Here is a 54108-nt window from a genome sequence, read left to right as displayed (position 1 = left end):
CCTAGAAAAATCAATTCCTAGAGCTTTGTCTTCAATCTGAAATCGCTACTTAACGTGGCGATTTTTCTTTTTTGAGGGTTTGAAAAGCTATGATGGCTATGGAATAACTAACTACGGGAATGATTCAAGCCTTGTTTCCTCGGTTTGGGGTAGCCAACTAAGAGCTTTACCATGAGCCAACTATCACTGAACTATCTGGGATAATGGCCTAAAAAAAGCTGTGCTTAACATCTAAGGGAACTAAGCACTCTGACAAACTTATTTCCCATCAAAGCGGGGATTGCTTCTGCCTTCATCTTTTTGTGGTTTGGTCTTGCGTGGTATTTATTGCTGTATTGGTAATGATTGGTTTGTGCTAGTGGGAGCTTTTTTGTAACTGCAGCTTATAGGGCCAGCTTAAGATTCACTCTTTATCAAGTTAGTAAAAATATGATACAATAAACTGATTGAGTAGTAGTGAAGGTGACATATGATTTATTTTGACAATGCAGCAACAACCCGTCCCTATCCAGAGGCGCTAAAAACCTATAGTGAGGTAGCTAGTAAGATTTTTGGGAATCCCTCCAGCTTACATGTCCTAGGTTCCAACGCCCACCGTATTTTAGAAGCTTCGCGCAAGCAAATTGCTGAGCTACTAGGTGTTGAACCAGATACCATTATTTTTACTTCTGGTGGCACAGAAAGTGATAACTGGGCGATAAAAGGCACAGCTTTTGCGAAAAAAGCTTTTGGCAAGCACATTATTGTGTCTGATATTGAACACCCTGCCGTAAAAGAGAGTGCCAAGTGGCTCCTGGAACAGGGGTTTGATGTGAGCTTTGCACCCGTGACAAAAGCCGGCTTTGTGGATGTGGAGGAGCTTAGCCAGTTGATTAGGCAAGATACGATTTTGGTATCGTGCATGGCTGTCAATAATGAAATCGGCGCTATCCAACCCATTTCGGCTATTTCTAAAATGTTAGCTGATAAGCCCAGCATTACCTTTCATGTGGATGCTGTTCAAGCACTTGGTAAGGTGCCCTTAACCAATTATTTGACCGAGCGGGTAGATTTAGCCTCTTTTTCAGGTCACAAATTTCATGCTGTGCGCGGGGTTGGTTTTCTCTACAAAAAAACAGGAAAAACGATCAGTCCCTTGTTAAATGGTGGTGGCCAAGAAAGCAATCTTCGTTCTACAACCGAAAATGTTCCAGGTCTTGCTAGTATGGCTAAAGCTTTGCGGCTAATGATAGAAAAGCAAGAGCCTACTTTGGTAAAACTTCAAGCGATGCGAACGGTTATAATGGAGGCTTTGAGCACCTACGATGACCTTGTGCTTTTTTCTGGACAAGATGATTTTGCACCTAATATTGTGACTTTTGGCATCAAAGGCGTACGAGGCGAGGTCTTGGTGCATGCCTTTGAGGGCCATGACATCTATATCTCCACCACCAGTGCATGTTCGTCTAAAGCAGGTAAGCCAGCAGGCACCTTGATTGCTATGGGCATCCCTGCCGAACAAGCCCAAACAGCAGTACGCATTAGTCTTGATGAAGAAAATGATATGAGTCAAGTTGAGCAATTTTTAACTGTTTTTAAAATGGTATACACACAAACACAAAAGGTAAGGTAAGCATGTATTATTCAGAAATTATGGTTCGCCATGGTGAACTCTCTACAAAAGGAAAAAATAAAATGCGCTTCATCAATAAACTAAAGCGCAATATCACTGATGTCCTATCCATTTATCCCAATGTCCACATTCGCTCAGATCGTGACCGTACCCATGTATACCTCCATGGGACAGATTATCAACCTGTTATGGAGTCTTTACAATTAGTCTTTGGTATCCAAGCACTTTCTCCCGTTTATAAAATTGATAAAAACATAGCAGCTCTTAAAAAAGCTGTGCAAGAGCTCATGCGTGAGCTCTATCAAGAAGGCATGACCTTTAAAATCGCAAGCAAACGAAGTGATCATAACTTTGAACTGGATAGTCGAGAACTCAATCAAGTGCTGGGTGCGGCAGTTTTTGAGGTTTTACCAGAGATTAAGGCTCAAATGAAGCAACCTAATGTCACCTTAAAAGTTGAAATTCGAGAAGAAGCAGCTTATATTTCTCACGAAGAGATTAAAGGTGCAGGAGGTCTGCCTGTTGGTAGCTCTGGCAAGGGAATGTTGATGCTATCAGGAGGTATTGATTCCCCTGTAGCGGGTTATCTGGCCCTCAAGCGAGGCGTGGCTATTGAAGCTGTGCATTTTGCAAGTCCTCCTTACACAAGTCCAGGTGCTCTAAAAAAAGCTAAAGATTTAACCCGGAAATTAACCCGCTTTGGCGGCAATATGCAATTTATCGAAGTTCCTTTTACCGAAATTCAAGAAGAAATCAAAAACAAGGCACCTGAAGCGTATTTAATGACCCTAACACGTCGCTTTATGTTGCGCATCACAGATGCTCTACGAGAGCGGCGTAATGCCTTGGTCATCATCAATGGTGAAAGTCTTGGTCAAGTCGCCAGCCAAACCCTAGAAAGCATGCAGGCTATTAATGCTGTGACTACTACGCCGGTTATTCGCCCAGTGGTGACTATGGACAAATTAGAAATTATTGACATAGCTCAGGCAATTGATACCTTTGATATTTCCATTCAACCCTTTGAAGATTGTTGTACCATTTTTGCCCCAGATCGGCCAAAAACAAATCCCAAGCTAAAAAAGGTGGAAGCCTATGAGACCCGCTTTGATATTGATGGCTTGGTTGCGCGTGCACTAGCCGGCGTTGAGATTACCGAGATTACCCCAGAAGCAGACGTTGATCATGTCTCAGAGCTTATAGACCAGTTGCTTTAAAGCAAAGCTTTGCATTTTTAGCTGAGATGGGAAGTTAGCTGCCTTGTTTTTTCAGTCTAACTATGGTGCTGAGCAAGTATATTTGCCATTATCTTACCCTCTAAAAACGTCCAAACGAGTTTGAAAAGAACATGTGGCTTAAAAAGGCTTACATGTCTTTTTTAGTATGCAATATAACTAGTTATACAAAGCGGTATTACCTGTCCATTCATGAAAGTGTTATAATATAATAAATAAGGAGGCAATCATATGAAAAAGGAGTTCCCAATTAAAAGGTTCACGGTGCCAGCAATTGCGATTATTGTCGGTAGTCTTTTATTTTCCTTAGGTTATGATTTTTTTGGTGCTCATTACCAGGTAAGCCCTTTTCAGACGGCAAGGACTCAAAAATCAGCAAGAAATAAAACAGCACGTATTATGGCTAATGGTGACATTCTCATTCATGATGTTCTCTATAGCAGTGCCAAAACCCGACCGGGTCATTATGACTTTACACCCTATTTTGAGTATGTCAAACCCTGGATAAGTAAAGCAGATTTGGCAATTGGCGACTATGAAGGCACAATCAGCCCAGATTATCCTCTTGCTGGCTACCCGTTGTTTAATGCGCCTTTGGCCATTGCAGATGCAATCCAAAAAACGGGCTACGATGTCGTTGACTTGGCCCATAATCATATCTTAGATTCCGGCTTAGCGGGCGCTCTTTATACCCGACAGGTCTTTCAAAAAAGAGGGATTGATAGTATCGGCCTTTATCCTAAAAATCGGCAAACAGATCCTCTTTTAATCAAGAAAGTCAACGGAATTAGGATTGCTATTTTAGGTTATTCTTATGGTTACAATGGAATGGAAGCTAATCTAAGCCAGGAAGAATATGACAAGCACCTGGCTAATTTAGATGAGGCAAAAATCAAGCAAGACCTTAAAAAGGCTGAACGCGCGGCTGATATTACTATTGTCATGCCACAGATGGGAACAGAGTACGCCATGCAACCCACTAGTGAGCAAAAGGCCTTGTATCATAAGATGATTGACTGGGGAGCTGATGTGATCTTTGGGGGACATCCGCATGTTGTTGAGCCGGCAGAAGTGGTAACGAAAAACAAGGCAAAAAAGCTCATTATCTATTCCATGGGGAATTTCCTTTCCAATCAGCGCTTAGAAACGGTAGGTGATATTTGGACAGAACGTGGTTTACTGATGGATTTGGTTGTTGAGAAAAAAGCCGGAAAGACCTCCATCAAATCGGCCAAAGCACACCCAACAATGGTCTTAGCTAAAAGCAAGGGCGTTTATGGTGAGGAAGGCTATGAACTTTATAATTATCGAACGCTCATTCTGGAAGATTTTATTAAAGGAGGCCGCTTGCGCAAGCAATTGGATGCAGGCACGCAAGCAAAAGTTGATCAAGCCTATACAGAAATGCAGCAACATGTTGGCTTGAAATGGTAAAATCATCTGCGTATCTTGCCGAAAGTTAAGACAGTTTTTCGCCACATACAGCTCTTGCAATGACAGCAGTGAGGATTGTGTGCCAAGAAAAACATCGCTGGCAATGGCAAAAGCCACCAAAAGAAAAAATGCTGTGAAAAGCTTGAAATGCATAAAAGAGAGTGCTATAATAGTAATGTTGACTTAATGCACGTCCTGTGCAACCGCGCGACAATCGTTTAAGTAGGGTGACCTCACGATCATAGGCGAGTCTTCACAGAGGGAAACCTCAATTAAAAATTATTTATAGGAGGTGCATCATGAGCACATACGCAATCATCAAAACTGGTGGAAAACAAGTTAAAGTTGAAGTAGGTCAAGCGATCTATGTTGAGAAAATTGACGCTGAAGCTGGTGCAGAAGTAACATTTAACGAAGTTGTCCTTGTTGGTGGCGAAAATACTGTTGTTGGAACTCCCCTTGTTGAAGGAGCTACCGTAGTTGGAACTGTTGAAAAACAAGGTAAACAACGAAAAGTTGTTACTTTTAAATACAAACCTAAAAAAGGTAGTCACCGTAAACAAGGTCACCGTCAACCTTACACTAAAGTTGTCATCAACGCAATCAACGCCTAGTTTTTGTTATGATTAAAGCAAGCTTTTCACGCGATGAGGATGGCACCTTACGTGACGTTACTCTGACTGGCCATGCCGGTAGTGGCGAGTATGGCTTTGATATTGTTTGTGCGGCAGTGAGTGCACTAGCGATTAACTTTATTAATTCCCTAGAGGCTTTAACGCAGACACAAGCAGACGTAACAATGGATGCAGTTGAAGGTGGGTACATGAGAGTCTCAGTCCCACATGACACGTCAAAGAATGGTCAATTATTATTTGAATCATTTCTTTTAGGAATGACTAATATATCTGAAAATGCCTCGGAATTTGTCCAGACAACAGTCATTTAGATTTATAATAAGAGAGGAAACAACATTATGTTAAAAATGAATCTTGCTAACTTGCAACTTTTCGCCCACAAAAAAGGTGGAGGTTCTACATCAAACGGACGTGACTCACAAGCAAAGCGCCTTGGTGCTAAAGCAGCTGATGGTCAAACGGTTTCAGGTGGTTCAATCCTTTACCGTCAACGTGGTACACACATCTATCCAGGTGTAAACGTTGGTCGTGGTGGTGATGACACTCTTTTTGCTAAAGTTGAAGGCGTTGTACGCTTCGAACGTAAAGGTCGCGATAAGAAACAAGTATCAGTTTACCCAATTGCAAAATAAGTTATTTAATCGCATGAGATCAGACTTTTTCCCGAAAACTCGGAAAAAAGTCTGTTTTTTATTTGTCAGTGAGCAGGTGAAATATCATTAGTGACTTTTTCAAGTGTTTTTCAAGCGTTTTTGAGACCCTTCTCGAGTGCATTCTCAGCAGCCTTCCCAACGGATTAGGCGGACAATGCAATCAAAGCGCATATGAGACAGAAATCTGATATAATAAAATCATCATGGATAGGAACTAATATGGATTTATGAATATTCAACAATTACGCTATGTAGTAGCCATTGCTAACAATGGCACTTTTCGTGAAGCAGCGGCCAAATTATATATTAGCCAACCCAGTCTTTCGGTTTCCATTAGGGATTTAGAGGCAGAGCTTGGCTTTCAAATTTTTCATCGTACTACTAGTGGTACTGTTTTAACTTCCCAGGGAATGACTTTTTATGAAAAAGCCGTAGAAGTGGTTAAGGGCTTTGACTCCTTTGAGAAACAATTTTCACCCTCTGCGATTGATAAAAACGAATTCTCAGTGGCCAGTCAGCACTATGATTTTTTAGCCCCGCTGGTTGCGACCTTTGCACAAGTCTATCCAGAACCTAAAGCTCTGCGACTTTTTGAAACCACAACGATTCACATATTAGACGAAGTAGCTCAGGGCAGCAGTGAACTTGGGATTATCTATCTCAATGCCCAAAATCGCAAAGGCTTGTTGCAGCGGATGGACAAGCTTGCTCTAGAGTATGTGGTATTAATGCCTTTTCAAACACATATTTATCTGGGAAGTGCACACCCACTAGCTCACCGAACCTCACTAACATTAGCAGACCTGGAAGGCTATCCTGCGGTGCGATTTACCCAAGAAAAGGAAGAATATCTATATTATTCCGAAAATTTTGTCAATACGCGTGATGATAGCTTGACCTACTATGTGACAGACCGTGCGACCTTAAATGGTATTTTGGAGCGAACAGAGGCCTTTGCTACGGGGTCAGGTTTTTTAGATCATAATAGTGTTAATGGCATTTCGGTTATTCCACTGGCGGACCACAGTCAAAATGTTATGGTTTACATTAAACGAATGGACAAGGCTTTGAGTCCGGCTGCCCTAACCTTTATTAAGATAATGCAGTCCTATTTTGAAAGTATGAGAGAAGAAGATGGTAAAAACAATTAAGCTTGTGATAAGTGTTGGCCTGTTACTTGCCCTTGATCAGTGGGTTAAATTTTGGACGGTAAGTCACTTGCAGCTAGGAGAAATCAAACCATTTATTAAGGGAGTGGTTAGTTTGACCTATTTGCAAAATAGCGGTGCTGCTTTTTCTATTCTCCAGCATCAGCAATGGTTTTTCACCTTAGTCAGCCTTGTGGTGCTAGGCGCAGCTTTATATTATTATTTTAAGCGGGACACAGGGCTTTGGTTGAAGGAGTTGGCCCTAATGTTTATAATCGCTGGTGGACTTGGCAATTTTAGTGACCGTTTACGACTAGGTTATGTTATTGATATGGTGCACCTTGATTTTATTGATTTTGCCATTTTTAATGTGGCAGATTCGTATTTATGCATAGGAGTTGCCTTACTTTTTATAGTATTATGGAAGGAAGAAGTGTGATGAACATAATCAATCAGCTGGGCAATTTACGCTTGGATAAGGCATTGGCAGAGCAGAGCATCTTGTCACGTTCTCAGGCCAACGAGGCGATAAAGGCTGGAACAGTTAGGGTCAACGGTGCCATCAAAAAGGCAAAATATATGGTGCAAGAAGGTGACCACATCACCTATGAATTACCTCAGATAGATTCATTAGATTATCAGGCAGAAAATATCCCTTTAGATATTATCTATCAAGATAGTGCTCTTGCTATTATCAATAAACCTCAGGGCATGGTGGTTCATCCTTCTGCCGGCCATACTTCTGGGACCTTGGTCAATGCCCTGTTGTATCATATCAAGGATCTATCCACGATTAATGGGGTGGTGCGTCCAGGAATTGTGCATCGCATTGACAAAGATACCTCAGGGCTTTTAATGGTTGCTAAAAATGACCAGGCTCATCAACGCTTGGCTGATGAATTGAAAAAGCAAAAGGCCCATCGGCAATATTTGGCAATTGTACATGGTAATATAAAAAACGATAAAGGCGTGATTGATGCTCCGATTGGCCGCAGTGACAAGGATCGCAAAAAACAAGCTATCACAGCAAAAGGCAAGCCAGCTATTACCCATTTTCAGGTCCTTGAACGCTTTGGCAATTACACCCTGGTGTCTCTAAGGCTTGAAACTGGCCGTACTCACCAAATTCGTGTTCATATGGCTTATATTGGCCATCCGCTCGCAGGTGATCCGGTCTATGGTCCTAGAAAAACCTTGGTCGGGCAGGGGCAATTCCTGCATGCCCAAACCTTAGGTCTGACTCATCCTGATTCGGGTGAATGGCTGACCTTTACAGTTCAACCGCCCGATTTGTTTCAAGCGACCTTAGCTCGTTTGCGTCAGTCATAGGAGCAGATAGCACAATCCTTAAAAGTACCAAAACTGGCAACTGCTTGCCTGTAGCTTGCTTTTTTGTAAATCATGTGCTTAAATTTCCAAAAAGCTCTTGCATCCTAAAAAGCATTTTGATATACTAGTAAAAATTAAATAATCCTTTAAAACAGTCCCGTGAGGCTGTCAAGGAGTCCAGCATAAAAGAGTGTGCTTTGCTTTGCCTGTGAAGCATATGACTATTTGGTGTCATCTCCTTGTTATCAAGGAGATTTTTTTGTGCCGAAAGGAGAAAAAGAAGTGAAGTCAAAAGAAATTGTTGATGCGATGACAATGAAGCGGGCTATAACGCGGATTACCTACGAAATCATTGAACGAAATAAGGATCTGGATCAATTAGTTTTAGCAGGCATTAAGACGCGTGGGGTGCATTTGGCGCAGCGGATTCAAGACCGGCTCTATGAATTAGAAGGTCTTAAGGTCCCTGCAGGTGAGTTAGATACTAAGCCCTTTCGCGATGATATGAAGGTTGCTGAAAATACCACCCAAATGGCAACGGACATTACCGGTAAGAATGTGATTTTGGTTGATGATGTTTTATATACCGGGCGCACGATTCGCGCAGCGATTGATAATCTGGTCAGTCTGGGTCGTCCAGCGCGGGTTAGTTTAGCCGTTCTTGTTGATCGTGGCCATCGCGAACTACCGATTCGTGCCGATTATGTTGGGAAAAATATCCCAACAAGTAGTGATGAAGCCATTGTTGTTGAAGTTGCTGAAGTGGATGGACAGGACCGCATCAGTATTGTAGCGCCAGACTAAAGCAAGAAAAGAGGAAAATAAGATAATGAAAGATGTTCTTTATGACGTCAACGAGATGCCTAAAGCAGGGGTCCTGGTCGGCTTATCCTTTCAGCACTTGTTTGCGATGTTTGGGGCAACGGTTTTAGTTCCCATCCTAGTTGGCATTGATCCGGCTGTAGCCCTTCTATCAAGTGGGCTAGGAACCCTGGCACATTTATCGGTCACCAAGTTTAAAATTCCCGCTTATATGGGATCTAGCTTTGCCTATATTGCCGCCATGCAGATGCTCATGAAAACAGATGGCATTTCTGCTGTTGCTCAGGGCGCTGTCACTGGTGGCTTAGTATACCTGATTGTGGGTTTAATTGTCCGAGCAGTCGGCAATGATTGGATTGATCGTATTTTACCACCAATTGTTGTTGGGCCAATTGTGATGGTTATCGGACTTAGCCTTGCCACAACTGCTGTTGATAATATTATGCTAAAGAATGGCCATTACAACCTTTTATATTTCTTTATTGGGATGGTTACTCTTTTGGCTGTGATTTTCTTCAATATTTATGGCAAAGGAATCGTGGGCATTATCCCTATCTTACTAGGGTTAATTGTTGGTTATATCTTTGCCATCGGGATTGGCCTGGTCACGGGGCAGCAAATTATTGATTTTCAATCGGTAGCCCAAGCCAAGTGGTTTAGCCTGCCTTCAGTTGAACTCCCCTTGGTCAATTATGGCTTAAAGCTTTATCCAAGTGCAATTTTAACAATGGCACCGATTGCTTTTGTTACTATGACGGAACACTTTGGACATATCATGGTCTTAAATAGCCTAACAAAACGTGATTATTTTAAGGACCCAGGCTTGGATCGCACTCTAACAGGTGATGGTTTAGCCCAGATTGTGGCTGGCTTCCTAGGTGCCCCACCGGTCACTTCCTACGGTGAGAATATCGGAGTGATGGCACTAAATAAGATTTACTCTGTCTATGTGATTGCAGGAGCGGCTGTCATTGCTCTGCTGCTAAGCTTTGTCGGGAAAGTATCAGCGTTGATTCAATCCATCCCTTCGCCAGTACTTGGTGGGATTTCTGTCGCTCTCTTTGGGGTCATCGCTTCAAGTGGCTTGAAAATTTTGGTGGAATCACAGGTTGATATGGATGATAAGAAAAACTTATTAATTGCTAGTGTTATCTTGGTTTCGGGAATTGGTGGCTTGATGCTGCAAATTCAAGGACTACAGATTTCAGGTGTTGCCTTTTCAACACTCTTAGGAATTATCCTATATCAAATTCTTCCTCATTCAGCTAACTAGTTAAAAATAAGCAACAAAGGAGACAGTCATGCCAGTAGTAGATAATAAGGTTACACTAAACCATTTGGTTTCAATGGAGTTACTTACTAATGAAGAGGTCATCGGACTTATCATGCGAGGCGAGCAATTTAAGTCTAAGCAAGTAGCCTGTCCTCATTACCAGGACAAGTTTGTTACTAATCTCTTTTTTGAGAATTCCACAAGGACACATAAGTCATTTGAGGTTGCAGAGCATCAGCTAGGCTTAAATGTGATTGCATTTGACACTGATACCAGTTCGATACAAAAAGGTGAAACCTTATACGATACTGTCTTAACAATGTCTGCTTTAGGAGCGGAAGTGTGTGTGATTAGACACCCAGAAGAAGATTACTATAAATCTCTCATAACGAGTCCCACCATTACAGCCTCAATTATCAACGGAGGTGATGGTTCAGGACAGCATCCTAGTCAATGCTTACTTGATTTAATGACGATTTATGAAGAGTACGGCCACTTTGATGGCTTAAAAATTGCGATTGTTGGTGATTTGACTCACTCAAGGGTCGCAAAATCCAACATGCAGATCCTAAACAGGCTAGGAGCAACTCTATATTTCTCTGGCCCACAACAATGGTATAGCAAAGAATTTGATGCTTATGGTCAGTATCTAGCCATGGATCGGATTGTGGAGGAAGTGGATGTATTGATGTTACTGCGCGTGCAGCACGAGCGTCACGATGGACAAGAGAGTTTTTCTAAAGAAAGCTATCACCAATTGCATGGCTTGACCCCTAAACGTTATCATAAGTTGAAAAAGCATGCCATCATTATGCACCCTGCTCCTGTCAATCGTGATGTGGAAATAGCCGATAGCTTAGTCGAAGCAGAAAAATCCAGAATTGTTCGCCAAATGACCAACGGTGTCTATGTGCGAATGGCAATTATCGAAGCTATTTTAAATGGCCGTGCAGCAAAAATAAATTAAAGAAATGTAAAAAACAGTAAACAATCGTTTATTGTTTTTTCTTACAAACTTGTAAGCTTATGCCTAGTAGTAATGTGCTATCATAGAGACAAGATAAGGAATTTACTCATAAAGATAAAATGTGGGATTTATTCTTGACAGGCAAATTAAAAGATTATATACTTGTCTTACAAAAATAATACAAAAATCTAGAGAGATAGAGGTAGGAAAATGGCTCGCGCAAGAGAACAAAAAATGACTAAAAAGACTAAGATACTTATCAGCGGTGTGGCGGCAGTTAGCCTGGTTGGCCTTGGAACTTTTTTGTGGTTTAAATCTCAGCCTTCCCAAGCTGGACAAAACAAGGAAAGTAACTATCAAACCATCAAAGTTACCGAAGGGACAATTTCCTCATCAACCTTGTTGTCTGGCACTGTCAAGTCAGAATCAGAACAGTATGTCTACTATGATCCTGCTCGCGGAAATGGAGCGAGTGTTGTCGTTAAAGTCGGCGATAAAGTGGCGCGGGGCCAACAATTAGTCCAGTACAATGCGACTGCTGCTCAAGCTGCCTATGATACTGCGGTGCGGAATTTAAACAAAGCAGCACGTCAGATCAATAGTTTTCGAACCTACGGTTCAGTAGCGACCCCTACAGAAGGTGCTAGCGCAGCCGGCCAAGTTACCCAAAGTTACAATCAACAATTACAAGACTTAAATGATGCTTATGCTGATGCCCAATCCGAAGTTAACAAAGCAAAAGAAGCTTTAAATCAAACCTTAGTTCTTAGTGATGTAGAAGGTACAGTGGTTGAGGTTAACAATGATATTGACCCTTCCTCTAAAAATAGTCAAACGCTTGTGCATGTCGCCTCTGAAGGTAAACTGCAAGTAAAAGGAACCCTGACAGAATTTGATTTAGCCAATATTAAAAAAGACCAAGACGTCAAGATCAAGTCTAAGGTATATAGTGATCAAGAATGGCAAGGCAAGATGGCCTATATTTCTAACTACCCGACCGTTCAAGCCGCTGCTAGTCCACAGCCTGAGGGAGAGAACACTAATTCCCAGGCTTCTAACTATGAATATAAAGCAGATATTACCAGCCCCATTAAGAATTTAAAACAAGGGTTTGCTGTTACTGTTGAAGTCTTAAATCCTAATAAACGGACCTTGGTACCTTTAAAAGCCGTTGTTAAAGATAAAACAAAGCACTATGTGTGGTTATACAATGCAAGTACGAAAAAAGCTATTAAAACAGAAGTACAAGTAGGCAATGCTGATGCGCGTCAACAAGAAATCACTTCTGGCTTGAAAGTTGGGCAAATATTAATCAAAAATCCGGATAAAAAGCTTACAAGTGGTAAGACCTTAGAACATATTGATGACTCAGCCAGTCAGCCATCAACAAAACATACAAAAAAATAGGTAAGAGGTAAACAGGGTGTCAGCTAATAGAGAAGAATTAATCACTTTAAAACATATCGTTAAGCGTTATCAAAATGGTGATCAAGAACTTCAGGTTTTAAAAGGGATTGACTTAACGGTCTACAAAGGAGACTTTTTGGCCATTATGGGACCATCAGGATCGGGTAAGTCAACCCTGATGAATATCATCGGTCTTTTAGATCGTCCTTCCCAAGGACAGTACCGGCTACATGACCATGAAGTTGATCGTTTGTCAGACCGTCGCTTAGCACAATTGCGCAATGAAGAAATTGGTTTTGTTTTTCAGCAATTTTTCTTGTTATCCAAATTAACAGCTCTGCAAAACGTGGAACTCCCTTTAATCTATGCTGGTGTGGGGGTTGCAAAACGCCATAGTTTAGCGCAGCAATTTCTTGAAAAAGTGGAACTGGGCCAACGGATGAAGCACTTACCATCAGAGCTTTCTGGTGGGCAAAAGCAGCGGGTGGCGATCGCTCGTGCCTTGGTTAATAACCCATCAATTATTTTGGCCGATGAACCAACCGGAGCGCTCGATACGAAAACGGGTGAGCAAATTATGGAACTGCTTACAGAGTTGAACAAGGAAGGAAAGACAATCATCATGGTAACCCACGAACCTGATATTGCCGATTATGCTACGCGAAAAATCGTCATTCGAGACGGTGAAATTACGACCGACACGACAGAAAGTGTCAGAATAGACTAAGAGAGAGAAAATGGAAAATTGGAAATTTGCCCTGTCTTCAATTTGGGGCCACAAATTAAGATCGCTCTTGACCATGCTAGGTATTATTATTGGTGTTGCCGCTGTAGTGATTATCATGGGGCTTGGGAATGCCATGAAAAAGAGCGTCACGAGTTCCTTTGCAAATAACCAAAAGGACATTCAACTGTATCTACAAACAAAAAAGGATGAAGATAATCCTTATGCAAGTTTTAATATTGCAGAAAATACCCGTGATTTTAAATATGAATGGCTTGATCAAATCGTTCGTGATATTGATGGGATTGAATCTTATTATGTGACCAATTCAGCTAATGGTAATATTAGTTATGAAAAGAAAAATGCGAAAAACACAACAATTACGGGTGCCAGTCAAGCTTACTTTAAGGTTAAAAAATATAATCTCCTTGCAGGACGCACTTTAACCGATCGTGATTATCATAATTTTTCACGTATTATGTTATTGGACAGCGTTTTAGCAGATAAACTATTTGGCAAAGGTAACTACAAAGAAGCCCTCAACAAGGTTGTGAAAATTGGTGGTAATAAAGACTATCTCGTAGTCGGTGTTTTCAAAACTGACCAGCCATCTATCGGAATTGATGGCAGTGAAGTTGGCCAAGCCGTCATGGCAAACACGCAGGTGGCTTCAGAGTTTCACACTAATGAGGTCGGATCAATTTTCGTCCATGTGACTAATATCCAAGATAGCGAGCGCTTGGGAAAGCAAGCGGCAAATATGTTAACCAAGCTTTCACATGTGCGTGATGGAAAATATGTTATTCCAGATAATAGTCAAATCATTAGGGAAGTTAATAGTCAATTTGCTATAATGACAACAGTTATTGGTTCAATTGCAGGCATTTCACTTCTTGTTGGTGGGATTGGTGTGATGAATATTATGTTGGTATCGGTCACAGAGCGTACTCGCGAGATTGGCTTGAGAAAGGCCTTGGGAGCAACACGTGCCAAGATATTAACACAATTTCTCATAGAATCTGTGGTCTTAACGATTCTAGGTGGCTTACTTGGTCTTCTATTATCTTATTCAGCTGTAGGAGTTTTAGGAAATGCCCTAAAATTAAAAGAAGCTACTGTATCTTTAGACACTGCTTTGATTGCGATAGCGTTCTCAGCAGCCATCGGAATTATTTTTGGAATGCTTCCGGCCAATAATGCAAGTAAATTGGATCCGATTGAGGCATTAAGGTATGAATAAGCATGGTATTAGACACTCTAAGCTAAAAAAACTCATTCGCGGTATTGGCATTGTGTCAATTATCCTTTCGATACTATTTGTTTGTTATTTGATTGGAAAATTGGACATTTTTAATAATCCTCAAGCTTTGGCTGATTTAATAAAAAACCATATCCTTCTTGGGTCAATCGTGTTCTTTATTATTCAAATCATCCAAGTGGTTATCCCGATTATACCAGGTGGTGTGACTACAGTTGTTGGTTTTCTCACTTTTGGGCCTATATTAGGTTTTATCCTTAATTTTACCGGCATTATTTTAGGATCCTGTATTCTTTTTTACCTGGTTAGACGCTTTGGACGGCCCTTTATTCTTCTCTTTATTGATGAAAAGAAGATTCAAAAATATGACAAGCAATTAGCTAGCCGTACTTATGAGACGATCTTTATCCTCAATATGTTATCGCCCATGGCACCAGCAGATGTCATGATTATGATAACAGGACTTAGTCGGATTACCTTTAAACGTTTTTTAACGATTATTGTGCTGTGTCGACCAGTTTCAATGATAACTTATAGTTATTTTTGGATTTACGGCGGAACATTTATCAAGCAGTTTTTGCATTAATAACCTAAAAACAAGAGAATATCACTCTCTTTTGAGTTGATTGTCTCTTGTTTTTTATAGTGCTTGTCTTATGCGTTTGAGATGTTGTTGGCCAATTTCAAGTGAGATTTCTGCTCGCTCAATTACAATTTCTGTCAGACAGACAAGCTCATTTGTTAGCTTGTATCACCCCTCCCTTGTTCCCAGTTGGTAGAGCATACTTTGATATGGCGCTTGGGGAGTTTTCAGCCCTAATCGCAAAAGAGCCGCGCAAGTTCCTAACTTATCGACAAAAGCCAGTTTTTTTCTCCATTTGCTGGCCAAGCTATCCTCTTTTTGGGTCTTGAGCTAAGGGCAGCTGAAAGATGTCAAGAAAAAAACTTGACAGTTCTTGCCAGGTGAGTTATACTTAAAACAGTGAGAAAAGCTTAGCTGCTTTCTCAAGATTATCTAAAGAAAAGAGACTATAATCAAATGGCAGTAAAAATCCGCTTAACACGTATGGGTTCTAAGAAAAAACCTTTCTACCGTATCAACGTTGCTGACTCTCGTGCTCCACGTGACGGACGTTTCATTGAAACAGTTGGAACTTATAATCCCTTGGTTACTGAAAACCAAGTAGAACTTAAAGAAGACCGTATCCTTGATTGGTTATCAAAAGGAGCACAACCTTCTGATACTGTGCGTAACATCCTTTCAAAAGCAGGTGTTATGACTAAATTCCACGAACTAAAGTTCTCCAAAAAATAAAAGCCTATGGATACCATTGAAAATCTTATTATCGCCATTGTGAAACCACTGATTTCACAACCGGATAAGCTTACAATTAAGATAGAAGATGCTCCTGATTTTTTGGAGTATCATCTGGATCTAGATGCACAAGACATCGGTCGTGTTATCGGAAAAAAAGGTCGCACCATTACAGCGATAAGATCGATTGTCTATTCGGTTCCTACACAAGGTAAAAAAGTAAGACTCATTATTGATGAGAAGGACTAAAAGCCAGTTGCAAGACTGGTTTTTTTGTAGCCTCCCTAGCTCAGCTGATGAATGCTTTTGAGCATGCTTTTCTTCTTTGTTATCTGGGTGCAAATTGCTTGTGAACATGTTAAAATGGAAGTTGAGTTAGATGAAAAGAACTGTTCTTGTTTCTTTTTGAAAACCATTTACAGGAGATAGCATGAAATATTATAATGTTGGAAAAATTGTTAATACGCAAGGTCTACAGGGAGAAATGCGTGTCTTAAGTGTGTCAGATTTTACGGATGAACGTTTCCAAAAAGGTCAACAGTTAGCCCTTTTTGATGCCCAAGACCACTACGTCATGACAGTAGAAATTGCTAGTCATCGCAAACACAAAAACTTTGACATTGTTACATTTAAGGATATGTACCATATCAATGCCATTGAACACTATAAAGGCTACACACTAAAAGTCGCAGAAGAAGATCTAAGGGCATTAGATGAGGGAGAATATTACTACCATGATATTATTGGCTTAGATGTTTATGAAGGAGAAAATCTGATTGGCCAGATCAAGGAAATTTTGCAACCGGGTGCTAATGATGTCTGGGTAGTTAAAAGGCAAGGGAAAAAGGATCTCTTATTACCTTATATTCCGCCGGTCATTTTGGCAGTGGATTTGGAGCACAAGCGGATTCAAGTTGAAATCATGGAAGGATTAGATGATGAAGATTGATGTTCTCACGTTATTCCCTGAAATGTTTGCCCCACTGCAACATTCGATTGTAGGAAAGGCCCAAGAAAAGGGCCTGCTTGATATTACGTATCATAATTTCAGAGAAAATGCAGAAAAAGCCCGCCATGTTGATGATGAGCCCTATGGTGGGGGCCAAGGTATGCTACTACGCGCGCAGCCAATCTTTGATACAATGGATCGCATCAAGGCAAAAAATGCCCGAGTGATTTTGTTGGATCCAGCTGGACGTTCCTTTACACAAAGCTTCGCTGAAGAATTAGCACAAGAAGAACAGTTGGTTTTTATCTGTGGACATTATGAAGGCTATGATGAACGGATTAAAAGCCTGGTGACAGATGAGATTTCCCTGGGGGACTTTGTTCTCACTGGTGGGGAATTGCCTGCTATGACCATTATTGATGCGACTGTCCGTTTGATTCCAGAAGTTATTGGTAAGGCAGTCAGCCATCAGGACGACTCCTTTTCATCGGGTCTGTTGGAGTATCCACAGTATACTAGACCTTATGATTTTCGTGGGATGAAGGTGCCAGATGTTTTGATGAGCGGGCATCATGAAAATATCCGCAAATGGCGTTTGGAGCAAAGCCTTTTGAAGACTTATTTACGCAGGCCAGACTTGCTAGAGGCCTATCCTCTAACTGAGGAAGCGCAAGCGATTTTGACCAAGATCAAAAGACAGGAGAGAGAAAAACAAAATGGAAGCACAGATTGCTGATATTACAATTATTGGTGGCGGACCAGTTGGCCTTTTTGCCGCTTTTTATGCTGGTTTGCGGGGAATGTCGGTTAATATCATTGAAAGTTTATCAGAACTTGGGGGGCAGCCGGCGATCCTTTATCCCGAAAAAATGATTTATGATATTCCAGCTTTTCCAGCTATTACAGGGGCTGATTTAACGGAAAATTTGATTCAACAAATTAGTCGCTTTTCTGATCGGATTTCGGTTTATTTAAATGAAGAGGTGCAAACATTTACAAAAATCGATGGTGTTTTCCATATTGAGACGAGTAAAGGTAGCCACCAATCACGGGCTATTGTCATTGCTTGTGGTAATGGTGCTTTCTCACCACGGACTTTGGGGATTGAGGGGGAAGCACGCTATGCACAAAAAAATATTTTTTACAATGTTCACAAGCTAGACCAGTTTGCCGGCAAAAAGGTAGTTATTTGTGGTGGTGGTGATTCGGCAGTTGATTGGGCCTTAGCCTTATATGGCTTGGCCGAAAGTGTGACGATTGTACACCGACGAGAAGCCTTTAGAGCCCATGAACACAGCGTGGAACTATTAGGAAAAACACAGGTGAAGATCCTCACGCCCTACGTGCCGATAGCCATTTCTGGAGAAGATGATCAAGCAAATACTTTAATGATTCAAAAAGTAAAGTCTGAAGAAGTCTTAAGCCTTGATTTAGATGCCTTAATTGTGAGTTTTGGTTTTTCAACGTCCAATAAAAATTTGAAGAATTGGCACCTGGATTATAAGCGTTCTAGTCTATTGGTTTCTTCCTTATTTGAAACTAGCCAAGCAGGTATCTTTGCGATTGGTGATGCGGCCTCTTATCCAGGCAAGATTGATTTAATTGCTACTGGCTTTGGTGAGGCGCCAACGGCGATTAATCAAGCTATTAACTATATTTATCCTGAGCGTGATAACCGTATTGTTCATTCTACCTCGCTTTTAAATTAGGGCTATAACGATTAATGATAATGCTATTGAAAAAAATGATAGTAAATTTTTTCACAAAGATGTAGTGCTGGAGTGATTATGTGATATAATTAACATGTGAATGAGATATAAATCACATAATAAATTAAAGTGAGGTCTTTACATGACAGCTACTACACCGTCAAAAGAGTCGTTTGGCTCATTTGTCAGTAAGATTCTTTCGGGCACGGCCACTGCCATTGTCGTTGCTTTGATTCCAAATGCTATATTGGCAACCTTTTTGAAGCCATTGCTTCCAAATGCAGCAGCGGCAGAGTTTTTACATATTGTCCAAGTTTTCCAATTCTTTACACCAATTATGGCTGGTTTTTTGATTGGGCAACAATTTAAGTTTAATCCAATGCAGCAACTTGCTGTTGGAGGCGCAGCCTACATTGGCTCTGGGGCTTGGGCTTATACTGAAGTTATCCAAAAAGGGACTGTGGTAGGCACCTTTCAATTAAAAGGCATCGGCGATTTAATCAATATGATGCTGACAGCAGCCTTAGCTGTCTTAGCCGTTAAATGGTTTGGTGACAAATTAGGTTCTTTAACGATTATCTTACTTCCTATCCTAATTGGTACAGGTGTTGGTTACATCGGCTGGAAATTACTTCCTTATGTTTCGTATGTCACCACGTTGATTGGTCAAGGAATAAACTCTTTTACGACACTTCAACCATTTATGATGTCTATTTTAATTGCTATTGCCTTTGCTCTTTTAATTGTCAGTCCGATTTCAACAGTAGCGATTGGTTTAGCAATCGGTTTAAATGGTATGGCGGCAGGAGCAGCTTCTATGGGAATTGCTTCAACGACAGCAGTCTTGGTTTGGGCAACACTAAAAGTGAATAAATCAGGTGTTCCACTTGCCATTGCTCTTGGCGCAATGAAAATGATGATGCCAAATTTCCTAAAACACCCAGTAATGGCCATTCCAATGATTGTTACAGCAACTCTTAGTTCTTTGAGCGTCCCGATTTTTAATCTGGTTGGAACGCCAGCCTCCTCAGGATTTGGTCTGGTTGGAGCGGTTGGTCCGATTGCTTCTTTGGCAGGGGGGAGTAATGTAGTCATTATCCTTATCGCCTGGCTTCTTATCCCATTTGGCCTTGGCTTTGTAGCACATTACATTTGTAAAAATGTGCTCAAGCTCTATCAAGATGATATTTTCATCTTTGAAGGTTAAGGTCACTTATTATCTTATCTATATAAAAGGAGAAAAAGATGTTAGTTTATATTGCTGGTTCTGGTGCTATGGGTTGCCGTTTTGGTTACCAAATTTCACAAACAAATCACGAAGTTATCTTATTAGATAATTGGGCTGAGCACATTGCTGCCATCAAAGACAAGGGCTTGACCATCACTGGTGATGTTGAGGACAATGTGTCATTACCTATTATGAAACCAACCGAAGCGACACGAGAAGCTGATTTAATCATCCTCTTTACAAAAGCCATGCAATTGCCACAAATGTTGCAAGACATTAAAGGCATTATTGGACAAGAGACCAAGGTGCTTTGCTTACTCAATGGCCTTGGCCATGAGGATGTCATTCGCCACTATATCCCAGTTCATAACATTTTAATGGGTGTCACCGTTTGGACAGCAGGTCTTAAAGGTCCTGGACATGCGCATTTGCAAGGTGTGGGTGCACTCAATCTTCAAAGCTTGGATCCTGCTAACCAAGAGGCTGGCCACCAAGTAGCTGAGCTATTAAACCAAGCCAAACTCAATGCCACCTATGATGATAATGTTTTACCTCATATTTGGCGCAAGGCCTGTGTCAATGGCTCGATGAATTCCCTATGTGCCCTTTTGGACTGTACTATTGGTGAATTATTTACAAGTCAAGATGGGTTGAAGATGGTCAATAGTATCATTCACGAGTTTGTCACTGTTGGTAAGGCTGAAGGTGTAGAGCTCAATGAGGAAGAAATCACCACCTATGTAATGGACACTTCAGTGAAAGCAGCACACCATTACCCATCAATGCACCAGGACTTGGTGCAAAACCATCGTAAAACAGAGATTGATTTTCTAAATGGTGCGGTCAATGCCAAAGGCCAAAAACTCGGTATTGAGACACCCTATTGTCGCTTGATTACTGAGATGGTACATACTAAAGAGAAGATCTTAAGCATTAACTAATTACCCGAAAGTCAGCTTATGCTAAAAAGCTGGCTTTTTTGTGGCATGGTCTGACAGTTTTTGAAAGAAAATGCTTGACATTGAAAAATGAAAGCGTATAATATAGCTGTAACCGATTTCAGCAGGAGGTGGTTATCATTTTAAAAACGAAACGAAAACAACTGATTTTGGAGAAGATTAGTCAAGATAACTTTGTGACTTTAGATGATTTAATGTGCCTTCTTGATAGCTCAGAATCAACTATTCGCAGGGATCTTGATGAACTTGAGGCAGAAGGGAAGTTACATAGGGTTCATGGTGGAGCAGAACGGCTCCCCGCTTTGATGAGCGAGTTATCTAACAGTGAAAAATCTGTCAAAAACAGTCATGATAAACAGCAAATTGCGCAAAAAGCCGCCCAGCTAATCCATGACAACGATGTGATTTTCTTAGATGCTGGTACGACCACAGAGCTGCTCATTCCTTATTTACAGCAGGCTAATCTCACTGTTGTGACCAATTCGATTCATCATGCCGCACGGCTTGTGGATCAAAAGATTAAAACCATTATTATTGGTGGTCATGTTAAAGAAACCACAGATGCCAGTATTGGCAGTGTGGCTTTGCAACAGATCCAGCAACTTAATTTTGATAAGGCTTTTATTGGGATGAATGGTGTGACAGAACAGTTCCTCTCAACACCTGATATGGAAGAAGCAGTCGTCAAAAGTGCCGTTATTAAAAATGCCACGCAGACCTACGTTCTAGCAGATCGCTCAAAGATTAATCAAGTGTCCTTCGTTAAAGTATCACCAATTGATAACATTGGCATTATCACGCAAGCCTCTGCTGGGATGGTCTTGAAAAAAATTAAAGAGAAAGCGAAGGTCATTGAAGTATGATATATACTGTGACTTTAAATCCTTCGATTGATTTTATCGTCCGCCTAGATCACCTAGAACTAGGTAATGTTAACCGTATGGTTAGTGATGATAAATTCGTCGGGGGAAAGGGCATTAATGTCAGCCGAATACTAAAGCGCTTAGCCATTGATAATGTCGCTACTGGCTTTATTGGAGGGTTTACAGGACGGTTTGTCGAAGAAGGCCTTATCAAGGAAGGCATTAATCCTGAATTCATTAAAGTCAACGAAGATACCCGCATCAATGTGAAGATTAAAGCGAATTCAGAAACAGAAATCAACGGCACAGGACCTACTATTTCTCAAGAACAGCTAGAGAGCTTAGAAACCATCTTAGCAGGATTAAGCAAGGAGGATACAGTTGTCTTTGCAGGCTCTGCCCCAGCTAGCTTGGGCAATCATGTTTACAATGTGTTAATTCCTATTGCTAAGCAGGCTGGTGCCGAAGTGGTCTGTGACTTTGAGGGTCAAACCCTTTTAGATGCACTAGAATACCAACCACTCTTGGTAAAACCAAATAATCATGAGTTAGCTGCTATTTTTGGGGTGGAGCTTGATGGACTTGATGCGATTGAAACTTATGCACGTCAAATCTTAGCTAAGGGAGCTAAGCATGTGATCATTTCAATGGCTGGTGATGGCGCACTCTTGGTCACAAAAGAGGCAGCCTACTTTGCTAAACCAATCACAGGTCAAGTTAAGAATTCAGTTGGCGCAGGCGATTCAATGGTTGCTGGCTTTACAGGTGAGTATGTCAAGTCAAAAGATCCTGTTGAAGCTTTGAAGTGGGGCGTAGCCTGTGGTACAGCAACAACTTTTTCTGATGATCTGGCTACAGCTGATTTTATTAGAGATATTTATCAAAAAGTAGAGGTAGAAAAACGATGAAAATTCAAGACTTACTCAATCAAAAAGTCATGATTATGGATCTCAAGGCAACGACAAAAGAAGCTGCTATTGATGAAATGATTACCAGCCTTACCAACCACGGTGTGGTGACTGACTATGATACCTTTAAAACTGGCATCATGAACCGCGAAGCCCAAATGACAACTGGTCTAGGCGATGGGATTGCAATGCCCCACAGCAAAAATGCTGCTGTCAAAGAAGCAACAGTGCTCTTTGCTAAGTCAGCCAAAGGAGTTGACTATGCCTCTTTAGATGGACGACCAACAGACCTTTTCTTTATGATTGCTGCGCCAGACGGAGCCAATGATACCCACTTAGCTGCGCTAGCAGAATTATCTCAGTACTTATTAAAAGATGGTTTTGCTGATCAGTTGCGCGGTGCTAAAAAGCCTGAAGATGTGCTTGCTATCTTTGATGCCCAAGAAAAGCAAAAAACGCAGTCCGCACAAGCAACACCAGTGGCTGGTCAAGAGTTTATAGTTGCTGTTACCGCTTGTACAACGGGTATTGCCCATACCTACATGGCTGAAGAAGCCCTCAAAAAACAAGCTGCTGAAATGGGCGTTGGCATTAAAGTAGAAACGAATGGGGCATCAGGCGTTGCTCATAAACTAACAGCAAAAGAGATTGCAAAGGCTAAGGGAGTTATTATTGCCGCTGATAAAGCAGTTGATATGGCACGCTTTGATGGGAAACCCTTGGTTAATCGACCTGTCGCAGATGGGATTAAGAAAACTGAGGAATTGATTCAGATTATTTTAAATAATCAAGCTGATACTTATCATGCCCAAAATGGTGCTAAAAACGAAGTGCGTGACGAAAAGTTAACTGCTGCTCAAGCCTTCTATAAACACTTGATGGGTGGGGTATCCCAAATGCTACCATTTGTTATTGGTGGTGGGATTATGATTGCGCTTGCTTTCTTGCTTGATAATATGCTTGGAGTTCCTAAAGACCAACTAAGTAACCTTGGATCCTATCATGAAATTGCCGCTATGTTTAAAAACATTGGTGGAGCAGCCTTTGGCTTTATGCTTCCAGTTCTAGCGGGTTATATTGCCTACTCCATAGCTGAAAAACCAGGCTTGGTTTCTGGTTTCGTAGCAGGAGCAATTGCGGCAAGTGGCTTTGCTTATGGAGGAATTCCTTATGCTGCTGGTGGAGAAAAAACACTTGCTTTAGCTGGTGTTCCATCAGGTTTTCTTGGCGCACTGGTAGGTGGTTTTCTAGCAGGTTATGTTGTCCTTGCGCTTAAAAAATATGTTAAGGTACCGCGTTCACTTGAAGGTGCTAAATCAATCTTGCTGCTACCTTTGCTAGGTGTCTTACTAACAGGATTTTTAATGCTTGCAGTTAATATTCCAATGGCTGCTATTAATACAGCTTTAAATGATTTCCTTACTGGTTTATCTGGTAGTTCAGCCGTGCTCCTTGGACTTTTAGTCGGTGGTATGATGGCTATTGATATGGGTGGGCCGATTAATAAAGCGGCTTATGTCTTTGGTACTGGTACACTTGCTGCTACAGTGACACATGGCGGTTCTGTGGTTATGGCTGCTGTTATGGCAGGAGGTATGGTACCGCCGCTTGCGGTCTTTATTGCTACTTTATTGTACAAAAATAAGTTTAGCAAAGAAGAGCGTGATTCTGGTTTAACCAATATTGTGATGGGGCTTTCCTTTATCACTGAAGGTGCTATTCCTTTTGCTGCTGCCGATCCAGCTCGTGCCATTCCAAGCTTTGCTGTCGGTTCAGCCCTTGCTGGAGCTCTCGTTGGCCTTACCGGGATTAAATTACTGGCACCACATGGGGGGATCTTTGTTATCGCTCTTACCAGTAATCCCATTCTTTATTTAGTCTTTGTTATTATTGGCGCTATTGTATCAGGTATTTTATTTGGTGCCCTTCGTAAAGAAAAATAATGGGTGCTGTACATAGATTAAACTGCCAAGGCTCTTCGCCTTGGTTTTTTAGTTCAAAAGGTCAGTTTTTAACGGCTGCTCAGCTCTTACACTATTACTAGAAAGGTTTAGCTTTTTACTGGGCTTTGTGACCTTAGTTATGATAGGATTAGGTTAAGGTTTATTGTGATAAGGGGTTGGACCTTATCCTGTAAATCAGTCAAGCTTAGAAACCAAGAGGAAGTAGATGCCTAAACAAAGAACAAAACGTTTGCACGCTTATCGATTTGCACCCAAAACAGCCAAGCAATTGACCAGACGCTTGGCACTATTGATTATCTTGCTAACGGTGCTTACGAGTTGGCGTACCCTTAAGTGGTATCGTCAGGCTTTGCAGCCGTATAGGGGCGGTGAGACCGTTTCATTTATTGCGTCCATCAGCCAGCCAGCTCAATCTGTGGCCAACAAGCACCAGCTTTATCCCTCAGTGATGCTAGCGCAAGCAATTCTTGAGTCGCACAAGGGGCAATCGCAACTTAGCCAAAAGCCCTATTATAATTTTTTTGGTATCAAAGGTGACTACCGGGGCAAGTCGGTTATTCTCCCGACAAGTGAGGATGATGGGACAGGCCAGCTTTATCAGGTAGATGCAGCCTTTCGGGCCTATGGCTCTCCAGCAAGGAGTTTTGAAGACTATGCAATGGTCTTATCGGATCCTTTGTATCAAAATACTCATAAGCAGATAGGCCAATCTTATCACAGTGCTACCGCTAGCTTAACTGGGACCTATGCGACTGATAGTCATTATCAGGATAAGTTAAATGCCTTGATTGAGCAATACCAGTTAACCCTATTTGACTTTGTCGAGTAGGGCAGAGATCACCTGATTAAATATTTCAATTTGAAGACAAACATTATGAATTGGTTAAATACTAGAAGTTAGTATCTAAATACTTTTATCCTGTGGTATACTATTCCTACTAAAATAAAAAGAAAAGTGACATTATACATAATAGGAGATACCATGTTTAGGAAAGGAAAAAACGTCTTTGCTTGCTTAGCTGTGGCTATAACGGTCATCGGACTCGTTTTTGCAACAGTGCAATCAAAAAAAGCAAATGATGTTGTAGCAGAAGCTGTGACCACAACACCAACACAAGCGTTTATTAATGAGATCGGGGGAACAGCTAGTCAAATCGCACAAGAGCATGACTTGTATGCCTCTGTCATGATTGCGCAAGCTATTTTGGAATCTGCAAGTGGTCAGTCAGGCCTAAGTCAAGCCCCTCATTATAATTTTTTTGGTATAAAAGGGAGCTATAATGGTGGCTCAATCCTGATGAAGACCTGGGAAGATGATGGCACAGGCCGAGCCTATGAAGTTGACCAACCTTTTAGAGTCTATCCTAGTATCTATGCCTCCCTCAGTGATTATGCTAATTTGCTTGGTTCAGATCTTTATGCTGGGGTACGCAAGTCTAATACGCTGTCCTACCAAGATGCCACTGCGGCATTGACCGGCTTATATGCAACGGATACGTCTTACAATACTAAGTTAAACAGTATTATTCAAAATTACGGCTTAACGGCTTATGATACTGGTGCTCAAGCTAATTCCAAGCTTCAAGTGGGTGCAAATGCATCAGAACCCACTCAGGCAGCAGTAGTAAAAAAAGTGTGGAATCATTATCGCAAAGCCTACACTGATGAACAAACCTTACAGATAGATGAGGCGTGGGCACAGCGCTATCCTACTGGTCATTAACCTTTTCCAATCATCCTACGGGATGATTTTTTGGTGGTTTGCTTTTGGTGGTTTGCTATAATAAAATCAATGAAAGCACTAACAGAAATCTATCAAAAATATACAGAACTCCTCTACCTTTCTCCTCAGTACGTAAACGAATAGCTGCGCAAGCCTATTTTCAAGCGAAATATGAAAAGGAACTAAGGCAAGGGCCTGCGCAAGAAGGGAAAAGCGGCAAAAAAGAGGAAATTGTGCCCAATCAAAATCTCGGCAGAAGCAGAAAGCTACTGAGCTTCTAGTAGCTAAAACAGGCCAATCCTGATCAGCAGTGGTGCCATTTCCCTAAATAGGGTTTGAACACGATAACAAACTGGCCTAGTGTTCTTTTTCTTTGTTAAACACTAGTCTATGTTTACGATCACTTGCTGTGCGGTACCTTTTAAGCTGACTTTAACATTCTTTTAAACTATGTTATAATGAGTCATATTGATCTCAAGGAGAAGAAACATGCAATTAGAACGCGAAAAAGAATTTGTTAACCAATACCATTATGATGCCCGTAATTTAGAATGGGAACAAGAAAACGGTACTCCGGAAACAAATTTTGAAGTGACTTTCCAACTGGTTAACCGTGACGAGGAAGCGAATGAAACGACCGTTGTTTCTGTTTTGCAATTTATCATCGTTAAAGAAGAGTTTGTGATTAGTGGGGTTATTTCGCAAATGGTTCGGATCATGAATCGTCTGGTAGAAAGCCCAAGTGAATTTTCACAAGTAGAAGTCGAGTCCCTAGCTGCGCCTTTGTTGAATATGGTACAACGCTTAACGCTTGAAGTAACCGAAATTGCTTTGGATCAACCTGGAATTAATTTGGAGTTTAGTAATTAATGAAATTAGCTGTCATTACCGATAACACTGCGGCCCTTCCTGATTGCATACAGGGGCACCCTGACCTTTTTGTGATTGATTTTCCTATCATGATGAATGGTCAAACCTACTATGAAGGTCACAATTTAGAACGTGATGACTTTTATCAAGCAATGGCTAACTCAAGTGAGCTACCTAAGACGAGTCAGCCAGCTTTAACCGAGCTGGATGATTTATTGCATCAATTAGAAGATAAGGGTTACACGCATGTTATTGGCCTCTTTTTAGCTGGAGGAATTTCAGGTTTTTGGCAAAATATTCAATTTTTAGTAGAAGAACACCCTCAGTTAACAATTGCCTTTCCTGATAGTAAAATCGCCTCTGTGCCTGTTGGCCTTATGATTCGAAATGTTCTGAATTGGGCGCAAAATGACCTGCATTTTACTCAAATCGTTACGCTTTTGCAGGATCAGATTGAACGAACTACTGCCTTTATAGTTGTAGATGATCTGAATCATCTCGTAAAGGGCGGTCGCCTATCAAACGGTTCGGCCTTATTAGGGAGTTTATTGAGCATCAAACCTATCCTTTATTTTGATGATGAGGGTAAAATCGTGGTTTATGAAAAAGTACGCACAGAAAAGAAAGCCTTAAAGCGAATTGTTGAGTTGGTCAAAGCATTTGCTCAAACAGGAGATTATGAGTTTTCGATTATTGGTGCCAATGCGGATGAGAAGGTTGCAGCCCTCCATCACCTCCTGCTTGAAAATGGCTTTGCTGATCAGTTTGAATTAGCACAGTTTAGTGCGGTAGTGGGCGTGCATCTAGGCCCAGGGGCGATCGGAATTGGTGTGACTCCTAAAATGCCAATGTCATTTACTAACTGTTAGTGTAGCTAATGCTGACTCTTTCTTTTTTATACCTTATAATAATTAAGGAGCGGCATTCGTAAATAACCCAAATGCAAGAAAGAAACTAAATGAAATTAACAACCATGCCTTCTGAATTTCAGGAGGCTTTACCAATCTTAGAAAGAATCAAAGCCGCAGGCTACGAGGCCTATTTTGTCGGTGGCAGTGTCCGTGATAGCTTGCTTGGACGGCCGATTCATGATGTTGACATCGCGACAAGCTCTTATCCTCATGAAACCAAACAGTTGTTTGCACGGACGGTTGATATTGGCATTGAACACGGTACTGTGCTGGTTCTAGAAAATAATCATGAATATGAAATCACGACATTTCGAACAGAAGACGTCTATGTTGATTACCGCAGACCAAGTCAGGTTGCTTTCATCCGCTCATTAGAAGAAGATTTAAAGCGACGTGATTTTACAGTCAATGCCTTTGCCTTAGCGAGTGATGGCACTGTGATTGACAAATTTTCTGGCATAGCCGATTTAAAAGCCAAAAAGCTACGAGCTGTGGGCAAGGCCCAAGAACGTTTTGAAGAAGATGCTTTACGTATTATGCGTGGCTTTCGTTTTGTAGCAACACTTGATTTTGACATTGAGGCGTCTACTTATCAAGCTATGGTTAGCCATGCACCATTATTAGCTAAAATTTCAGTTGAACGTTCTTTTATTGAATTTGATAAACTCTTGCTGGCTAAAGCCTGGACAAAGGGACTTAAACAATTGCTTAAGGCTTGTGCTCATCACTATTTGCCTGGACTTGAGCAGGCCAAGGAGGCCTGTTTGCTGATGATTGATCAGCTGGGCCCTGATTTTTGCTTCCAAAATGATGTCCAAGCATGGGGGGCGCTCATTTTGTATTTGAAAATTGCTGAGCCCAGAACTTTTCTTAAGGCCTGGAAAACCTCAAATGAGTTTCAAAATGCCGTTTTGCAAATGGTGGCCTTGTATCAATTGAGAACAAAGAGGGCACTAAGCAAGGCTGATCTCTACCATTATGGCAAGGAAATAGCCCAGCTAGTAGAGAATTTGCGGCATGCCCAAGGCTTGTCCACTGATTTTAGGGCGATTGATCAGCTCTATCAGGCACTAACGATTTACGATAAGCATGCGATTGTCATTAAGGGGGGAGACTTAATCCAAACCTTTGGAATTCAACCTGGTCCAAAATTAGGCCATATCCTCAAACAAATAGAAGAAAAAATAGTAGATGGTGACTTGGCTAATACCAAAGAAGCTATCCTTAATTTTGTTAAGAAAGAGTTAGCCAATGAGTGATTTAATTGTTGAGAAATTGAGCAAAAGTGTCGGCGATAAAACCGTTTTTAAAGATATTTCCTTTATTGTGCATTCTTTGGATCGGATTGGCATTATCGGTGTCAACGGCACAGGTAAAACAACCCTGTTAGATGTGATTGCTGGTAAGCTTGGTTATGATGGTGATGTTTCGCCTTTTATCAAATCAAATGATTATCAGATAGCTTATTTGACGCAAACACCCCATTTTGATGATCAGGCATCGGTGCTAGATACCGTTTTGTCAGCAGATATCGAAGAAATGCGCTTGATTCGTGACTATGAATTACTAATGTCACAATACAAGCAGACCAATCAATCACGGTTAGAAGAGCTCATTTCAGAGATGGACCGCACAGCTGCCTGGACAATTGAAAGCGAGGTTAAGACCGTTCTTTCTAAATTAGGCATTCATGATTTAACCCAACCAGTAGGTCAGTTATCAGGTGGTTTACGCCGTCGAGTTCAACTAGCACAAGCCCTGCTTAATGATGCTGACCTCTTGCTTTTAGATGAACCGACCAATCATTTAGATAGTGCTACCATTCAATGGCTGACCCATTACCTGATTTCCAGTAAGAAAACCGTTCTTTTTATTACCCATGATCGGTATTTTTTGGATGCCTTGGCGACCCGGATTTTTGAGTTAGACCAAGCTCAGTTGACAGAATACCAAGGTAATTACCAGGATTATGTACGCTTAAAAGCAGAAGCAGATGAGCGACAAGCTGCAACACATCATAAAAATCAACAACTATACAAACAAGAGCTAAGCTGGATGCGTCGTCAACCACAGGCCAGAGCCACCAAGCAGCAAGCCCGAATTGATCGTTTTCATGAGTTACAAAAGGCAGTAAGTAACGATCAACAGGCCAAGGAGCTGACATTGCATTTTGAAACAAGCCGTATCGGTAAGAAAGTGATTAGCTTTGATCAGGTTTCCTTTGGTTATGATGCAACACCTTTATTTGAGGAGTTTAGCTTACTGATTCAAAATCAAGATCGGATTGGCATAGTTGGTGATAATGGTGTTGGGAAAACAAGCTTGCTACAATTGATTAATGGTGATTTGCAACCTTGCAAGGGTCAGATTAGCATTGGTGAAACGGTTCGCATTGCTTATTTTAGGCAAGGAATTGGGGACATGGATGATAACAAGCGGGTTATTTCCTACCTCCAAGAAGTGGCAGATGAGGTCAAAACAAAGGTTGGGACGACTAGCATTAGTGATCTCTTAGAACAGTTTTTATTTCCGAGGGCTAGCCACGGAACCCTGATTGGTAAACTCTCAGGTGGCGAAAAAAAGCGGCTCTATCTCTTAAAACTCCTGATTGAAAAGCCCAATGTTTTACTTTTGGATGAGCCAACTAATGATCTTGATATTGCTACTTTGACAGTTTTAGAAAATTTCTTGCAACAGTTTGCAGGCCCGGTTATTACGGTCAGTCATGATCGCTATTTTTTAGATAAGGTCGCAAATAAGATTTTATCGATTGAAAATGGCCGCATTAAACTATACTTTGGTAACTACAGTGAATTTTTAGATGAGCGTCAGTTTTTACAAGAAATGTCTTCATCTTCTACGGACTTAAAAACAGCTGCCCCAGCTCGTCAACAAACACAGACAAAAACAAATAAGAAACGGATGTCTTACCTTGAAAAACAAGAATGGGCAAACATAGAGGCTGATATTGCGTTAATCGAACAAGACATTGAGACAATCACTGATCAAATGAATGATCTTACCAGTGATTATGGACGTTTAGCTGAGTTACAACACCAACTCGATCAAGCCAATGACAGACTCCTTGAGAAATATACTCGCTTTGATTACCTTAGTGAGCTTTCTGAATAAACCTTACCAGATGACATTAAAACTACTACTAAGCTTCAGAAAATAGTATTTAGCCGGTAAAATAGGAGCTCCGTCAGATTGATTGATCAACACCACACAGCAAATGAAATAAAATGAACACCTACTTTGAACTCAAGAAAGCGTGAGCACTTTTTAATTTGGCTGGTCAACGAAAAAGCAGTAGCCGTTATCAAGATTTGACAAGAATATTCTGACAATTTATAATACTAATAAGAACTTGAATATAAAACAAAAAGCGAGGTTTGAAAATGATTGATGGGAAAACATATGTGGCTCAGGTCTTAGAGAACGTCAAAAGTCACCATGCACATGAAGCAGAATTTTTACAAGCAGTAGAAGAAGTGTTTGCTTCCTTAGTCCCTGTTTTTGATAAGTACCCAGAATACATGGCGGAAAATTTATTGGAACGCTTGGTTGAACCGGAACGTGTGATTACGTTTCGTGTCCCCTGGCTTGATGATCAGGATCGTGTTCAAGTGAATCGTGGTTACCGTGTTCAATTTTCTTCAGCTCTTGGACCCTATAAAGGGGGCCTACGCTTTCATCCTTCAGTTAACCAGTCGATTGTTAAATTTTTAGGATTTGAACAAATTTTTAAAAATGCCTTGACAGGCCAAGCCATCGGTGGTGGTAAAGGCGGTTCTGATTTTGATCCCAAAGGAAAATCAGACAAGGAAGTCATGCGATTTGCACAAAGCTTTATGACAGAATTGCAAAAGCATATTGGGCCGGATTTAGATGTTCCAGCCGGTGATATTGGCGTTGGAGCGCGAGAAATTGGCTATTTATTTGGACAATACAAGCGTCTCAATAGTTACCAGGCTGGTGTCCTTACAGGAAAAGGCTTAAGTTATGGAGGCTCTCTGGCTAGAACGCAGGCCACTGGTTATGGTGCCGTTTACTTTGCAAAAGAAATGTTAGCCGAACAAGGTGAAACCTTGGCTGATAAGACTGCACTTGTATCTGGCTCAGGCAATGTGGCTATTTATGCAGTAGAAAAGTTGCAAGAATTAGGGGCAAATGTCCTTGCGGTTTCTGATTCATCAGGCTATATTTACGATCCAAAGGGCATTGATTTGGCGAGTTTGAAGCAGATTAAAGAGGTTGAGCGTGGTCGTGTTAGAGACTATTTAACTAACCATCCTGGTGCCCAGTTTGTCCCTGCTGATCAAGGCAGCATTTGGTCTATAAAAGCAGACTTGGTCTTTCCTTGTGCTACCCAAAATGAACTAACAAAAGAGCACGCCCAAATGTTAGTGGAAAATGGTGTGCTTGCCGTCACAGAAGGAGCCAATATGCCAAGTACACTTGAGGCAATCAACGTGTTTCAAAAAGCCAAGGTGCTTTTTGCTCCTGCTAAGGCAGCTAATGCCGGCGGTGTGGCTGTTTCTGCCTTGGAAATGGCGCAAAATGCTAGCCGTAGGACTTGGACATTTGAAAGTGTGGATGCTGAATTGCAGACAATCATGCAAACCATTTACCAGGAGTCCTCAGCTGCTGCGAAGCATTTTGGCAAGGAAGGTGATTTGGTGTTTGGTGCGAATGTCGCAGGCTTTTTAAAGGTGGCCAAGGCTATGCACGCGCAAGGAGTTGTTTAAGAGTATGGTCGTTTTAGAACCTTACTTCCTAGCGTGCTTGCTGATGACACACTAGGATGTGAGGTCCTATTGATGTTAATCCCAAGGAAAAGAGCAGTCTGATGGTGGTTGCGGCCAAAAGGCGGCTCTTGCTTTTTAGATTAGAGCCGCTCCTTGTACTTATGCGTAAAAATAGGTAACCAATCATGATTAGACCCTTTATTAAAGAGTGGACTAGAGTTAATTTTGAAGGTTTAGACTTGTTTTTCTCACCTCAATAATTTCCCTGATGACCTGTTAAAATGAGAATTAAATCCGTGGTTACTTGATCTTGATGCGACAAAAAACGATTAGTTAGACAATAATAAATTGATCTAAACTAATCGTTTTTTAGAAGGCGGCTTTTTATATTTATTTTGTTGCTTATAACTTCCATTATGCTACAAAAATATTTTAAAAAACAGTCTTGTATTTTTAGAGATTAGGAGTATATTGAAGGTGTTAAAATCACAATTAAGTTAATGTGGAAGAAGTAAGATTATGAGAAGATCTGTTACAAAAGTTTTTATTGCCATGTTCATTGGTTTATTTTTTGGTTTAGGTTTTACTGTAACAGCTAATGCTGCTTAGTGGTATTCGCCGTTTAGTTCTGTTAGTAATAATATTATTTGTAAAGTTGGAAAACCATATACTCCTACTAATATGAATAATGGTAATTGTAAAGTTAATTGGGGAAATATTGTTCATAATGTGGCAAATAATATGGCAGGTTTCTGGGGGGATATACATAATCCTATACCTTGAGGTTTATTGTTATGGAAGATAAAAAATTTTTAGAAACTGCCTTACAAAAAATATCAAGTTTTAGAGAAGCAGTACTTAATGATATACCTGATTCTATGGATAAAAGAAAATTATTAGGTTATATAGACGATGCTATTTGGGCTTTAAAAAATAGTGAAAAAGTGGATAATAAAATTTTGAGCCCCAAAAGAGAGCCAATGGCTCGCGCAGCTATGTGCTTCTAATCGTGAAATACAAAAACTGCCGGTAAGCCCTTCTTACCTTAGTAAAGGGTCTGTACCGGCAGTTTGTTATTTAGGCTGTTTTGCTCGCCATAAGATAAGCTTGTGATATGAAAAGCTAATGCTACAAGCCTTAGGAGCATCATTAAGAGCAGTACTGTCATAAGAGGGGTCAGCAGAAATAGTTGGGTGACTGTCTGCTGCTTAATAATCGTCTAAGTCCGTGTCTTGCTTAGCATTTAAACTTTTGCTTGGCATAGCACATGTATGTCGTTGAGCTTGTCTCAGTTAACAGTTAACTTGGAAGGATTGAACAGATGTGCCTTTAAGCTTTGGTTTTTTTCTTAAGCTGGGCTGCAAATCCTAGACTCAATAAGCCAAGTAGACTAGCCCAAAGCACGTTACCTTGTTTAGAACCTGTTTTTGGAAGGGTTGCTTGACTAGTAACAGCCGCTTGGTTGGCACGAGCCATAGGACTAAGGGACTTGGTTTGCGGTGTTGCTAAACTTTGTGCTTGTTGAGAGACTTGTAGCTTATGATCAGCTTTTGGAGTGAAGAGTTCTGAAATGGGTTCGGTACCTACAATTTGTCCAGTACGATCACGGAAAATACGGGTCATTGTATCGTGTTTTCCGTTGGCATCACTGGTTTGTGAGCCTTCTACTGTTATTTTAACATAAGTTTTAGTGCCAGCTAGGTGTGACGAAATCTTTTTGCCAGCTGCTTCTTGGTCCTTAATGTAATTAATGAAGACTTCGGTATCTGGCTTAATAGCTCCATGCAAGGTTGCTTTGCGGAAGCTTGCAAAGCCATCACCCCCACCAAATAAGAAATCATTGATAACGACTTTATAAGTCTGACTTGGAATAATTTCTTGACCATTTTCTTTATAGGCTTTAACGACCTTAAATGGTGTTGTTGAATCACCAGCTGGATTATCAGTATAGGTATAGCGTAGGCCAGCCATTTGTAGGAAGTAGCGTTGGTTTTCGTTATATTGTTCGTTAAGGACGTTGTAAATATCTTGACCGGACATTTCAACGACTTGGAGAATGTTGCCAAAAGGTTGGACTGCTTGTGCGGCACCCCAGGTAATGGTTTGGTTATCAGTGACGACCAAATCAGCACGAATACCGCCATTATTTGTGAAGGCAAAATCAACATCCGGGTAGGAGTCGCGGGCAGCCATTAATTGGGCGCGTGTGATTAAATCACCAACAGCCGATTCCATGTCTTGGTTGACTTCGCGTGAAATAGAAGCACTGGTAGCTGCTGTACCGATTTTGTCATTGGTGACTTGTGCAACAATGGCATTTGCTTGGTCGACAATGGCTTGAACTTCTGCACTGCCTGCTAATATTTTTGGTGCGACAGCTGTGACGGTAGCTGATGGCGTAGTGATGAAATCCTGAGTATCTGTATCTAATCGTCCACGGACGTCAGCATAGGCCTTACCTTGGGAGAGAGCTTGTACGACACGTGTGGTGCCAATAGTTCCGTTAGTATATTGGTGATTATGACCTGCGAAAACCACATCAACAGAGTTGTCAGGATAGATGTGATTGACCTTATTCATAATCATAGCAACTTGGTCTCCAACTTGACCTTCTTTGTTGCTGGTTGCAGGGATATGAGCTAAGACGACAATAGCATTGACATTTTGGGCGCGCAGCATCTTGGCATAGTGTACAATCGTTTCAGCTTCATCTAAGAAAGTATAGTTTTCATGGTTTTGTTTAAGGACAAGATCTGGAATTTCAGAAGTAACAACGCCAATAAAGCCAATTTTGGCGGATGTGTTATTAACAGGAATAGTTTCAATAGCATATGGTTGCCAATTATAAGGAATCTGGTTTGTAGCTTTATCAATGACGTTGGCAATGACGATTTGTTGTTGAGCAGCTTGGTGGTCATAAGACTTAGTAATCGTATTGATAGAAGAATCTGCTGCTGGCGCTGTACCTGTCATAATGCGATGATACTCAGCTAAGCCTTCATCAAACTCATGGTTGCCAAGCGTTCCATATTTAAAATCCATTTGGTTAAAGACTTTTACAGTTGGTTCGTCTTGTAAGAGCGCAGAATTTGCAGGACTAGCTCCAACCATATCACCAGCTTGAACGCGAATGCTTGTCCCGTTAGGACTGGTTGATTTGAAATCAGTTTCGGCTTTATCCATGTAAGCGTCCAGTTGAGCAGCTGAACCGGCTCCTGCGACTTTTGCGTCTGGCATAGAGGCGGTGCCTGTTTGATCTAGGGCACCATGAAAGTCATTAACTCCTAGGAGTTGCACATCAACTTGGTCAGCGTGAGCTGCTCCTGTCAAGACAGATAAGCTGGCTGCAAAACCTAAAATACTGCTTTTTAACACAAGATGCTTTTTCATAAAATCTCCTAAATTTGAAAAATATGATGTTACTATTAAATTTTACAATGAATAAGGCTAATAAGCAAGCTAATGATCGCTATTTATCTGATATTTCTTTAAAAAAATGACATATATCGAATAAAGTTCGTAATAAACGTATGTTTTGGCTTTTAAAGAGAGTTTAGTTTGTTAAAAATCATGAAAAAGTACTTTGAGGAAGGCACATTTTGGCGATAAACTGTAGTGATATATTTTGCTAGGAACCTAAATCGTGCTGTTTTTCCTCACAACCTTGCGAAATGCTGCTTTTTTGCTACATACAGATTTGCCCTACGAATAGTTTAGCCGTCTAAATCTAGCAGTTATGGTAAGAATACGTGACAAATTGCCATTAGACATGTAAAATAGTAAGGTAAATCAAAAATGAAATGATCGAAAAATAAGATGATAACAAAGCAAATAGGTGTGGGAAAGGCCCACAGCAAAATAATTTTGATGGGTGAACATTCCGTAGTTTATGGCTATCCTGCTATAGCTTTACCCTTACTAACAATTGAAGTTGAATGCCAGATAGTTCCAGCCGATAAACCTTTGGTATTTGATTTTTATGACCCTTTGGCAACAGCAGTCTACGCAGCGCTTGAAGAATTAGGCAAAAAGAAGGAGCCTATAGCCTACCACATTGTTTCCCAAATTCCACCAAAACGTGGGATGGGATCTTCGGCTGCTGTTTCAATTGCTGCGATTCGTGCGGTATATGACTATTTTGGGAAAACCTTATCAGATCATTTGCTGGAAATTTTAGTTAATAAAGCCGAAATTATTGCTCATACAAATCCTAGCGGACTAGATGCTAAGACCTGTCTGAGTGATCAGGCTATTAAGTTTATTCGTAATATTGGTTTTGAAAGCCTTACTATTGATTTAGGGGCATATTTAGTCATTGCTGATACAGGTATTCATGGCCACACCCGTGAGGCAGTTAACAAGGTGGCGCAGTTTGAAGAGGCAAATTTACCCGTGTTAGCAGAGTTAGGCCGTTTGACAAACTTGGTTGAAGGGGCGATACAAACCAAGGATTGCCAAGCCATTGGTCAAGCCATGACACAGGCCCATACTTGTTTACAGGCCATTGGTGTCAGTGTGGGTCAAGCCGATCATCTGGTGCAAGTAGCACAAGCGCAGGGGGCACTGGGCGCTAAACTATCTGGTGGTGGCTTAGGTGGCTGTATCATTGCTCTTGCTAAGGATCAAGCCAGTGCAGCAAGCATTCAAGCGAAATTAAGAGAAGAAGGGGCCGTAAACTCGTGGATCCAAAAACTGTAAGTGTTAAATCCTATGCCAATATTGCGCTCATCAAATACTGGGGCAAGGCTGATGCTCAAAAGATGACGCCATCAACAAGTAGTATTTCTGTAACCTTGGAAGATTTGTATACAGAAACGCGATTGACCTGTCTTGATGCTACGGCCACTGCTGATGTTTTTTTGATTAATGGAGAAGTGCAAAGTCCAAAAGAGCATGCTAAAATTTCGGCCATCATTGATCAATACCGACAAGATAAGCAGCTTTTTGTTAAAGTCGAAACAACCAATACTATGCCAACAGCAGCAGGGCTTTCATCGAGTTCGAGTGGTTTATCTGCCCTAGTCAAAGCTTGCAATGACTTGTTTGATTGTGGGTTGAGCCAGGCGGAGCTGGCCCAATGCGCAAAATTTGCTTCAGGCTCTGCTTCACGTTCCTTTTTTGGCCCAGTTGCCGCATGGGAAAAGCAGACAGGCTCTATTTTCCGAGTGCCAACTGATCTTAAGCTCGCTATGGTGGTGATTATTCTTGATGATGCTAAAAAAGCCATTTCAAGCCGCGAGGGAATGCAGCGTTGTGCAGAAACGTCAACTAGTTTTTCACACTGGATCAAGCAATCTGACCAAGACTATCACGCAATGCTTGGCTATTTAAAGGCCAATGATTTTGCAAAAGTTGGTCAATTAACTGAGGCAAATGCCTTAGCCATGCATGAGACAACCAAAACAGCTTCACCGGCTTTCTCCTATTTAACCCCAGCTTCTTATCAGGCTATGGACAGGGTTAGGGAATTGCGTGCGCAGGGCTTAGCGTGCTATTTTACTATGGATGCAGGTCCAAATGTAAAGGTTCTGTGTCAGCAAGCTGACCTAGAAGCTGTCGCTCAGGCATTAGCAAAGGATTATACGATTATTAAGTCTAAAACAAAGGAACTATAAGATGACACGTTATCAGGTGGAAACGGGCGGCAAGTTATATCTTACGGGTGAGTATGCTATCTTGATCCCAGGGCAAAGGGCGATTATTAACTATATACCGATTAAAATGACGGCCTGTATTGAGCCAGCACCTAGTATTAGCTTGACTTCAGATATGTTTGATTATACTGTTGGGATGACGCCTGATAAAGGCTATGCCTTAGTCCAATCAGCGATTCATACCATGGCCATGTTTTTGCAAAAAAAACACTGTCAGCTCCTGCCTTTTAGGTTGACGATTAGCGGCCAGCTAGGGGAGAAGGGCAAAAAATTTGGCATTGGTTCTAGTGGTAGTGTCGTTGTATTAACTCTCAAAGCTTTGGCGGCCTTTTATCAATTAACCTTATCTGATGATTTGTTGTTCAAATTAGCTGCTTATACTTTGTTGAAAAATGGGGACAATGGTTCTATGGGCGATCTTGCCTGTATTATTTGTAGTGATCTCATCGTTTATACTTCTTTTGATCGTCAATGGCTACAAGAGCACATTCAGGTCAAATCCTTGGAAGAGATTCTTAGATTGAATTGGGGCTACCACATTGAACGGCTTAGCCCTAAGCTTAGGACACACTTTCTGGTGGGCTGGACACAAGAGCCTGCGATTTCTCAGCATATGGTTAATCAGGTCAGGGATCAGATGACCCCAACTTTTTTGCAGACTTCGCAACTAGCCAGTGATAGCTGTTTGGCTGCTTTGCAATCGGCCAATCAAACAGCCTTTATCAAAGCTATTACGCAACTCCATCAGGCTTTGCAGGATTTAGATCCAGCTATTTATCATCCCGCTTTACAGCGTCTGGTGGCAATTGCTCAAGCAAATGGTGCGGTTGCAAAATCATCTGGTTCTGGTGGAGGCGATTGTGGGATAGCTTTTGCTTTTGATGATGACGCGGCCCAAGCTATTTGCAAACAATGGACTGAAGCGGGTATTCAGCCTCTTTATCAGGAGAAATGGGGAAATTTATGACCAATCGAAAAGATGACCATATCAAATATGCTCTAGCCTATCACTCAGCCTATAACGCTTTTGATGAGATAGAATTAATTCATGCCTCCTTACCCAAATATGATGTGGCAGAGATTGATTTATCCACCCACTTTGCAGGGCATGATTTTGCCTTTCCTTTTTATATTAATGCGATGACCGGTGGCAGTGCCAAGGCACTCGACGTCAATCAAAAGTTAGCCCGCCTTGCCCAAGCCACAGGCATTATGATGGTGACAGGCTCATACAGTGCTGCTTTAAAAAATCCGCAAGATCAGTCCTATCGTTTGCGTCAGCTAGCGCCTGATTTATTACTGGCTACAAATATTGGCTTAGATAAGCCAGTTGCCTTGGGGTTACGTACAGTAGCAGAGATGCACCCTTTGCTCTTACAGGTCCATATCAATGTCATGCAAGAACTGCTAATGCCTGAGGGAGAGCGCCAATTTCGCTCATGGCGTCAGCACTTAAAAGACTATGTGGATCAGATTCCTGTTCCGCTCGTACTTAAAGAAGTTGGCTTTGGTATGGATACGAAGACCATAGCCTATGCCCGTGATTTAGGTATTAAAACCGTCGATATATCAGGCCGTGGCGGCACCTCTTTTGCTTATATTGAAAATCAGCGAGGCAGTCAGCGCACTTATCTTAATCAATGGGGGCAAACGACTCCCCAATGCTTGCTCAATGCTGCTCCTTTGATGAAAGAAGTAGAGATTTTAGCTTCAGGTGGTATTCGTCATCCGCTAGATATGGTCAAAGCTTTTGTGTTGGGGGCGCGGGCAGTTGGCCTATCTCGGGTGGTCCTAGAGTTGGTTGAAACCCATACGCATGAGGAAGCAGTTGCTGTCATTAATGGCTGGAAAGAAGAGCTGCGTTTCATTATGTGTGCGCTAAATTGTCGTAATTTGGCCGAGCTGAGCTCTGTCGATTATCTCCTTTATGGGCGACTAAAAGAAGCCAATGCTTAAGCAGCCTAAAAGCGAAAAAATTATCTCAGCATTTACGCGTTCAGGTGTTAGTATGATTGAATTTGAGGTGAGGCGTCTGGCCTCACTTTTTTTGCTTTCTCGGGCGAAAAGCTAGCCGATGCCACCTCTTTTTGTGCGCCAGCTTATCTTGGCAAAAAATAAAGACCAGGACTACAAGTGACCGGGTCTTTCATCAAAAAATGGTAGCTGTAAGGGTTTTTAAAGCATAAAATAGACAATACCAATATATTGCAAGGCTGAGGCCAGCAAGATAAATAAATGCCAAATCATGTGATCATAGGGGCGCTTGCGCGCGTAAAAGAATGCCCCAACACTGTAACATAGCCCTCCAGCCAGCAGTAAGAGCCAAAAAATAGGGCCCGTTTTGGTGATAATCGCTGGAAAAATAAAAACAACCAACCATCCCATGAGCAAATAGAGTATCAAACTAAATCTTTCATTAATTGTAGGAACAAAAATTTTATAAAGAATGCCAAATAGTGTAAGTGACCACTGTAAGACAATAATGAGATAGCCTAACCAACCTCCCACCAAAGACAGGGCAACAGGGGTGTAGCTCCCTGCAATAGCAATATAAATCATGGAATGATCAATCATTCTAAGAATGTACTTTTGCAGGCTATTATAAGCCATGGCATGATAAATCGTCGAAGATAAAAACATTAAAAAGAGGGCAATGACAAAAACTGCGGTACCAATGGCGTTTTTCAGTCCAAAATGTTCAAAACTATAGATAGCCGTTAGTGGTAGAAGCAGCAGCATCATCAGAGCGCCAACACCATGCGTCACACTATTTGCTAGCTCTTCACCAAAGGTTAAAGGCAGACTTAATTTAGCAGAAAGATCTTTAGACATCTTGCTCTCCTTCTTGGTACTGTAACACTAAAGCTTGTGTTTTTTGGTAATAATTAAGGGTTTGACAGGCATAAGTGATGATAGGGGGCAAGTCTGCCACCTCTTGACCATTCATACAGGCCACAAAACTATTGTAAGCAGTTTCTGATTGCCCATCTGCGGTTAGAATTGCTAAACAGCGACTAATATCTTGAATGGCAAATACCGGTTTGAGTATCGAAATAACAATTAGACGTGCTAGGGCCTGACGATTATATTTCTTTTTTTGTGGTTTAGGCATATAGCCATGTTTGACATAATTATTAATCATGGAAGCAGTAAGTCCTTTATCCTTAGGGAAAATAGCAGAGCTGGTCACTTGATTAACATAGAGGAGCACTTGATCTAAATACAAATCAAGTTGGGGCAATTGGTTCCACTGAGGAATGGGTTGAGTCATTTATTATTAAAACTCCTTTATCTAGTCTTTATAACTAGATTATACACTTATAATAATATACGTCAAGGTCAAATTTTTAGAGGATTTAGTTAGCAGCAAAAAACTCTAGACTAGCTGTTAGATGGGTAAAAAAAGCGGACAATATCTACCACATTCAAAGCTTAGGGCGAAACCCTAGTCCTTGGGAGGCAGCAAAGTCCGGCTGTTGTTTATGTTATTTTTTTAAAGTCTTAAGAATGGCTTGCGCTGTGGCTAAATTCATATGCTTGGCCTGTAAGAGTTCGGTGACTAGCTGAGGAATTTCTGCTTCTTTTGCTCCAGCTAGCATGGCTAAGCTCCTAGCCTGTAACTTCATATGGCCAGCTTGAATACCAGTGCTAACCAAGGCTTTTAGAGCAGCAAAGTTTTGGGCCAAGCCAATGGCCACAATAAGTGAAGCTAACGTTTTGGCATCGGGGTTACCAAGGAGATCGTGTGCGGTCTTGACACTTGGGTTAAGGCCAATTGAGCCGCCTTTGGTAGCAATTGGCATAGGTAGCGTTAGACTGCCCTTAAGGCAGGCCTTATTCGGCAGATAATCCCAAGTAGCCAAGCCCCGGTATTGGCCATCTCGTGCGGCATAAGCATGGGCGCCCGCTTCAATCGCCCGCCAATCATTCCCAGTTGCTAAGACGATGGCATCAATCCCATTAAAAATCCCCTTATTATGTGTGCTGGCCCGGTAAGGATCAACTTGGGCTAATTGGCTAGCGCGAGCTATTTTGTCAGCTAAGGTGACAGCTTCTTGCTGATTACGACTGAGAAAACGTAACTCTAAAGTACAGGTGGCCGTCACTAAAGCCTCTGTGGCATAGTTAGAGAGAATAGCCATAAGACTTGGTGCTCCGGTTAGCTCTTCGAGACGAGGGGCGAGGGCTTCCATCATGGTGTTAACCATATTTGCTCCCATAGCTTCTTTAGTGTCAACCGTCACATAGACAATAAGAAAATCGCCTTTTTCTTCTTGCGTGAGCATTTTAGCACCACCGCCTCGCTTCACAATTGAGGGATAGGCTTCATTGGCAATAGCTAGTAGGGCTTTTGTTTCTGCTGCAATAGCTGCTTGGGCCTTTTGCATATGAGGGACATTGTAGAGGACTACTTGACCGATCATTTGGCGATTGTGAAGGCTTGTTTGAAAACCGCCGGAGCGTTTGATGATACTAGCGGCAAAGCTAGCGGCAGCCACAACAGAAGGCTCCTCAGTAACATAAGGCAGGTGGAAATGCTGTCCATCCACTAAGACATCTGGCACTACAGAAAAAGGAAGGGCCATACGAGAGATGACATTTTCAGTCATCTGATTAGCCGTAGTCAAAGACAGGAGCTCTTGCTCTTGTAGCCTATCACTCGTTGCACTGGCTATTGGCAGGTGTTCTTTGATGAATTGGATGCGTTCTTGTGGCGTTTTTTTGGAAAAACCAGTCCAGGATAGTTTTGGCATATTAGTTTGTTCGTTTCTTATAAATTCGTTGATGCTGTTCAATTGCCGTAAAAGCAAATGGGCCTGTTTGATATTCTTTAAAGTTCGCATTGCCTTTGGCATCAAGCTGGGCTTCTTCAAAGAATAATGTTTCATATTCGGCGACTGATAGCCGCTTACGCTGTGCTAATTCTGTCATGCGCTGCTGCGGTTTGAGTTGTTTTTGAAAGCCATCGACCAAATAGCCAGTGAAAATCTCTGCTACGGCTCCGCTGCCATAAGAGAAAAAGGCGATGGCGTCACCTGCTTTTAGTTGCTGACTGCTTTCAAGCAGTGACAGCAATCCTAAATAAAGTGAACCAGAGTAGCAATTACCAATTTTTTGGCTATAGGCGATGGAATGTTCAAAGTTTTCTTTTAGCCGCTGGCTGTGCGCTGAACTTAAGGTCTTATCAGAGATTTTATGAAAACCTTTGAGGGCTAACTTTGGAAAAGGGATATGAAAACAAAATGCAGCATAGTCTGCTAAAGATGTATCATAGCGTTTTTGGTATTCTGTCCAGGTTGTTTGGAGCATGTCAAGATATTGTTTGGTTGAAAATAAGCCATTAACATAGGGTACCAAAGAGTAGTTAGGACGCCAAAAATCCATAATGTCACGCGTTTGGGCAAGTCGCTGATCATTAAGGACTAAGATGGCTGGATCTGCACTGATAAGCATAGCAATACTACCAGCTCCTTGGGTGGACTCTCCTGCCGTGCCAATACCATATTTGGCAATATCAGAAGCAATGACCAGTACCTTGGCCTGAGGGTGTTTTTCCACATGTAATTTAGCATAGTCAAGAGCAGCAGTAGCACTGTAACAAGCTTCTTTCATTTCTATGGCGCGAGCAAATGGTTGAATACCAAGTAGCTGATGCACGTAAACGGCCGCGGCCTTGCTTTGATCAATGCCAGATTCTGTTGCGACAATCACCATGTCAATGGCTTGTTTATCTGCTTGAGTAAGAATGTCATTAGCTGCTGAAGCAGCAAGGGTGACAATATCTTCAGAAATAGGGGTAATGCTGAGTGAGTCAAGTAATAAGCCTTTGCTAAATTTAGCTGGATCAACGTGACGAGCAAGGGCCAGGTCGGCCATTTCAAGCACATATTGGCTTGTGGCAAAGCCCATTTTATCAATACCAATTTTCATTTTTCGCCTTCCATTCTCCTAAATCGAAATTTTACCTTTAATAGTTTACCATATTTTCGGCCATTGAGCCTGATTTAAAAATCCAAAAGCATATTAATAATGGTTTCTCTCAGCCTTCAACCTTTTCTTCTAGCTATTTTTAAGATTTTTGGTAAAATATTAAACAGTATGAACTGTTTGAGAAAGGTATCATGATGACCAAAGCAGATATTATTTTTAAAGACAATATAAAAACAATTTTAGAAGAAGGCGTCCTAAGTCAGCAGGCGCGGCCAAAGTATAAAAATGGCCAAACGGCTCATTCGAAATACGTGACCGGCGTTTTTGCAACGTATGATTTAGCAAAGGGCGAATTCCCGATTACGACGTTACGTCCTATTCCTATCAAGTCGGCCATTAAGGAAATCTTATGGATTTATCAGGACCAAACAAACAGTTTGGATGTGTTAGAAGATAAATATAAGGTGCACTATTGGAATGATTGGGAAGTTGGTCAGACAAGGACTATTGGTCAACGGTATGGAGCAGTTGTCAAAAAACACCATATTATTGATAACATTTTAGCGCAATTAGCGGAAAATCCGTGGAATCGTCGCAATGTCATCTCGCTTTGGGATTATGAAGCATTTGAAGCGACTGATGGGTTATTACCATGTGCTTTTCAAACCATGTTTGATGTGCGAAAAGTCGGTGATACCATGTATTTGGATGCCACTTTGACTCAACGTTCTAATGATATGCTAGTTGCACATCATATTAATGCGATGCAATATGTAGCTCTTCAAATGATGATTGCTAAGCACTTTGGTTGGCAAGTGGGAAATTTCTATTACTTTGTTAATAATCTTCATATTTATGATAACCAATTCCCGCAGGCCAAAGAATTATTAAGAAGAGAGCCGAGTGATTGCCAGCCACGTCTTATTTTAAATGTACCAGACGGCACTAATTTCTATGATATTCGAGCAAGTGATTTTGAGTTAATTGATTATATTCCTGTTAAACCGCAACTCAAATTTGATCTTGCAATTTAAGATGACAAAGCAAAGCTTTTGCTTTTTGGAAGCAAAAAATGGTAAATTTTGATAAAATAGAATGAGCTAATAATGAGGAAATAAGGTAATGACAAAAGAAATAATAGCCATCTGGGCAGAAGATGAAGACGGGGTTATTGGCCAAAACGCCACCCTACCTTGGCACCTGCCACGGGAGTTACAACACTTTAAGAAGACCACCTGGCAGCAAGCTATATTAATGGGGCGGGTGACTTTTGATGGGATGAATCAGCGCTTACTTCCCAACCGGCAAACACTTGTCTTAACAAGAGACCTTACCTATGATTATCCTGGAGTCATTGTGGTCAATTCAGTGGAAAAAGCCCTTGAATGGTATCATGCCCAAGAGAAAACCTTATATATTATTGGTGGGCGAAAGGTCTTAGAGGCTTTTGCAGGCTACTATGATAAATTGATTCGTACCCGTGTCCATGGGCATTTTTCAGGTGATACCTATGCCCCTACTTTTGATTACAGTCACTACCAGGAACAAGATGCTCTTTTCTACGAAAAAGACGAAAAGAATTCTCATGATTTCACAGTCTCTGTTTTTGTTAAAAAGTAAGGAGGCTTGCAAAAACCATGCAGCGTAGCGTTTTTGGTGTATTTACAGCATGCTTATGTGCTATTTGTGTATTGTGTGCCCTAACCGCTCTTAGAAAGAAACGATATGGGTTAGGCACCTTATTTTTATTGAATGCATTTACCAATTTAGTAAATACCATCCATGCATTCTCTGGAACTTTATTTTAAGTTGGTGGTAATGAAAGAAAGATAGAGGAATTATGGCAGTAAATCGAACAACAGAAGTAAAGGTTCATTGCTCATTCTGTGGAAAAAGCCAAGATGAGGTTAAAAAAATGATTGCAGGTAACAATGTCTTTATCTGTAATGAGTGTGTCGAGTTATCCCAGGAAATTATCAAAGAAGAACTAGCGGACGAAGTTTTAGCGGATTTAGCAGAAACACCTAAGCCTAAAGAACTCCTAGCCACTTTGGACCAATACGTGGTTGGGCAAGAACGAGCAAAGCGCGCCTTAGCAGTCGCTGTTTATAACCATTATAAGCGTGTTTCCTTTCCTGAAAGTCAAGATGAAGATGTCGAATTGCAAAAATCAAACATCTTAATGATCGGACCAACGGGGTCTGGTAAGACCTTCCTAGCTCAAACTCTAGCTAAAAGCTTAAACGTCCCTTTTGCTATTGCTGATGCCACATCATTGACTGAAGCAGGTTATGTGGGAGAAGATGTGGAGAATATTTTACTCAAATTGATCCAAGCTGCTGATTACAATGTAGAACGAGCTGAACGTGGTATTATTTATGTAGATGAAATTGATAAAATTGCTAAAAAAGGTGAGAATGTATCAATTACCCGGGATGTCTCTGGCGAAGGAGTGCAGCAAGCCCTGCTCAAAATTATTGAGGGAACGGTTGCTAGTGTCCCACCACAAGGTGGACGTAAGCATCCTAACCAAGAGATGATTCAGATTGATACCAAAAATATTTTATTCATTGTTGGTGGTGCTTTTGATGGTATCGAAGAGATTGTCAAGCAGCGCCTTGGTGAAAAGATCATTGGTTTTGGCCAAAATAACCGAAAACTTGATGATAAGGCTTCTTATATGCAAGAAATCATTTCAGAGGATATTCAAAAATTCGGCCTTATTCCTGAATTTATCGGTCGCTTACCGGTTATTGCTGCGCTTGAGCAGTTGACAACCACTGATCTGATTAAAATATTAACAGAACCAAAAAATGCTTTGGTGAAGCAATACCAAGCTCTATTGTCTTATGATGGTGTTGAATTAGAATTTGAAACCCAAGCCCTAGAAGCTATTGCCAAAAAAGCCATCGCACGTAAAACTGGCGCTAGAGGGCTTCGCTCTATTATCGAAGAAACCATGCTTGATATTATGTTTGAAATTCCAAGCCAAGAAGATGCCGTGAAAGTCATTATTACCAAAGCAGCTGTAGATGGTTCTGAAAAACCCATTTTAGAAACAGCTTGAGGGAGAGATTAAGATGACCGAAGAAGTCTTAAATACCCACAATGCTTCGATCCTGTTGAGTGCGGCGAATAAAGCACATTATCCACAAGATGACCTACCTGAAATTGCTATGGCAGGACGTTCAAACGTTGGGAAATCAAGTTTTATCAACACCTTATTGGGACGGAAAAACTTAGCACGTACCTCAAGTAAACCAGGCAAAACCCAATTATTAAACTTTTTCAATATTGATGATAAATTACGTTTTGTTGATGTGCCTGGCTATGGCTATGCAAAGGTTTCTAAAACAGAGCGAGCGAAATGGGGAAGAATGATTGAGGAATATTTGACCACGCGTGACAATCTGCGAGCTGTTGTCAGCCTCGTTGACCTACGCCATGAGCCGACAAAAGATGATATTCAAATGTACCAATTTCTCAAATATTATGAGATACCAGTGATTATCGTAGCGACAAAGGCTGATAAAGTCCCTCGAGGCAAGTGGAATAAGCACCAAGCAGTGATTCAAAAAGCGCTGCAATTTGCCCCAACCGACCAATTTATTATTTTTTCGTCTGTTAATCGAGTAGGATTAGATGAAGCATGGGATGCTATTTTAGCATCAGTATAAAAACTTCTTGGTGATTGACACCAAGAAGTTTTTTTAAATATTAATATAGTGAAGTTTATAGCGAATAACATTACTAGAGTAGTGGTAAATAACTAACACTAAAGACAAACTAACCAGCCAAATGGTTTTTCGGTGTAAGAGCGGCTCTAAGAGAAAAATGCTAAAGGCACCGCTGACAAAGCTGCCAACAACCAGGCTGTAATTAATCGCTTCGCGTTTTAGCAAAGGAGATTTTTCTTTACTAGTGAGATAGGCAAACCAGGAGCTGAGCATTTTGCGATAATTCCCTGAAGTCATTAGGATGGTATAGGAGTGAGTCTCAATTTGGCTTCCTGAAAAAGTTAAGGTAAGCATGCCGGTAGCAATGGCTAAAAGACTAACTAAGACCAATTTCGTTTCGGGTAGAAAAGGTAGCAAGAAGGTCAGTAGCATCAAGGGAGCGATGGCATGCACCCGCCAAAAAGCACTCTTAGCATGGTTTTTAAGAATAATACCAAAGATAAAACCGAGGGAGAAAAATAAAATGGAGCACAATCGAATAAGGGTTTCTGCAAGTGCCTGACTATGCATATTTGCAATGAGTAATAAAATATTCCCGGTTTGAGTAGCGACTAAGGAATTATAATGAATTTGACAATAAATATCTAAAGCCCCACCCATAAAGCCTAGTGCAATGGCATTAAAGCGACTATTTTGGGGCATAATAGTTTGACTTGGCACGATTAATCCTCTTTCTATAGTGACATCTAAACAGTACTATTTTATCGCTTTTCTTAAAAAAATGCATTTGGTTTTGCAAGGCTTTAGCCAAATCTTTTAAAAGGTAAACCGGCTGTTAGTTATCTTTAATAAAGAGGCTAGCTGATCTTTAAGCGTTTTATAACCATTTGTCCGTTGTGGGTGAAATCATCTCACCAAGTTGATTGTAAACTGGCTATCATTTGTTGGATGCTTACCCCACAAAAAAAGCAGCTTAAAGAAAGGTCAGTATCAGGACCTTTCCTTTAAGCTGCTAATCATTAGTTTAAGGTTTTAGCGGGGTGTAGTATACCCCAATGCAGTTTTGACTACATGTTAAATATCATTTGTTGGACTTTTGGGCATTAGTGTGTCTTTTCAGTAATGGTGATTTGACCATTTTGCATAGTTGCGGTTAATTCCTTAACGTTTGGATGATCAAGATAGTAGTCTGTGATTTTATCACGCATTTCTTGTTCGATGACGCGGCGCAGTGGTCGAACACCCATAGCTTTGTCATAGCCTAAGCGAATGAGTTCTTGTTTGGCTTCTTCGCTGACTTCTAAGCTAATCCCTTTCTTTTGAATGGTTTCACGCACCTCGCTCAACATGAGTTCAACTATATCTTTGAGATCTTCTTTTTGTAGACTGGCAAATTCAATCACACCATTGAAGCGATTGAGGAATTCAGGACGAAAGTATGGGGCGATCCGGTCCATAATAGCTGGCGCCGTATCAGAATCATCCTTGCCTGCTGGATGGCCAAAGCCAGCATTTGAAGTGGCAATAATCACAGTATTTTTAAAGTTGATAGTGTTACCTTGTCCATCAGTTAGACGTCCGTCATCTAATACTTGCAGCAAGAGGGTTATCACTTGGGGATCGGCTTTTTCGATTTCATCTAAGAGGATGATGCTATAAGGTTGGCGCCGGACGCGTTCTGTCAAGGTATTATTATTGTCATCATATCCGACGTAGCCAGCAGTGGTACCAATCAGCTTAGAAACTGCAGTACGATCACTATACTCAGACATATCGAGTCGGATAATGGCATCTTTTGAGCCAAACATATCAACTGCTAATTGCTTGGCTAATTCTGTTTTACCAACACCAGTTGGACCAACAAAGAGAAAGGAACCAATTGGACGGTTACCATCATCAAAGCCAGCGCGGTTCCGTCGAATAGCGCGAGCTACAGCTTCCACCGCCTGATCTTGACCAATGACATGCCCTTTTAAGCGATCACCGATGGCTTTGAGCCTTTCTAAATCGCTAGCGCCCATCTTAGAAACAGGAATGCCAGTCAAGCGCTCAACAGATTGTGCAATGTCGTTAACCGTTGCGGTTGCTTTTTGCTCCTGACCATGATTAGCGATTTTCTTTTGGAGATCTTCAATCTTACTTTTTACTTTGAGTGCTGTTTCAAAATCTTCTTTTTGGGCGGCCTGTTCTTGTTCTGTTTTAGCAGTCTTTAAGGCTTCTTCGAGAGATTTAAGATCAGTTACCGGATGTTGGGCTGCTAAGTGAGCCGCAGTCATATCAAGCAGGTCAATGGCCTTATCTGGCAGACTGCGTTGGGGGATATATTGGATGGAGTAGTCAATCGCAGCTTTTAAAACAGTGTCAGGCAAAATGACATTGTGATGCTTTTCGTATAGATTACGGATACCCATTAAGATTTGGAAGGTATCCTCAGCAGAAGGCGCATTAACTGTTACTTGGTTAAAGCGGCGAGCTAGCGCAGCATTTTTCAAGATGGTATTGCGGTATTCATCCTGGGTAGAGGCGCCAATAACGGTTAATTCTCCGCGTGATAGGGCCGGTTTAATTATATCAGCAAGGCCTTTTGAGCCACTGTCACTACCAGTGGAACCAGCGCCAAGCATTTGATGAATTTCATCGAAGAACAAAATAATATTACCAGCTGTTGTTACTTCACTGATTAGCTTTTGAATATTTTCCTCAAAAGCTCCGCGATATTGAGTCCCAGCTTCTAGACCAGAAATATCAATGGAAATAATTTCCTTATTCTTAATCGCAGCTGGCACATTTCCGTGCACAATAGCTTGCGCTAAGCCTTCAACGACAGCTGTTTTACCAACACCAGCATCCCCAACCAAAACCGGGTTATTCTTGGTGCGGCGTGCTAAAATTTCAGCTGTTTCTTGAATTTCTTTATTGCGGCCAATAACGGGATCTAACTGACCTTGCCGAGCAGCTTCAGTGAGATTGGTCCCAAGTTGAGCTAAAATACCATCTTGCTTAAGATTAGCTTGGTTTGGTTGTTGTGCAGCAGTAGATGTTTGAGGCAGTTTGCCAGTTTGCCGATAGATTTGAATCTCTTCTGGTGTTAATTCACGACCATTGACCATATAGCGGCGTTTCTCACTATTAAAGCCATTCATATTACCCATTAATTGATTAAAGAGATCATCCATTTGATTAAAAGGATCATTGTTATAGTAGTTTGCCATTTGATGTACCTCACTTAATTTCTATTTCATAGATACGTCTATGATCAAAAAGAAGGCTTTTTATTTTCTATACAAAACAGAAAAAAAGGAGAATCTTCAGGGACTAAAGTTTGACCTTTACTGACCTTCTATTTATAGTATACTCTTTTGGTCAAAAAAGGTCAATGTTTTTTTGTGATAACTTTTGATTTTTTTAAAATAGGAAAAAATTAGCGGTTCTTAGACTTGACAGCACTTAACAGATGCGATACAATGAATAAGGTTTTGAAAGAAACTGACCTAAGACAGTAGGGGAGCCAGACTCATAATCATCCTACCGAGGCACAAAACGATATTACTGAAATAACGTCTTTGTACTTTCGTGTCTAGGTTTAGGTGCGATTTTTTTGTGCCTAAGCATCAAAATAATAACGGAGGTAAAACTAATGAGTGAAGCAATTATTGCTAAAAAAGCAGAACAAGTGGAACTTGTTGCTGAAAAAATGAAAAATGCAGCAAGTATCGTTGTTGTTGATTCACGTGGTCTTACAGTTGAGCAAGATACTGTTCTACGTCGTTCACTTCGTGAAGCGGATGTTGAATTCAAAGTTATCAAAAACTCAATTTTAACACGTGCAGCAGAAAAAGCTGGCCTTGAAGGTATGAAAGATATCTTTGTAGGACCATCTGCAGTAGCATTTTCAAACGAAGATGTTGTTGCTCCTGCTAAAATCATCAATGATTTTGCTAAATCAGCAGACGCACTTGAAATTAAAGGTGGAGCAATCGAAGGCGCTACTTCTTCAAAAGAAGAAATCCAAGCACTTGCTGCATTGCCAAACCGCGAAGGTATGCTATCTATGCTCCTTTCAGTACTTCAAGCGCCAGTCCGCAACGTTGCATATGCTGTCAAAGCAGTTGCAGAAAGCAAAGAAGACGTGGCCTAACACGTTTACTACTAGCCTAGTGCTCGAAGATTATACAATTTAAAAAACATTTTTGGAGGAAAATACAATGGCATTAAACATTGAAAACATTATTGCTGAAATTAAAGAAGCTTCAATCCTTGAATTGAACGACCTTGTAAAAGCTATCGAAGAAGAATTTGGTGTAACAGCTGCTGCTCCTGTAGCTGTAGCAGGTGCTGCTGGTGGAGCTGAAGAAGCTGCTAAAGATTCATTTGACGTTGAATTAACTTCAGCAGGCGACAAAAAAGTTGGCGTTATCAAAGTTGTTCGTGAAATCACAGGACTTGGCCTTAAAGACGCTAAAGCTCTTGTTGATGGCGCACCTGCAAACGTTAAAGAAGGTGTTGCAACAGCAGAAGCTGAAGAAATCAAAGCTAAACTTGAAGAAGCTGGAGCTTCAGTTACTCTTAAATAATAAGGGTACGCAATTTGATTGCGGAATCCCGGCGTAGCAAGGTTTTGAGCAATGTCAAACAGCGAAAATATGGTGGAAAATGATTTCATTCCCCACCAAGCAAAAGCTTGGTGGGGTCTTTTTCTTATATAAAATTTTTACTAGCTCAAACAACTTTTGTGTACCTTTGTCAATGATGTGAGACCAAAACAGGGATTGAAAGAAACTGAATATGCTATTCTCTAGAAGGAGCTAGCTGCTTCTAGTTTTTTTTCTTGTTTCGATGGGTGAGAGCCAGTCAAGGGTCTGCATGGGTAGTCGATTGGACTTGTAGAGGTAGCGCTCCATTTGTTTAATGAGATCGTCGTAGGAGTAGAATTGGAGATGTTGGTAGAATCGCATGTTGTCATTACGATGACTCCTTTCGACTTTTCCATTATGTCTTGGCGTCCTAGGTCTGATACACTTATGTTCACTGCCGATCTACTGACAGAGGATGTCCAGAGGATGAATCTTGTCGGTTTCCCTAAAATGAGTGAATTCAAAGCCGTTGTCAGTTTGAATGATTTCTGGTTGGTATCTAAAGTGTTTGATAGCCATTTTGACAAATTGGACAGTGGAGTGGGAGCTCTGCTCTTTGAAGGGGAAAATGAATCGCTCTCTGTAGGCCTCGTCTATCATCGTGTACTGGTAAAACTTATCAAGTAGAGTCCCAGTTATGCAATCTCCATTTAAATCAGAAGAATTTCAAGATGATATTTCTCCAGATACTTATGAAAAATTTAGGGAAATATTTACTATTTTTGGAGATTATTATAGGTGGTATAAAATAAGAAGGTTTGAAGATAGTTCTGATAAAGATATTGATGTAGTTTCTATGTTTAAAATAGTATGGGCATTGCTGAATAAAAAAATTGTAAGTTCGTTTAAGGTACACGTCATTACAGAATTTTTTAATGATTCGGAACCTAAATTTTATTTCAATCAAATTAATATAAAATTTAAGTTATGGTATGATAAGCATTTTGTTAATAGCATTATACCTGAGGCAATGGGGAAGTTACAAACCGATAGTATCTTTAAAATAGGATTTATGGTCAAGGACTTAATTGACAATTTCATTGAAGTAGATTTACCAAAATCCTATCTAGAAGATGTTCCGTTGGAAGAATTCTTCTTACCAATGAAAAACTATCACATTAATTTCAAAGAGGGCATTTCAGATGAAGAAACTGAGAAATTGTCAGTTGAAATTGTTGATATGTTAACACGTCATACTACAATAAATAGTTTAGAGGATACCAAAAGAATAGATGAAGAAAAATTTTTTACGGAATTTGATTATGTAACTGATGAAAGTATCCCTTTTGTAGATGAGACTCGTAGAGTAAGTGCAAAGTCTCTTTTGGATAGTATTCTTATGACTCCTGACATCTTTGATAGGTTTCATGACCTAAATTCAAAAGAAAGGAAGATGTATTGACCCCAAAAAGTTGGACATTATATTTTAAGTAAAGATTGGACTTGTCAAGAAAAAATAGACATAAAGTTAAGCTAATTAGTAACTATTTTTTCAAATTCTACAGGTGAGAGATACCCTAAAGCTGAATGCAGACGTTTAGGGTTATAGTAAGTCTCAATATATT

General features: G+C 40.9%; 53 protein-coding genes, 1 pseudogene and 2 other annotated features. Of the genes and pseudogenes, 45 read left to right on the top strand and 9 right to left on the bottom strand.

The features are described from left to right. Positions 1-469 precede the first annotated feature (469 nt). The 34 genes from GWD08_RS03985 (at position 470) to GWD08_RS03820 (ending at position 33654) form a co-directional block, all read left to right on the top strand. Positions 470-1612, top strand: coding sequence for a cysteine desulfurase family protein (locus GWD08_RS03985; protein WP_159564347.1), 1143 nt, complete (start codon positions 470-472; stop codon positions 1610-1612). A 2-nt stretch (positions 1613-1614) separates the two neighbouring features. Beyond that, on the top strand, positions 1615-2829 hold the full coding sequence (gene thiI / locus GWD08_RS03980) for a tRNA uracil 4-sulfurtransferase ThiI (RefSeq protein WP_159564345.1): 1215 nt from the start codon (positions 1615-1617) through the stop codon (positions 2827-2829). A gap of 249 nt (positions 2830-3078) precedes the next feature. Beyond that, positions 3079-4281, top strand: a complete 1203-nt coding sequence (locus GWD08_RS03975) for a CapA family protein (protein WP_159564343.1) — start codon at positions 3079-3081, stop codon at positions 4279-4281. Positions 4282-4472: 191 nt separating this feature from the next. Then, positions 4473-4544: a sequence feature (ribosomal protein L21 leader region), on the top strand. Between the two features lie 36 nt (positions 4545-4580). After that, positions 4581-4895 (top strand): 50S ribosomal protein L21, encoded by a 315-nt coding sequence (gene rplU, locus GWD08_RS03970; protein WP_159543903.1) that lies wholly within the window; start codon positions 4581-4583, stop codon positions 4893-4895. A gap of 8 nt (positions 4896-4903) precedes the next feature. Further along, positions 4904-5227, top strand: coding sequence for a ribosomal-processing cysteine protease Prp (locus GWD08_RS03965; RefSeq protein WP_159564341.1), 324 nt, complete (start codon positions 4904-4906; stop codon positions 5225-5227). 27 nt (positions 5228-5254) lie between these two features. Beyond that, positions 5255-5548, top strand: coding sequence for a 50S ribosomal protein L27 (rpmA, locus tag GWD08_RS03960; RefSeq protein ID WP_003065365.1), 294 nt, complete (start codon positions 5255-5257; stop codon positions 5546-5548). Between the two features lie 248 nt (positions 5549-5796). Further along, positions 5797-6720, top strand: a complete 924-nt coding sequence (locus tag GWD08_RS03955; protein WP_159564339.1) for a LysR family transcriptional regulator — start codon at positions 5797-5799, stop codon at positions 6718-6720. Next, complete coding sequence (gene lspA / locus GWD08_RS03950; protein ID WP_159543897.1) at positions 6704-7156, top strand: signal peptidase II; 453 nt, start codon at positions 6704-6706, stop codon at positions 7154-7156. Before GWD08_RS03955 ends, lspA begins: the two co-directional genes overlap by 17 nt. Beyond that, positions 7156-8046, top strand: coding sequence for an RluA family pseudouridine synthase (locus GWD08_RS03945; protein ID WP_159550267.1), 891 nt, complete (start codon positions 7156-7158; stop codon positions 8044-8046). Before lspA ends, GWD08_RS03945 begins: the two co-directional genes overlap by 1 nt. Before the next feature lie 282 nt (positions 8047-8328). After that, on the top strand, positions 8329-8850 hold the full coding sequence (gene pyrR / locus GWD08_RS03940) for a bifunctional pyr operon transcriptional regulator/uracil phosphoribosyltransferase PyrR (protein WP_159543929.1): 522 nt from the start codon (positions 8329-8331) through the stop codon (positions 8848-8850). Positions 8851-8875: 25 nt separating this feature from the next. Further along, a complete protein-coding gene (locus GWD08_RS03935) occupies positions 8876-10141 on the top strand; it encodes a uracil-xanthine permease family protein (RefSeq protein ID WP_159564337.1) in 1266 nt (421 codons plus the stop codon). A 28-nt stretch (positions 10142-10169) separates the two neighbouring features. Beyond that, complete coding sequence (locus GWD08_RS03930) at positions 10170-11108, top strand: aspartate carbamoyltransferase catalytic subunit (RefSeq protein WP_159564335.1); 939 nt, start codon at positions 10170-10172, stop codon at positions 11106-11108. 210 nt (positions 11109-11318) lie between these two features. Continuing rightward, positions 11319-12515, top strand: coding sequence for an efflux RND transporter periplasmic adaptor subunit (locus tag GWD08_RS03925; protein WP_159564333.1), 1197 nt, complete (start codon positions 11319-11321; stop codon positions 12513-12515). 16 nt (positions 12516-12531) lie between these two features. Further along, complete coding sequence (locus GWD08_RS03920) at positions 12532-13242, top strand: ABC transporter ATP-binding protein (protein ID WP_159543887.1); 711 nt, start codon at positions 12532-12534, stop codon at positions 13240-13242. Between the two features lie 10 nt (positions 13243-13252). Next, positions 13253-14479, top strand: a complete 1227-nt coding sequence (locus GWD08_RS03915; protein ID WP_159560459.1) for an ABC transporter permease — start codon at positions 13253-13255, stop codon at positions 14477-14479. Further along, positions 14472-15083, top strand: coding sequence for a TVP38/TMEM64 family protein (locus GWD08_RS03910; protein WP_159543883.1), 612 nt, complete (start codon positions 14472-14474; stop codon positions 15081-15083). The genes GWD08_RS03915 and GWD08_RS03910 overlap by 8 nt, the downstream gene beginning before the upstream one ends. Positions 15084-15536: 453 nt before the next feature. Continuing rightward, entirely contained in the window at positions 15537-15812 is a 276-nt protein-coding gene (gene rpsP / locus GWD08_RS03905; protein ID WP_159543881.1) for a 30S ribosomal protein S16, read from the top strand. Between the two features lie 6 nt (positions 15813-15818). Further along, positions 15819-16061, top strand: coding sequence for a KH domain-containing protein (locus tag GWD08_RS03900; RefSeq protein WP_159543879.1), 243 nt, complete (start codon positions 15819-15821; stop codon positions 16059-16061). Positions 16062-16242: 181 nt separating this feature from the next. Further along, positions 16243-16761, top strand: coding sequence for a ribosome maturation factor RimM (gene rimM, locus GWD08_RS03895; protein ID WP_159564331.1), 519 nt, complete (start codon positions 16243-16245; stop codon positions 16759-16761). Then, positions 16751-17497, top strand: a complete 747-nt coding sequence (trmD, locus tag GWD08_RS03890; protein WP_159564355.1) for a tRNA (guanosine(37)-N1)-methyltransferase TrmD — start codon at positions 16751-16753, stop codon at positions 17495-17497. The genes rimM and trmD overlap by 11 nt, the downstream gene beginning before the upstream one ends. Beyond that, on the top strand, positions 17478-18470 hold the full coding sequence (locus tag GWD08_RS03885) for an NAD(P)/FAD-dependent oxidoreductase (protein WP_159550249.1): 993 nt from the start codon (positions 17478-17480) through the stop codon (positions 18468-18470). Before trmD ends, GWD08_RS03885 begins: the two co-directional genes overlap by 20 nt. Positions 18471-18612: 142 nt before the next feature. Beyond that, entirely contained in the window at positions 18613-19677 is a 1065-nt protein-coding gene (locus GWD08_RS03880) for a PTS sugar transporter subunit IIC (protein WP_159550246.1), read from the top strand. Positions 19678-19715: 38 nt separating this feature from the next. Further along, a complete protein-coding gene (locus GWD08_RS03875; RefSeq protein WP_159564329.1) occupies positions 19716-20639 on the top strand; it encodes a 2-dehydropantoate 2-reductase in 924 nt (307 codons plus the stop codon). Positions 20640-20776: 137 nt separating this feature from the next. After that, on the top strand, positions 20777-21520 hold the full coding sequence (locus GWD08_RS03870; protein WP_268892464.1) for a DeoR/GlpR family DNA-binding transcription regulator: 744 nt from the start codon (positions 20777-20779) through the stop codon (positions 21518-21520). After that, positions 21517-22428 (top strand): 1-phosphofructokinase, encoded by a 912-nt coding sequence (gene pfkB, locus GWD08_RS03865; protein ID WP_159564327.1) that lies wholly within the window; start codon positions 21517-21519, stop codon positions 22426-22428. The genes GWD08_RS03870 and pfkB overlap by 4 nt, the downstream gene beginning before the upstream one ends. After that, positions 22425-24371, top strand: coding sequence for a PTS fructose transporter subunit IIABC (locus GWD08_RS03860; protein WP_159564325.1), 1947 nt, complete (start codon positions 22425-22427; stop codon positions 24369-24371). The genes pfkB and GWD08_RS03860 overlap by 4 nt, the downstream gene beginning before the upstream one ends. Before the next feature lie 226 nt (positions 24372-24597). Then, a complete protein-coding gene (locus GWD08_RS03855) occupies positions 24598-25221 on the top strand; it encodes a glycoside hydrolase family 73 protein (RefSeq protein ID WP_159564323.1) in 624 nt (207 codons plus the stop codon). A gap of 153 nt (positions 25222-25374) precedes the next feature. After that, positions 25375-26115 (top strand): glycoside hydrolase family 73 protein, encoded by a 741-nt coding sequence (locus tag GWD08_RS03850; RefSeq protein WP_159564321.1) that lies wholly within the window; start codon positions 25375-25377, stop codon positions 26113-26115. Positions 26116-26604: 489 nt separating this feature from the next. Beyond that, entirely contained in the window at positions 26605-26985 is a 381-nt protein-coding gene (locus tag GWD08_RS03845) for a DUF1149 family protein (protein WP_159543861.1), read from the top strand. After that, on the top strand, positions 26985-27854 hold the full coding sequence (locus GWD08_RS03840) for a DegV family protein (RefSeq protein WP_159543859.1): 870 nt from the start codon (positions 26985-26987) through the stop codon (positions 27852-27854). Before GWD08_RS03845 ends, GWD08_RS03840 begins: the two co-directional genes overlap by 1 nt. An 89-nt stretch (positions 27855-27943) precedes the next feature. After that, entirely contained in the window at positions 27944-29155 is a 1212-nt protein-coding gene (locus tag GWD08_RS03835; protein ID WP_159543857.1) for a CCA tRNA nucleotidyltransferase, read from the top strand. After that, positions 29148-31028: an ABC-F family ATP-binding cassette domain-containing protein gene (locus GWD08_RS03830; protein ID WP_159564319.1), complete on the top strand. Its 1881-nt coding sequence runs from the start codon at positions 29148-29150 to the stop codon at positions 31026-31028. The genes GWD08_RS03835 and GWD08_RS03830 overlap by 8 nt, the downstream gene beginning before the upstream one ends. 269 nt (positions 31029-31297) lie before the next feature. Next, a complete protein-coding gene (gene gdhA / locus GWD08_RS03825; RefSeq protein WP_159564317.1) occupies positions 31298-32647 on the top strand; it encodes an NADP-specific glutamate dehydrogenase in 1350 nt (449 codons plus the stop codon). A gap of 794 nt (positions 32648-33441) precedes the next feature. After that, positions 33442-33654: a hypothetical protein gene (locus tag GWD08_RS03820; protein ID WP_159564315.1), complete on the top strand. Its 213-nt coding sequence runs from the start codon at positions 33442-33444 to the stop codon at positions 33652-33654. 322 nt (positions 33655-33976) lie between these two features. Here the strand turns inward: GWD08_RS03820 and GWD08_RS03815 are convergent, their stop codons facing one another. Further along, complete coding sequence (locus GWD08_RS03815; RefSeq protein ID WP_159564313.1) at positions 33977-36037, bottom strand: surface-anchored 5'-nucleotidase; 2061 nt, start codon at positions 36035-36037, stop codon at positions 33977-33979. Between the two features lie 426 nt (positions 36038-36463). On the opposite strand from GWD08_RS03815, the gene mvk reads away from it, so the two are divergent. Genes mvk through fni form a run of 4 tightly spaced genes read left to right on the top strand, consistent with a single transcriptional unit; the run spans position 36464 to position 40257 of the window. Then, entirely contained in the window at positions 36464-37345 is an 882-nt protein-coding gene (gene mvk, locus GWD08_RS03810; protein ID WP_408022826.1) for a mevalonate kinase, read from the top strand. Then, entirely contained in the window at positions 37327-38262 is a 936-nt protein-coding gene (gene mvaD / locus GWD08_RS03805; protein ID WP_159564311.1) for a diphosphomevalonate decarboxylase, read from the top strand. Before mvk ends, mvaD begins: the two co-directional genes overlap by 19 nt. A 1-nt stretch (position 38263) precedes the next feature. Then, positions 38264-39268 carry a phosphomevalonate kinase gene (locus GWD08_RS03800; RefSeq protein WP_159564309.1) on the top strand — a complete coding sequence of 335 codons (1005 nt, stop codon included), beginning with the start codon at positions 38264-38266 and terminating at the stop codon, positions 39266-39268. After that, entirely contained in the window at positions 39265-40257 is a 993-nt protein-coding gene (fni, locus tag GWD08_RS03795) for a type 2 isopentenyl-diphosphate Delta-isomerase (RefSeq protein ID WP_159564307.1), read from the top strand. The genes GWD08_RS03800 and fni overlap by 4 nt, the downstream gene beginning before the upstream one ends. A 219-nt stretch (positions 40258-40476) precedes the next feature. Here the strand turns inward: fni and trhA are convergent, their stop codons facing one another. The 4 genes from trhA to GWD08_RS03775 form a co-directional block, all read right to left on the bottom strand. Beyond that, positions 40477-41133, bottom strand: coding sequence for a PAQR family membrane homeostasis protein TrhA (trhA, locus tag GWD08_RS03790; RefSeq protein WP_159564305.1), 657 nt, complete (start codon positions 41131-41133; stop codon positions 40477-40479). Then, on the bottom strand, positions 41126-41572 hold the full coding sequence (locus GWD08_RS03785) for a DUF1836 domain-containing protein (protein ID WP_159543840.1): 447 nt from the start codon (positions 41570-41572) through the stop codon (positions 41126-41128). Before GWD08_RS03785 ends, trhA begins: the two co-directional genes overlap by 8 nt. 214 nt (positions 41573-41786) lie before the next feature. Beyond that, a complete protein-coding gene (locus GWD08_RS03780; protein WP_159564351.1) occupies positions 41787-43055 on the bottom strand; it encodes a hydroxymethylglutaryl-CoA reductase, degradative in 1269 nt (422 codons plus the stop codon). 1 nt (position 43056) lies between these two features. After that, positions 43057-44232, bottom strand: coding sequence for a hydroxymethylglutaryl-CoA synthase (locus tag GWD08_RS03775; RefSeq protein WP_159564303.1), 1176 nt, complete (start codon positions 44230-44232; stop codon positions 43057-43059). A 194-nt stretch (positions 44233-44426) separates the two neighbouring features. Between GWD08_RS03775 and GWD08_RS03770 the strand changes: the two genes are divergently transcribed. The 4 genes from GWD08_RS03770 to yihA all read left to right on the top strand — a co-directional run bounded on the left by GWD08_RS03770 (position 44427) and on the right by yihA (position 47909). After that, a complete protein-coding gene (locus GWD08_RS03770; protein WP_159559686.1) occupies positions 44427-45266 on the top strand; it encodes a thymidylate synthase in 840 nt (279 codons plus the stop codon). A gap of 88 nt (positions 45267-45354) precedes the next feature. Continuing rightward, positions 45355-45852 carry a dihydrofolate reductase gene (locus GWD08_RS03765; protein WP_159543836.1) on the top strand — a complete coding sequence of 166 codons (498 nt, stop codon included), beginning with the start codon at positions 45355-45357 and terminating at the stop codon, positions 45850-45852. 220 nt (positions 45853-46072) lie between these two features. Next, positions 46073-47299, top strand: coding sequence for an ATP-dependent Clp protease ATP-binding subunit ClpX (gene clpX, locus GWD08_RS03755; RefSeq protein ID WP_159543831.1), 1227 nt, complete (start codon positions 46073-46075; stop codon positions 47297-47299). Between the two features lie 13 nt (positions 47300-47312). After that, entirely contained in the window at positions 47313-47909 is a 597-nt protein-coding gene (gene yihA, locus GWD08_RS03750; protein ID WP_159559603.1) for a ribosome biogenesis GTP-binding protein YihA/YsxC, read from the top strand. A 33-nt stretch (positions 47910-47942) separates the two neighbouring features. On the opposite strand, the gene GWD08_RS03745 is transcribed toward yihA, so the two are convergent. Continuing rightward, the gene (locus GWD08_RS03745; RefSeq protein ID WP_331461840.1) at positions 47943-48629 is read right to left on the bottom strand and encodes a YoaK family protein; all 687 of its coding nucleotides are present in this window, start codon (positions 48627-48629) and stop codon (positions 47943-47945) included. A 383-nt stretch (positions 48630-49012) separates the two neighbouring features. Beyond that, positions 49013-51121 (bottom strand): AAA family ATPase, encoded by a 2109-nt coding sequence (locus tag GWD08_RS03740; RefSeq protein ID WP_159564301.1) that lies wholly within the window; start codon positions 51119-51121, stop codon positions 49013-49015. Positions 51122-51381: 260 nt separating this feature from the next. Further along, positions 51382-51517: a sequence feature (ribosomal protein L10 leader region), on the top strand. Positions 51518-51546: 29 nt separating this feature from the next. Between GWD08_RS03740 and rplJ the strand changes: the two genes are divergently transcribed. Together rplJ and rplL are read left to right on the top strand one after the other, a co-directional pair. Beyond that, on the top strand, positions 51547-52047 hold the full coding sequence (gene rplJ / locus GWD08_RS03735) for a 50S ribosomal protein L10 (RefSeq protein ID WP_159543824.1): 501 nt from the start codon (positions 51547-51549) through the stop codon (positions 52045-52047). Positions 52048-52114: 67 nt separating this feature from the next. Next, complete coding sequence (gene rplL / locus GWD08_RS03730) at positions 52115-52483, top strand: 50S ribosomal protein L7/L12 (RefSeq protein ID WP_159543915.1); 369 nt, start codon at positions 52115-52117, stop codon at positions 52481-52483. Positions 52484-52714: 231 nt separating this feature from the next. On the opposite strand, the pseudogene GWD08_RS03725 reads toward rplL, so the two are convergent. Beyond that, positions 52715-53185: pseudogene (locus tag GWD08_RS03725) on the bottom strand (DDE-type integrase/transposase/recombinase); the annotation flags it as partial. Here GWD08_RS03725 and GWD08_RS03720 point away from each other — a divergent pair. Then, positions 53181-53945, top strand: coding sequence for a hypothetical protein (locus GWD08_RS03720; RefSeq protein WP_159564299.1), 765 nt, complete (start codon positions 53181-53183; stop codon positions 53943-53945). The pseudogene GWD08_RS03725 and the gene GWD08_RS03720 overlap by 5 nt on opposite strands. Before the next feature lie 71 nt (positions 53946-54016). Here the strand turns inward: GWD08_RS03720 and GWD08_RS08900 are convergent, their stop codons facing one another. After that, positions 54017-54103, bottom strand: coding sequence for an IS3 family transposase (locus GWD08_RS08900; RefSeq protein WP_369522499.1), 87 nt, complete (start codon positions 54101-54103; stop codon positions 54017-54019). Positions 54104-54108: the final 5 nt, after the last annotated feature.

Source organism: Streptococcus halichoeri, assembly GCF_009870755.1.
Classification (GTDB): Bacteria; Bacillota; Bacilli; order Lactobacillales; family Streptococcaceae; genus Streptococcus; species Streptococcus halichoeri.
Note: the sequence above shows the minus strand (reverse complement) of the source record. Positions and strands in the feature narration are given on the sequence as shown.

Coding starts and splice junctions, on each gene's coding strand:
- GWD08_RS03985 (WP_159564347.1), top strand. CDS start 470: ATGATTTATTTTGACAATGCAGCAACAACCCGTCCCTATCCAGAGGCG.
- thiI (WP_159564345.1), top strand. CDS start 1,615: ATGTATTATTCAGAAATTATGGTTCGCCATGGTGAACTCTCTACAAAA.
- GWD08_RS03975 (WP_159564343.1), top strand. CDS start 3,079: ATGAAAAAGGAGTTCCCAATTAAAAGGTTCACGGTGCCAGCAATTGCG.
- rplU (WP_159543903.1), top strand. CDS start 4,581: ATGAGCACATACGCAATCATCAAAACTGGTGGAAAACAAGTTAAAGTT.
- GWD08_RS03965 (WP_159564341.1), top strand. CDS start 4,904: ATGATTAAAGCAAGCTTTTCACGCGATGAGGATGGCACCTTACGTGAC.
- rpmA (WP_003065365.1), top strand. CDS start 5,255: ATGTTAAAAATGAATCTTGCTAACTTGCAACTTTTCGCCCACAAAAAA.
- GWD08_RS03955 (WP_159564339.1), top strand. CDS start 5,797: ATGAATATTCAACAATTACGCTATGTAGTAGCCATTGCTAACAATGGC.
- lspA (WP_159543897.1), top strand. CDS start 6,704: ATGGTAAAAACAATTAAGCTTGTGATAAGTGTTGGCCTGTTACTTGCC.
- GWD08_RS03945 (WP_159550267.1), top strand. CDS start 7,156: ATGAACATAATCAATCAGCTGGGCAATTTACGCTTGGATAAGGCATTG.
- GWD08_RS03935 (WP_159564337.1), top strand. CDS start 8,876: ATGAAAGATGTTCTTTATGACGTCAACGAGATGCCTAAAGCAGGGGTC.
- GWD08_RS03930 (WP_159564335.1), top strand. CDS start 10,170: ATGCCAGTAGTAGATAATAAGGTTACACTAAACCATTTGGTTTCAATG.
- GWD08_RS03925 (WP_159564333.1), top strand. CDS start 11,319: ATGGCTCGCGCAAGAGAACAAAAAATGACTAAAAAGACTAAGATACTT.
- GWD08_RS03915 (WP_159560459.1), top strand. CDS start 13,253: ATGGAAAATTGGAAATTTGCCCTGTCTTCAATTTGGGGCCACAAATTA.
- GWD08_RS03910 (WP_159543883.1), top strand. CDS start 14,472: ATGAATAAGCATGGTATTAGACACTCTAAGCTAAAAAAACTCATTCGC.
- rpsP (WP_159543881.1), top strand. CDS start 15,537: ATGGCAGTAAAAATCCGCTTAACACGTATGGGTTCTAAGAAAAAACCT.
- GWD08_RS03900 (WP_159543879.1), top strand. CDS start 15,819: ATGGATACCATTGAAAATCTTATTATCGCCATTGTGAAACCACTGATT.
- rimM (WP_159564331.1), top strand. CDS start 16,243: ATGAAATATTATAATGTTGGAAAAATTGTTAATACGCAAGGTCTACAG.
- trmD (WP_159564355.1), top strand. CDS start 16,751: ATGAAGATTGATGTTCTCACGTTATTCCCTGAAATGTTTGCCCCACTG.
- GWD08_RS03885 (WP_159550249.1), top strand. CDS start 17,478: ATGGAAGCACAGATTGCTGATATTACAATTATTGGTGGCGGACCAGTT.
- GWD08_RS03880 (WP_159550246.1), top strand. CDS start 18,613: ATGACAGCTACTACACCGTCAAAAGAGTCGTTTGGCTCATTTGTCAGT.
- GWD08_RS03875 (WP_159564329.1), top strand. CDS start 19,716: ATGTTAGTTTATATTGCTGGTTCTGGTGCTATGGGTTGCCGTTTTGGT.
- pfkB (WP_159564327.1), top strand. CDS start 21,517: ATGATATATACTGTGACTTTAAATCCTTCGATTGATTTTATCGTCCGC.
- GWD08_RS03860 (WP_159564325.1), top strand. CDS start 22,425: ATGAAAATTCAAGACTTACTCAATCAAAAAGTCATGATTATGGATCTC.
- GWD08_RS03855 (WP_159564323.1), top strand. CDS start 24,598: ATGCCTAAACAAAGAACAAAACGTTTGCACGCTTATCGATTTGCACCC.
- GWD08_RS03850 (WP_159564321.1), top strand. CDS start 25,375: ATGTTTAGGAAAGGAAAAAACGTCTTTGCTTGCTTAGCTGTGGCTATA.
- GWD08_RS03845 (WP_159543861.1), top strand. CDS start 26,605: ATGCAATTAGAACGCGAAAAAGAATTTGTTAACCAATACCATTATGAT.
- GWD08_RS03840 (WP_159543859.1), top strand. CDS start 26,985: ATGAAATTAGCTGTCATTACCGATAACACTGCGGCCCTTCCTGATTGC.
- GWD08_RS03835 (WP_159543857.1), top strand. CDS start 27,944: ATGAAATTAACAACCATGCCTTCTGAATTTCAGGAGGCTTTACCAATC.
- GWD08_RS03830 (WP_159564319.1), top strand. CDS start 29,148: ATGAGTGATTTAATTGTTGAGAAATTGAGCAAAAGTGTCGGCGATAAA.
- gdhA (WP_159564317.1), top strand. CDS start 31,298: ATGATTGATGGGAAAACATATGTGGCTCAGGTCTTAGAGAACGTCAAA.
- GWD08_RS03820 (WP_159564315.1), top strand. CDS start 33,442: ATGGAAGATAAAAAATTTTTAGAAACTGCCTTACAAAAAATATCAAGT.
- GWD08_RS03815 (WP_159564313.1), bottom strand. CDS start 36,037: ATGAAAAAGCATCTTGTGTTAAAAAGCAGTATTTTAGGTTTTGCAGCC.
- mvk (WP_408022826.1), top strand. CDS start 36,464: ATGATAACAAAGCAAATAGGTGTGGGAAAGGCCCACAGCAAAATAATT.
- GWD08_RS03800 (WP_159564309.1), top strand. CDS start 38,264: ATGACACGTTATCAGGTGGAAACGGGCGGCAAGTTATATCTTACGGGT.
- fni (WP_159564307.1), top strand. CDS start 39,265: ATGACCAATCGAAAAGATGACCATATCAAATATGCTCTAGCCTATCAC.
- trhA (WP_159564305.1), bottom strand. CDS start 41,133: ATGTCTAAAGATCTTTCTGCTAAATTAAGTCTGCCTTTAACCTTTGGT.
- GWD08_RS03785 (WP_159543840.1), bottom strand. CDS start 41,572: ATGACTCAACCCATTCCTCAGTGGAACCAATTGCCCCAACTTGATTTG.
- GWD08_RS03780 (WP_159564351.1), bottom strand. CDS start 43,055: ATGCCAAAACTATCCTGGACTGGTTTTTCCAAAAAAACGCCACAAGAA.
- GWD08_RS03775 (WP_159564303.1), bottom strand. CDS start 44,232: ATGAAAATTGGTATTGATAAAATGGGCTTTGCCACAAGCCAATATGTG.
- GWD08_RS03770 (WP_159559686.1), top strand. CDS start 44,427: ATGACCAAAGCAGATATTATTTTTAAAGACAATATAAAAACAATTTTA.
- GWD08_RS03765 (WP_159543836.1), top strand. CDS start 45,355: ATGACAAAAGAAATAATAGCCATCTGGGCAGAAGATGAAGACGGGGTT.
- clpX (WP_159543831.1), top strand. CDS start 46,073: ATGGCAGTAAATCGAACAACAGAAGTAAAGGTTCATTGCTCATTCTGT.
- yihA (WP_159559603.1), top strand. CDS start 47,313: ATGACCGAAGAAGTCTTAAATACCCACAATGCTTCGATCCTGTTGAGT.
- GWD08_RS03740 (WP_159564301.1), bottom strand. CDS start 51,121: ATGGCAAACTACTATAACAATGATCCTTTTAATCAAATGGATGATCTC.
- rplJ (WP_159543824.1), top strand. CDS start 51,547: ATGAGTGAAGCAATTATTGCTAAAAAAGCAGAACAAGTGGAACTTGTT.
- rplL (WP_159543915.1), top strand. CDS start 52,115: ATGGCATTAAACATTGAAAACATTATTGCTGAAATTAAAGAAGCTTCA.
- GWD08_RS03720 (WP_159564299.1), top strand. CDS start 53,181: ATGCAATCTCCATTTAAATCAGAAGAATTTCAAGATGATATTTCTCCA.